Annotated in this window: 42 protein-coding genes and 1 pseudogene (1 of these 43 running past the window's edge); 10 read left to right on the top strand and 33 right to left on the bottom strand. The window is 37.3% G+C overall.

Annotated elements, in window-relative coordinates:
- The 7 genes from HOY35_RS10960 to hemW all read right to left on the bottom strand — a co-directional run.
- Positions 1-1,261, bottom strand: partial view of a PTS galactitol transporter subunit IIC gene (locus HOY35_RS10960; protein ID WP_172213613.1) — the 5' portion only. It extends 101 nt beyond the left edge of the window; 1,261 of the gene's 1,362 nt are visible here — the first part of the coding sequence; the start codon lies at positions 1,259-1,261; its stop codon lies off the left edge, out of view.
- A 23-nt stretch (positions 1,262-1,284) separates the two neighbouring features.
- Positions 1,285-1,566 carry a PTS sugar transporter subunit IIB gene (locus HOY35_RS10955; protein ID WP_172213615.1) on the bottom strand — a complete coding sequence of 94 codons (282 nt, stop codon included), beginning with the start codon at positions 1,564-1,566 and terminating at the stop codon, positions 1,285-1,287.
- 16 nt (positions 1,567-1,582) lie between these two features.
- A complete protein-coding gene (locus tag HOY35_RS10950) occupies positions 1,583-2,041 on the bottom strand; it encodes a PTS sugar transporter subunit IIA (RefSeq protein WP_172213617.1) in 459 nt (152 codons plus the stop codon).
- Positions 2,038-2,673 (bottom strand): bifunctional 4-hydroxy-2-oxoglutarate aldolase/2-dehydro-3-deoxy-phosphogluconate aldolase, encoded by a 636-nt coding sequence (locus HOY35_RS10945; RefSeq protein ID WP_172213619.1) that lies wholly within the window; start codon positions 2,671-2,673, stop codon positions 2,038-2,040. Before HOY35_RS10945 ends, HOY35_RS10950 begins: the two co-directional genes overlap by 4 nt.
- 11 nt (positions 2,674-2,684) lie before the next feature.
- On the bottom strand, positions 2,685-4,727 hold the full coding sequence (locus tag HOY35_RS10940; protein WP_172213621.1) for a BglG family transcription antiterminator: 2,043 nt from the start codon (positions 4,725-4,727) through the stop codon (positions 2,685-2,687).
- 372 nt (positions 4,728-5,099) lie between these two features.
- Positions 5,100-5,528, bottom strand: coding sequence for a hypothetical protein (locus tag HOY35_RS10935; RefSeq protein ID WP_172213623.1), 429 nt, complete (start codon positions 5,526-5,528; stop codon positions 5,100-5,102).
- 20 nt (positions 5,529-5,548) lie between these two features.
- Positions 5,549-6,730: a radical SAM family heme chaperone HemW gene (gene hemW, locus HOY35_RS10930; RefSeq protein WP_216656375.1), complete on the bottom strand. Its 1,182-nt coding sequence runs from the start codon at positions 6,728-6,730 to the stop codon at positions 5,549-5,551.
- A gap of 340 nt (positions 6,731-7,070) precedes the next feature.
- Between hemW and HOY35_RS10925 the strand changes: the two genes are divergently transcribed.
- The 4 genes from HOY35_RS10925 (at position 7,071) to HOY35_RS10910 (ending at position 12,103) form a co-directional block, all read left to right on the top strand.
- Positions 7,071-7,946: a Cof-type HAD-IIB family hydrolase gene (locus HOY35_RS10925; protein WP_172213625.1), complete on the top strand. Its 876-nt coding sequence runs from the start codon at positions 7,071-7,073 to the stop codon at positions 7,944-7,946.
- Between the two features lie 166 nt (positions 7,947-8,112).
- Entirely contained in the window at positions 8,113-9,102 is a 990-nt protein-coding gene (locus HOY35_RS10920; RefSeq protein ID WP_172213627.1) for a LacI family DNA-binding transcriptional regulator, read from the top strand.
- A gap of 111 nt (positions 9,103-9,213) precedes the next feature.
- Positions 9,214-10,644, top strand: a complete 1,431-nt coding sequence (locus HOY35_RS10915; RefSeq protein ID WP_172213629.1) for a PTS transporter subunit EIIC — start codon at positions 9,214-9,216, stop codon at positions 10,642-10,644.
- A gap of 31 nt (positions 10,645-10,675) precedes the next feature.
- A complete protein-coding gene (locus HOY35_RS10910) occupies positions 10,676-12,103 on the top strand; it encodes a sucrose-6-phosphate hydrolase (protein ID WP_172213631.1) in 1,428 nt (475 codons plus the stop codon).
- A 219-nt stretch (positions 12,104-12,322) separates the two neighbouring features.
- Here the strand turns inward: HOY35_RS10910 and HOY35_RS10905 are convergent, their stop codons facing one another.
- From HOY35_RS10905 to pcrA, 4 genes are all read right to left on the bottom strand, one after another.
- A complete protein-coding gene (locus tag HOY35_RS10905; protein WP_172213633.1) occupies positions 12,323-12,844 on the bottom strand; it encodes a DUF805 domain-containing protein in 522 nt (173 codons plus the stop codon).
- Positions 12,845-13,271: 427 nt separating this feature from the next.
- Positions 13,272-14,204: a riboflavin biosynthesis protein RibF gene (gene ribF, locus HOY35_RS10900; protein WP_172213635.1), complete on the bottom strand. Its 933-nt coding sequence runs from the start codon at positions 14,202-14,204 to the stop codon at positions 13,272-13,274.
- A 38-nt stretch (positions 14,205-14,242) separates the two neighbouring features.
- Positions 14,243-15,148, bottom strand: coding sequence for a tRNA pseudouridine(55) synthase TruB (gene truB / locus HOY35_RS10895; protein ID WP_172213637.1), 906 nt, complete (start codon positions 15,146-15,148; stop codon positions 14,243-14,245).
- A 7-nt stretch (positions 15,149-15,155) separates the two neighbouring features.
- On the bottom strand, positions 15,156-17,390 hold the full coding sequence (pcrA, locus tag HOY35_RS10890) for a DNA helicase PcrA (protein ID WP_172213695.1): 2,235 nt from the start codon (positions 17,388-17,390) through the stop codon (positions 15,156-15,158).
- A gap of 231 nt (positions 17,391-17,621) precedes the next feature.
- On the opposite strand from pcrA, the gene HOY35_RS10885 reads away from it, so the two are divergent.
- The gene (locus HOY35_RS10885) at positions 17,622-18,506 is read left to right on the top strand and encodes a cation diffusion facilitator family transporter (RefSeq protein WP_172213639.1); all 885 of its coding nucleotides are present in this window, start codon (positions 17,622-17,624) and stop codon (positions 18,504-18,506) included.
- Positions 18,507-18,600: 94 nt separating this feature from the next.
- Here the strand turns inward: HOY35_RS10885 and HOY35_RS10880 are convergent, their stop codons facing one another.
- The 9 genes from HOY35_RS10880 to HOY35_RS10840 all read right to left on the bottom strand — a co-directional run bounded on the left by HOY35_RS10880 (position 18,601) and on the right by HOY35_RS10840 (position 30,600).
- A complete protein-coding gene (locus tag HOY35_RS10880; RefSeq protein WP_172213641.1) occupies positions 18,601-20,307 on the bottom strand; it encodes a M3 family oligoendopeptidase in 1,707 nt (568 codons plus the stop codon).
- Positions 20,308-20,368: 61 nt separating this feature from the next.
- Positions 20,369-21,007, bottom strand: coding sequence for a response regulator transcription factor (locus tag HOY35_RS10875; protein ID WP_172213643.1), 639 nt, complete (start codon positions 21,005-21,007; stop codon positions 20,369-20,371).
- The gene (locus HOY35_RS10870) at positions 21,000-22,052 is read right to left on the bottom strand and encodes a sensor histidine kinase (RefSeq protein WP_249641547.1); all 1,053 of its coding nucleotides are present in this window, start codon (positions 22,050-22,052) and stop codon (positions 21,000-21,002) included. The genes HOY35_RS10875 and HOY35_RS10870 overlap by 8 nt, the downstream gene beginning before the upstream one ends.
- Positions 22,049-22,747, bottom strand: a complete 699-nt coding sequence (gene liaF / locus HOY35_RS10865; protein WP_172213645.1) for a cell wall-active antibiotics response protein LiaF — start codon at positions 22,745-22,747, stop codon at positions 22,049-22,051. Before liaF ends, HOY35_RS10870 begins: the two co-directional genes overlap by 4 nt.
- Positions 22,748-22,949: 202 nt before the next feature.
- Complete coding sequence (greA, locus tag HOY35_RS10860; protein WP_172213647.1) at positions 22,950-23,426, bottom strand: transcription elongation factor GreA; 477 nt, start codon at positions 23,424-23,426, stop codon at positions 22,950-22,952.
- Positions 23,427-23,459: 33 nt separating this feature from the next.
- Positions 23,460-24,914, bottom strand: a complete 1,455-nt coding sequence (gene mltG / locus HOY35_RS10855) for an endolytic transglycosylase MltG (RefSeq protein WP_172213649.1) — start codon at positions 24,912-24,914, stop codon at positions 23,460-23,462.
- Between the two features lie 234 nt (positions 24,915-25,148).
- Complete coding sequence (locus HOY35_RS10850; protein ID WP_172213651.1) at positions 25,149-27,935, bottom strand: cation-translocating P-type ATPase; 2,787 nt, start codon at positions 27,933-27,935, stop codon at positions 25,149-25,151.
- Positions 27,936-28,161: 226 nt separating this feature from the next.
- On the bottom strand, positions 28,162-28,614 hold the full coding sequence (rplI, locus tag HOY35_RS10845) for a 50S ribosomal protein L9 (protein ID WP_172213653.1): 453 nt from the start codon (positions 28,612-28,614) through the stop codon (positions 28,162-28,164).
- Between the two features lie 6 nt (positions 28,615-28,620).
- On the bottom strand, positions 28,621-30,600 hold the full coding sequence (locus HOY35_RS10840) for a DHH family phosphoesterase (RefSeq protein WP_172213655.1): 1,980 nt from the start codon (positions 30,598-30,600) through the stop codon (positions 28,621-28,623).
- 243 nt (positions 30,601-30,843) lie between these two features.
- On the opposite strand from HOY35_RS10840, the gene mnmG reads away from it, so the two are divergent.
- A complete protein-coding gene (gene mnmG / locus HOY35_RS10835) occupies positions 30,844-32,754 on the top strand; it encodes a tRNA uridine-5-carboxymethylaminomethyl(34) synthesis enzyme MnmG (RefSeq protein WP_172213657.1) in 1,911 nt (636 codons plus the stop codon).
- Positions 32,755-34,342: 1,588 nt separating this feature from the next.
- Complete coding sequence (locus HOY35_RS10830; protein WP_172213659.1) at positions 34,343-35,068, top strand: MerR family transcriptional regulator; 726 nt, start codon at positions 34,343-34,345, stop codon at positions 35,066-35,068.
- A gap of 51 nt (positions 35,069-35,119) precedes the next feature.
- On the opposite strand, the gene HOY35_RS10825 is transcribed toward HOY35_RS10830, so the two are convergent.
- Positions 35,120-35,500 (bottom strand): DUF1033 family protein, encoded by a 381-nt coding sequence (locus tag HOY35_RS10825; protein ID WP_213173275.1) that lies wholly within the window; start codon positions 35,498-35,500, stop codon positions 35,120-35,122.
- Positions 35,501-35,724: 224 nt separating this feature from the next.
- On the opposite strand from HOY35_RS10825, the gene metE reads away from it, so the two are divergent.
- A complete protein-coding gene (metE, locus tag HOY35_RS10820; protein ID WP_172213663.1) occupies positions 35,725-37,989 on the top strand; it encodes a 5-methyltetrahydropteroyltriglutamate--homocysteine S-methyltransferase in 2,265 nt (754 codons plus the stop codon).
- Between the two features lie 318 nt (positions 37,990-38,307).
- On the opposite strand, the gene galE is transcribed toward metE, so the two are convergent.
- The 6 genes from galE to HOY35_RS10790 form a co-directional block, all read right to left on the bottom strand.
- Complete coding sequence (gene galE, locus HOY35_RS10815) at positions 38,308-39,303, bottom strand: UDP-glucose 4-epimerase GalE (RefSeq protein WP_172213665.1); 996 nt, start codon at positions 39,301-39,303, stop codon at positions 38,308-38,310.
- 3 nt (positions 39,304-39,306) lie between these two features.
- Positions 39,307-40,785, bottom strand: coding sequence for a UDP-glucose--hexose-1-phosphate uridylyltransferase (galT, locus tag HOY35_RS10810; protein WP_172213667.1), 1,479 nt, complete (start codon positions 40,783-40,785; stop codon positions 39,307-39,309).
- Between the two features lie 18 nt (positions 40,786-40,803).
- Positions 40,804-41,985: a galactokinase gene (locus tag HOY35_RS10805; protein WP_172213669.1), complete on the bottom strand. Its 1,182-nt coding sequence runs from the start codon at positions 41,983-41,985 to the stop codon at positions 40,804-40,806.
- 180 nt (positions 41,986-42,165) lie between these two features.
- Positions 42,166-42,993: a carbohydrate ABC transporter permease gene (locus HOY35_RS10800; RefSeq protein WP_172213671.1), complete on the bottom strand. Its 828-nt coding sequence runs from the start codon at positions 42,991-42,993 to the stop codon at positions 42,166-42,168.
- A gap of 10 nt (positions 42,994-43,003) precedes the next feature.
- On the bottom strand, positions 43,004-43,873 hold the full coding sequence (locus HOY35_RS10795) for a carbohydrate ABC transporter permease (RefSeq protein WP_172213673.1): 870 nt from the start codon (positions 43,871-43,873) through the stop codon (positions 43,004-43,006).
- 615 nt (positions 43,874-44,488) lie between these two features.
- Positions 44,489-45,733: an ABC transporter substrate-binding protein gene (locus HOY35_RS10790; protein WP_172213675.1), complete on the bottom strand. Its 1,245-nt coding sequence runs from the start codon at positions 45,731-45,733 to the stop codon at positions 44,489-44,491.
- Positions 45,734-45,885: 152 nt separating this feature from the next.
- Between HOY35_RS10790 and HOY35_RS10785 the strand changes: the two genes are divergently transcribed.
- A complete protein-coding gene (locus HOY35_RS10785; protein WP_172213677.1) occupies positions 45,886-46,791 on the top strand; it encodes an AraC family ligand binding domain-containing protein in 906 nt (301 codons plus the stop codon).
- A gap of 5 nt (positions 46,792-46,796) precedes the next feature.
- Here HOY35_RS10785 and HOY35_RS10780 read toward each other — a convergent pair whose 3' ends face one another.
- The 3 genes from HOY35_RS10780 to HOY35_RS10770 form a co-directional block, all read right to left on the bottom strand.
- Positions 46,797-48,992 carry an alpha-galactosidase gene (locus HOY35_RS10780; RefSeq protein WP_172213679.1) on the bottom strand — a complete coding sequence of 732 codons (2,196 nt, stop codon included), beginning with the start codon at positions 48,990-48,992 and terminating at the stop codon, positions 46,797-46,799.
- A gap of 155 nt (positions 48,993-49,147) precedes the next feature.
- Positions 49,148-50,179 (bottom strand): LacI family DNA-binding transcriptional regulator, encoded by a 1,032-nt coding sequence (locus HOY35_RS10775; RefSeq protein ID WP_172213681.1) that lies wholly within the window; start codon positions 50,177-50,179, stop codon positions 49,148-49,150.
- A 66-nt stretch (positions 50,180-50,245) separates the two neighbouring features.
- Entirely contained in the window at positions 50,246-51,064 is an 819-nt protein-coding gene (locus HOY35_RS10770; RefSeq protein WP_172213683.1) for a putative RNA methyltransferase, read from the bottom strand.
- A 141-nt stretch (positions 51,065-51,205) separates the two neighbouring features.
- Between HOY35_RS10770 and HOY35_RS10765 the strand changes: the two genes are divergently transcribed.
- Positions 51,206-51,841 (top strand): copper homeostasis protein CutC, encoded by a 636-nt coding sequence (locus tag HOY35_RS10765; RefSeq protein ID WP_172213685.1) that lies wholly within the window; start codon positions 51,206-51,208, stop codon positions 51,839-51,841.
- Positions 51,842-52,313: 472 nt separating this feature from the next.
- Here HOY35_RS10765 and HOY35_RS10760 read toward each other — a convergent pair whose 3' ends face one another.
- The 3 genes and pseudogenes from HOY35_RS10760 to HOY35_RS10755 form a co-directional block, all read right to left on the bottom strand.
- A complete protein-coding gene (locus HOY35_RS10760) occupies positions 52,314-53,039 on the bottom strand; it encodes an InlB B-repeat-containing protein (protein WP_172213687.1) in 726 nt (241 codons plus the stop codon).
- Between the two features lie 39 nt (positions 53,040-53,078).
- Positions 53,079-53,249 (bottom strand): annotated as a pseudogene (locus HOY35_RS13685) (InlB B-repeat-containing protein); the annotation flags it as partial.
- Positions 53,250-53,252: 3 nt separating this feature from the next.
- Entirely contained in the window at positions 53,253-57,347 is a 4,095-nt protein-coding gene (locus HOY35_RS10755; protein ID WP_172213689.1) for an InlB B-repeat-containing protein, read from the bottom strand.
- Positions 57,348-57,671: the final 324 nt, after the last annotated feature.

Raw genomic sequence — 57,671 nt, 5'->3', positions numbered from 1 at the left:
ATGGATTATAAGTAAAGGCTATAAATACAATGTAGCTTTGAATCATTGCTGTTGCCGCAAATGATGAAATGAGCATCGCATTTGCACCAAGCTCGATTCCGACCGATTTAGCAATTGAGGTTAAAATAGGTGCTGTTGCTGTCCCACACCATAGTAGAGAAGCCGTAACCACTAAGCCAATAATAATATTTTTAATTAAATTACCGCGAGTTAAGGCAACAACCATCGCAACACGGAAGGGTACAACTGCTAAATCTGCAAAAGGAAGCACGCGATTACCTGGTAAGACTAAAGCCATCGCAATTGTCAAAGGGATAATTATTAACGCCGTGGTAATAACATCTGGATTACCAACAACAACTGCAGCATCAAGTCCGATAAATAAACGTCTACCCTTAAATTTCTCCTGTGACCATGACTGTGCAGCATCTGAAATTGGCATTAAGCCTTCCATAAACAGTGAGGTCATTTTCGGGATTAAAACCAAGACTGCTGACATACTAACACCTAATTGCAAAATTGCTTTGATGTCATAGCCTGCTAAGAAACCAATGACCATACCAATAACCAAGCCCATAATCATTGAGTCGCCAAAAAAACCGAGATATTTTTGAGCATCCTTGATTGTAAACTTAGAATTTCTAAAAAATGGCACGCGATCTAACAGCCAGTTTAATGGCCAAGCAATCACAAGTGATGATAATGCCGAAACTGTTGGTAATGAAACACCCGGAATTCCGAAAAAATCCTCTACCAGAGGTTGTGACCAATCAGACATCTTAAAGGTAATAATTGCCATGACGACAGATGCACCGACGCCTAAAAAAACATTTTTTGTAACAAAAAATACCATAACACCAACAATTGCCATATGATGATAATTCCAAATATCAACGTCGAGCGTCTGCGTTTTCTTTAAAATTAAAAGAACGATATTAACAATTAGTATTGCAAAAATTAAAATAGCAATAATTGGTGAGGCCCAAGTGACAGCTGCAATTGAACCCCAACCGACATCTAAAGCATCTAGCTTAACACCTGTTCTATCAACCATCGCCTTAGCTGCAGGACCCACATTAGTTGTCATAAAATCCAAAATTAGTTTAATCCCAGCGAAACCAATTCCCAAGGTTAGTCCGGATTTAAAAGCCTTAGTAACTTTCAGACCAAAAATGAGACCAATTATTGTAATAATAACTGGCAGCATAACAGTAGGACCAGCATCAATAAAAAAGTTAAAAACATTCATAACATATTTCATTTTTGTTTTCCTCCCCTAAAAAATTAATCCTTAACTACTTGCAAGATTTCTAACATTGTTTGCTCTGCACCAATACCTGTTAGGATTGGCATGCCTTTAACAACAGGTACATCACCAGTTTGTCCTTCAAATTGACCTGTTGTAATCAATAAATCATAGCCCTGAACCTTCCCAGGCACTTCCATTAGCTTAGTTTGTGTCGTTTCGGCTTGCACCCCTTTTTCAGCTAAAAAATTTCTAACTTTTGTCGCAACAACTGTTGATGTTGCAATACCATTACCACAGGCTACTAAAATTCTTTTCATTATTTTATCCTTTCTACTATGCAACTGCTTTTTCTAATAAATTTAAAAGCTCTTGATCTGTTTTGGCGGCAATCATTTGTGCTCTCAGTGGCTCATCTTGAATAATACTCACAACTTTTTGTAGCATCTCCACTTGTCCGTGGGGCTCTCCAATCGCCATCATAATAACAATTTGAATGGGTAGTTGAACACTCTTATCATCCATACTTTGAAATTGAACGCTATTTTCAAGCGTTGCAATGGCTAAAGTGGTTTTCCTCACCATTTCAAAATTGGCGTGCGGGATAGCAATTCCGGGCGGTGTGGAGGGTAAGCCCGTCGGATATTCCGCTTCACGTGCCTGAATTGTAGCGATATAATCCTCATTGACATAATTATTTTCGTATAGCTTTTCGGCTAAAAATTGAATGATTTCTTGATTGGTTGATGCTTTGACATCTCGAAAAACTAATTTTTCATCTAATTCTAACTTCATTGAGCAGCCTCCTCACTAACCTTTTGGATGAAACGAGCTATTGATTTTCTAAGTCCTAATATTGAACAACTCTTTATGTCTGTACTATCAAACATGCCTGAGCCAACACCAACAAACGAAGCACCATTATCAAAGAAGGCTTGAACATTACGTTCGTTAATGCCACCGACAGCCATCAATGGCAATTGTCCTAACGGTGCCTGCACATCCTTAAAAAATTTAGGCGAAACTGCATTGGCAGGAAAAATCTTGACAATATCTGCCCCATATTCAAACATTTCATTAATTTCTGATGGCGTCATTGCAGCCGGTACAACTATTAAGCCTTTAGCTTTTGCGAAGTCAATCACTTCTTTAGTCAAACGATGTGGTGCTAAAAGAAAACGAGCGCCCGCTTCATAAGCATTTTGAGCGTCTTTTAAGGTTCTAACCGTACCAGCACCAATTAAAATGCGACTACCATAGCTTCTATTTAATTTTTCAATCTGTGACAGTGCACCATTCGTATTTAAGGTTACCTCTACAGCAAATTGATCCTCAAAGCCTTCCAAAGCCTGTAAAATTGTATCTGCCTCTTGAAATGTATAGCCACGCATAATAATCGTAAATTTAGGATATTGCATCCTATTCATTTGCCTACCTCCTATGTAAATTCTCTAATTAATTGATAAATTGTTTTTTCATCCTCTGTATTCAGTAATGTTTCTAAAAATTGATGATCATTACTAATATCAGCAATTTGATTAATGGCTCTCAAATGCTTAGTCAAGTCAAAAAAAGCTAATGGGATAATAAAGTGAACCTGATGACCATCAGGCAATCGGATTGGTGTTTTTGAAATTAAGATACTGACACCATCCTTCAAAATACCGTGCTCGACTGTTGTGTGAGGAATGCAGATATCAAGCCCTAGGTAGCTAGAATAATCTTTTGCCTGCATTTGTGCCATACAATCAACGAAATAATCATTATTCACAATTTGATTTGCAAGCAATGGCTGACACGCAATTTGTAAAGCCTTTTCCCAATCCAGCTCCTCTTGATTTATTTTAATAAAGGTCGGCTTGAGATAATCCGTTAAACTAGGTAATGTCACAAAGTTATCAAAGGAAACATCGTTTTCTTCGCTTACTAAAAACATTTGAATTGCATTTTTCAATGCTGAATATTGTTCAATTGAAGCGTACTGCTTAATAATATTAATCAATTCATCAGCAGCCTGATCTACCTTATTGATACCTAAATCATTCAAGACGCGATATCTTAAATTAATTTGCTGATTATAAGACATAATCGGATCGACAATGTATTGTGCCACTGCTGTATCTAATGGTGTTGTTGTAAAAACAAGATCATAGTCCCGTCCAAATTTATAAAAATCTCTTGCCGAAAACGAAACCAAAAAATGAATTTCTGGAAATAGCTTTTTTAAATTTTCTCGCATCAATTTTGAAACCATGACACCATTTCTACAAACAACCACTGCTTTAGGCTTTTGCTTTAACAACTGATTAGAATTAGCTGATAATTGGTACCCAAAGTAATATGATAATAGGCTCAATTCATCATTGGGGAATGCTTTCCCAATCCAATTTTCAATCGGAATAATTAACTCCTTCAACAAATCGTTTAAAATGGTGTGATTACTATCATGAGCTAAATTTTCAAATGAATATATTCCTAAGCTCAAGCCGTATTGGATTCTAAAGCAGGCTGGTCTAAGATGACTAAGAATTCTGCGTTCAAAATTTTCCTTATCATCAATCATAATCAGAGTTTGATTTTGAAAATTTTCAACCATTTCTGAAATTAATGCCTGTAGCTCAGCATCAGAATCATAATCTTGCCTTGTTTTTTTTTCAAAAATATTAGAGCTTAAAAATATTAAGCTTAGCCACTCTAAATAATCATCAGAAAGCTGCCAGCCCTTTTCCGGAATTAATATCTTTAAAATACGATATTCTGGTGTATTTTTAATATTGCCTTCGAAAAAGGGCTCACGACTAGGAAATTTTAATGCTCTATCTACAATCAAACCAATCAGCACCTGTAAATAGTCAATGGACTCATCTGAATAGTCTAAATGAAGCATTTGCTCCATACTGTTAATAATTTGTAAAATATCTTCCTCGCTTGTAGCAATGCTTAATTTTGAGGCAATTGCCGATTTTCGAGCAACTAAATATTGCTTAACCAAATCTGAAAGAAGCTGAAGAACTCGATTCTCCGAGCCACACAACTGATAACCTGAAAAGCGATCATATTGAATGGTTAAATCATATTTTTCTGCTAACCATTTTGTTCGTTTCAAATCCTCCATGACAGTTGTCTTACTTACCTTTAAATCATCAATAAAATGATCCATACTCATGTAATCTTCACCATCAATCAATCTCAATAAAATAAGTGCTGTCCTCTCATTATCAGAATAAACAGCTGACAGCTCGTCAGTCGCAAGACTTTGATTATTCGTAAATAATTGCATCACCTCTAATGGCATAAAAAAGATACCATTGTTATTACGCTCAATAATTGGCAGATTTTTTGCTATCAGCTCCTCATTAAATTGGGTAATCGCATAATTAATTTGTCGTTTGGTTAGTTTTAACCTTGCCGCAAGCTCAGTTAATTTGATTTCCGGTTTTTTTATCAGTAATGCGAGAATTGTTCGGATCCGTTCATTCATATTTTCCCTCCTGACATATTTATTCTAAGCCTAATCACTAAATTTTTGTATGCGCTTTCTGTACGCATTTTGTTCAACTAGAAAAAGAAGATTGTCATACCTTGCAATCTATGGCATCTTGGTCACTAAGCTAGCTTCAAAGACTTGACAACATGCTCCCGAGTCAAAATTTGACGTGTCAAAAAACGACACTTTCAAATTCCACCTACCGTTCGCAGTTGTCAGACCAAGCCATTTCAGCTTTTTTAATAAGCTAGCTTCAATGACCGCCTCAAATTGTAAGCAATTTTCGGGAGGTAAGTGGCAATGGCAAAAAGCAAGGCGATAATCAACACCTTGCTTTATTTTTCTTTTATTAATAATTAAAATAACTTATAAATTCACACGGCGATTAATTTCACCTTCAATTAAACGGCGCTCATGACGATAGGTTTCATGTAACATTGACAAATCAGCCTCACTCGCTTTAGCAAATTGATATTGCGTGCTTTCAACATCCAATGCCTTTCTGACCTCATCAGAATAGGGAATATTATCAAAAAATAAGCCTTTTTTGATATTACCAATAATTGAAGGTCCAAAGACGAAATCCGGTACAATTCCATCCAGCATTGGCTTAATTGGATAAGACAAAATTAAATGATCAACCTGATTCATATAATAAAAATTTAATAATTGCTTTGGTAGCTCATCTACATCCATGATAAAGGCACCCTCAGATTGCTCGGAAAAAGGCTCTAGCTCAGCATAATTAAGTCCAATTTTTGTTGCTACTTTTTTTGAAATTTTTATAATAATCATAAATTCACCTTTCTGGTTTATTAATCGATTTTCGGCAGCTCACCTTCTATTAAAAAAGCCTCAAAAACATCATTACCTTGATTCAAGCCTAAAGCTGTCATTTTGAGGCGCTGTTCTTCAATTTTTACTAAATCTTTTTCTAATAGATTTTCTACCGTTACACCATATAGCTGTTGAAAATCAAAAGGAAACTGTGCGTTAAATTGCTCAATGGAGATACCTTCAGCCTTCCTTAGCCCTAAAAAAAGCTCCTCTTCAATTATTTCACGAATTGTTAATTTTTCTTCACTCACTCGAGGCTGTTTTTGCGCAATCCCCTTTAGATAATGTTGAATTGGACCATGATTTTTATAGCGAATCCCATCAACATAGCCTGAAGCACCTGCGCCAAAGCCATAATAAGACTGATTGTTCCAGTAAACCAAATTATGCTGAGACTCATAGCCCCTTTGACCAAAATTGGAAACCTCATAATGCTTAAAGCCTTGATTTCTCAGAGCCTTTCTGATGATTTGATACATCTCATACTCTACTTCATTATCTGGTAGGTTTAACTTACCACGCCTCAGCTGATTCATGAATACTGTCTGATTTTCCAAAATTAATGAATAAATCGAGTAATGTGGTAACTCAAGTGCCAAAGCACTTGCCAGCGTTTGCCTTAAATCATCAATTGTCTGACCGGGCAAAGCATAGATTAAATCAATTGATAAGTTGTGAATCTCCGCTTCACGTAAACGCTGAATCCCTGTCGAAATGTCCTGAGGTGTATGATTACGCCCTATTTTCTTTAAGAGTCTTGAATTAAAGGTCTGAACACCGATTGATACTCGATTAATTTTAGAATCGGCAATTACCGCAACAATTTCTTCAGTCAAATCATTTGGATTAGCCTCAATCGTATATTCAATGACCGATGACATATCGATTCTCGCTTCAATTCCCTCAAGAAGTCGTCTCAATTGCTGTGGGCTGATCGCCGTTGGTGTTCCACCGCCAATATAGATTGTCCTCTGTGCCTCAGGCTTGGCCTGCTCAATTTCCTTTAATATAGCGGTAATATAAGCGTCAACTGGTTGATAATCTATCAGCACCTTACTAAAATCACAATAAAAACAAATTTGTGAACAAAAAGGGATATGAATATAAGTTGAACTAGGCTTTTGAACTATTTTAGCTATTTTTTGAATCTTATTTTGCAAGATAAAGCTCCTTATATCATTGCTCTGATAATTAAACGAATACTAAAGCATTAAAGCTGATACTAAATCATAATTATATCCTATTATACTACAGCCAATGAATCTATTGGCACTTTAAAGTATTAATTAGGCAATAGATATCTAACATAAAATTAATTAGACGAATTAATTTTAAACGCTTTCTTATCACACCATAAAAATGATACACTTGATATAGTATAATATAAACTATCTTAAATGACTTAACAGGCTACGACAAGCTCATGCTTTATTTAGTATTTGCAGCTATCAAATTAAGCCATATTAACATTTAAATTTAATCTAGGAGGATTCTTAAAACATGATTCAGTTAATCGCATCCGACATGGATGGTACATTGCTTGATGACCAAATGAACATTTCTGCAAAAAATGCTGAAATGATTAAGGCTGCCCAAGCAGAGGGTATTAAATTCCTAGTCGCAACTGGGCGCTCCTTTGCCGAAGCTGAGCCAACCGTCGCTAAAGCCGGTATCAAATGCAATTATATCACATCAAACGGCGCACAAATATTTGATCAGGATGGTAATAACATTTACTCATTAGAAATTGAACATCCGAAAACCTTTCAGGCAATGTCAATCCTTAGAAAATATAATATTTACTTTGAGCTATTAACCAACCAGGGCGGTTATTCAGAAAGTGAGGCAACACGCGCTGCTCATTTCGGCAAATGGCTGATGAGCACCTCGCCAAACCTAGAGCTTGAAGAAGCCAAAAAAATTATTAATTCACATTTAGATCTCTTACCAATTAACTATATTAAACAATTCGACACCATTTTAAGTAATGAAAATCAAAAGGTGGTTAAAATTTTTGCAATGGGTGACATTAATCAAGATAAATTAAGCTACGCAAAAGAAGAGCTTGAAAAAATCGATGGTCTTTTTATTACCTCATCTGGTGCTAATAATATCGAAGTCAATCACTTTCAAGCACAAAAAGGGATTACTTTGAAAAGAGTAGCTGATAAATTGGAGATTCCGATGAAAAATGTTGCCGCCTTTGGAGATAATTATAATGATGTTAGTATGCTGAAATCAGCAGGGATTGGTGTAGCAATGGGAAATGCCGAAGCTGGCGTCAAAGCAATCGCAAACTATCATACCATTTCCAATGTTGAAAGTGGTGTCGCTCATGCCATTACCAATATTTTAAATAAGAACTGGACAGCTTAAACAGCACTAAACTAAGCTAAGATAGCCAAACCTATAAATCGGTTGATGGCTATTTTTATTGAACTCTCGGTTAAAAAGCCCTTGACAACCATTATTTTTCCATGAATTATGTTAAAATTGGATTATTAAATATTTGAAAATTTGAGGATGAAAGGGGCAACTGCTAATGGCAAATATGAATGATGTTGCTAAATTAGCCAAGGTCTCGCGTGGCACAGTATCAAACTATATCAATGGCATTAAAATCAAGCAGGCTTCAGCTGACCGCATTGAAATGGCAATCGAAGCACTTCATTATGTCCCCAATCAAGCGGCTAGAGCGCTTAAAAGACAAGATAGCGACCTAATAGCCTTTATTTTGCCGACCATTTGGACACCCTTCTTTGCGGAATTAACCTATTACGTTCAGCTAGCCTTACAAAAAAAAAATTATAAAATGCTACTATGTAATTCACAAAACGACTATAATTTAGAGCTAGATTATCTAAAAATGGCAAGGGAGCAAAAGGTCAGAGGCATTATTACGATTACTTATAGTGATATCACGCCATATATTACCTCTGATTTACCGATTGTTTCAATTGAGCGCTATCTAAATGAAAAAGTACCCTTTGTGACAAGTGATAATTTTGGTGGTGCGCAATTAGCTGCCAAGGAATTAGATCGGCGCGGCGCTAAAAAGCTATTAATGGTTGTTAGGCATTTACCAAATAACCTAGGAATTACAGAGCGGATTAACGGTTTTGTGGACTATTGCCAGCATCAAAAAATTGACTTTGAAGTCCATTTAGACAAGGGGAACTCTAAGGATTTCCCAAAAAGACTCGAACAGTTTTTACTAAAGGCCTACCAAAATGATTGCCGCTATGATGGCATTTTTGCAGCAACTGATCGCTATGCTGAATACATCTATCGTAGCTTCGCAAAGCTCAATTGGACAATTCCAGAGGACGTCCAATTAATTGGATTTGACGGTGCTAAAGGCTTTGCAAGTCAGCAGCTTTATATCTCAACCATCATTCAGGATGTTGAAAAAATTGCTGAAATCAGTGTAGCAGAGCTTTTAAGAATTGCCATTAAAAAGCCAGATTCACCACAGCAAAAAAATATCTTACCAGTCAAATTTGGTAATTTTACAACGACTAAGCATATTTAATAGTTCGTTGTTTTTTTTTTATGAAAACGCTTGATTTTTGGAACGTTCCATGTATAATAAAATTATAGTTGGAACGTTCCAAAAATAAAAAACTACTAAAGGAGAGTTACCATGGACTACAAACAAATTGTCGAAGAAATTGTAACGGCAGCAGGTGGCAAAGAAAATATTTCGGGAGCAACACATTGTGTAACCAGACTTCGTTTAACACTAAATCAAGAAAAATTTGACAAAGAAAAACTAGAGAATGTCGAAGGTGCCAAGGGTGTATTTTTTAACAAGGGTCAACTACAAATTGTTTTTGGCACCGGCTTAGTCGATCGTGTCTATGAAGCATTTGTTAAAGAAACTGGTATTGGTGATTTGGGTGGTGAGCAAAAGACAGCGCCAGCTGGTCCGGTTGATAAATCGCTTAAAGGACGAACAATGGAATTTTTCAAGGCCTTCTCAGATATCTTTGTTGCCTTAATTCCAGCCATTGTTGGTTGTGCAATGCTGCTCGGCATTCGAGCAATTTTTAATACAACAGGTATTTTTGGCTTAGAGGGTAGTCTTGCCGATAACTATCGTTGGGCAGAGGATATTTCAAGCTTTCTAAATATTATTGCCACAGGTCTTAATTTCTTACCAGTCTTTGTTGCTTATTCTGCTACTAAAAGATTTGGTGGCAATCCTGTTTTCGGTATTATTCTTGGTTTAATTCTCGTTCATCCAGATCTTGCCAATCGCTTTGATTACATGCAAGGTAATTTAGATAATGTCGCAAGCTGGAACCTATTTGGCTTAGAAATTCCACAGGTTGCCTTTCAGGGTGGTATCTTTCCTGCAATTTTAAGCTCATTATTTATGGCAAAATTTGAGAAATTTATCACTAAGCGCATTCCAGAAATGCTGACCTTTATCTTTGTACCTGCCATTACAATTCTAGTATCATCCTTAGCACTATTCCTAGTCTTTGGTCCGTTAGGTGATATTGTCGCAGCTGGTATTGGTAGTGTTGCCAACTTCCTATATATTAAGGCTGGTGTATTTGGTGCCGCCATCTTTGCAGCATTACTTCAACCCTTGGTAATTACAGGAACACATCATATGATTGGTTCAATCGAAGCACAGCTTCTTTCAGAAACTGGCTTCAACTACATTCAACCACTCTGGGCAGTTTCGATTATTTCACAGGGTGGCGCTGCAATGGGGATGTTCTTTTTAGCTAAGAAAAAATCAAAACGTCGTGAAATTGCTGTTTCTAGCTTTATTCCAACCTTAGTTGGTGTCAGTGAACCTGCAATTTTTGCAGTCAATTTAAAGGACTCAATCATTCCATTTATTTCAGGTGTAATTGGTGCTGGTATTGGAGGCGCCTATATGAAAATTTTTGATGTTAAAGCCTTAGGCTTCGGTTTAACAGGCATTCCAGGTATTACTATTGTTAATCCTCCTGTGATGATTCACTATATCCTTGGTTGTTTAGTTGCCTTTGCTGTACCAATCGCCTTTTTAGTTATTTATAACAAAATCAAAGGGGTCGCTGGTGCTGAGATATAATTAATAGATAGAAAGCGAGCAATAATTAACGATGATTAATGCGAAAGAAAAGTATTACCGCGCTGAGGATCAAGAAATCTTATCAGAATTAGAAAATCAGGTCAGCAGAAGTCAGTATTTACCTAAATATCATATTTATCCTAAAGCAGGCTTAATGAATGATCCAAACGGTCTCGCCTATTTTGAAGGTAAGTATCATGTTTTCTTTCAATGGTATCCATTTGATGCCGTACACGGTTTAAAGCATTGGGGACATACAGCATCTAAAGATTTAATCCATTGGAGCGACCAAGAAATAGCATTAATTCCCGATCAAGAGTTTGAAAAAAATGGCTGCTACTCTGGCAATGCAATTGAACATGACGGACATCTTTTCTTATTTTATACGGCAAATTATAAAACGTCAGCTGGAAAAATTGCCAAACAGGCGATGGCAATCATGTCTTCTGATGGGAAGATTGAAAAATTAGACAAACCAATTATCGACGGCGCCCCTGATGGCTTATCTGGTGAGCTACGTGACCCATTTGTTTTTAAGAGAAATCAGCAATTTTATATGCTGCTTGGTGGCGGTAAGTTCAATGGCGTCAGTCGTAATGGCTTTGGTGATGAAGGGGTACTCTTAATCTATCAAAGTGAAAATCTCTATGACTGGCACTATCTCGGTTTAATTGATTTACCAATTGATACAGGCTATATGCTCGAATGCCCAAGCCTGATCAAAGTCGATGGGCAAGATGTATTGATGCTATCGCCAATGGGCATTTCTGAAACGGCACTTCAATTTAAAAATCGGTTTGCAACTGTACAGCTCGTTGGTCACTTAGATATTGAAAACTTAAAATTTGTCAGTTCAAGCGATGAAGTGTTAGAGATTGACAGTGGCTTTGATTACTATGCACCTCAGGCATTCTATGGTGAGCACCACCAAGCAATCAGCTTTGCTTGGTTTGGCTGTGGCGAGCCGATTTATACAACTGACCAAGAAAAATGGAAGCACGGTTTGACGATGCCTCAAAAGCTGACAATCAATGCCAATAAGCTATATCGATTCCCTGTTCCAGAATTACTCGCTGCGTTTGATGAACTCACACCTATTAATTCAAAAGACCTGCAAATTGAATCAAGATACTACCGTCTGCATCTTGAGGGTAACTATAATATTGCTATCGGTGACAAAAATGATAAGTGGACACTCAAATATGATTCAACAACATCACTCGTAACCCTCTCAAGAGCGGGACTTGCAATGCAAATTGACTCAGAATATGGTGAGCTGCGTCAGGCAAAAATTGAAAAGCTTAATGCTGTAGATATTTTTGTAGATAATTCATTTGTCGAAATTTATTTAAACGAAGGCGAAAGAACGTTTTCCTTTAGAAGCTTTCAGGATAATGTTGGTAAGCTTCAATTACTCGATTGTGATACAAGGGCTTCCTATGGTCAGTATAAAATTTAAAAATATACCTGAAACGATGTTCGTTTCAGGTATATTTTATATATCACATTGCTTAACAAAATTCTGAAATAAGTTTATCCTAATATTTTTTAAGAAAAATGTATTATAAGATAATAAAAAGCACCTATACAGATTTTTACTAAGCTTTTTAACGATTATTTTTCATCAATATTACGAATACCAAGTCATCTTCATTCAAAGAAATACTTAATTAGACTATTAATTTAATAATTCTTTTTTCTTCTTATCGTATTCTTCTTGAGTAATTGTGCCAGCTTCAAACAATTGCTCCCATTCCTTTAATTTTTCAGCCTCAGATTTTTCGACAACTTTAGTAACATTAATACTGGTCGACTTGAAATCCGTTTTACTTGAAGGCATGCAGTATAAAACCAACGTAACTAAACCACCAATATATGGGATAAAATTCAAAAAGAATAGCCCCCAGGGTAACCCTGCATCTCTCAAACGTCTAATTTGAATGGCAACATTAGCGACCAAAGTTGCAACAAAGTAAACAAACATAAGTATACCCAGACCGATACAGCTCATAATTGCACCAGTACTTGGTTCACCGTAGTATGATGCACTAATTGATGTAGATAATATTATAATTAAAAGCGTAGTAGGGATAAGATAGATTAAAAAATTAGCCAATACCACTAACCAATAGTCACTTCTAGTTGCTTTTCCGTAAAAATTTGTATAATTTTTCCAAAAATTCTTATAAGCATTAATCAAAATATTTTCCTCCTAAAATAACAATTGCTAAGATATAATAACATAAAAACAGCAACAAAATCCACCATCATTTCTGATAGTGGTCGGAGTTTATGAAAAAGATTAATTATTTGGGATAAATTAATAATATAACGGATAGCTTAAACGAGACTTAAAGATTATTTTCGAGAAAGACTGAATTATTCGCCCGAAAATAGCAATTATAACGTGAATTTTGCATTCTTTCTAGGAAACATTGGACTATTCGCATAAAAATAGCTCCCTCCACGTAAATTTGGTATTCTTTCCGACAAATAATACCATTTTCGCAAGAAAACAAGCTGTCCATAGTAAAATACCCTTCGAAATTAGCATTATACTAACCCTCGCAGGGTAATCTTATCATAAAATTGAGGCTAATGACGTTAGTAGTGTAATTTGTGAAAAGCTATTTTGGCTGATAGGACCGAGCAACTGCTTCATCTGATTTTAACTGGTCAACTAGCGCTTCAATACTGGTAAATTTAACCATGTCTCTAATTTTAGATAACCATTTCACTTTGACTGTTTCACCATAAATTTCTTCATTAAAATCTAAAATGTAGACTTCGATTGTCTTGCGCAGATTGGCGCCAAAAGTATCATTATAGCCAATTGAGGCAGCACCCCGATAATGCACACCGTAAATCTCAATGTCAACAACATAAACACCGACTTCTGGCTCATATACATAACGCTCAAATTCAAGATTTGCTGTCGGAAAGCCCAGCGTTCGTCCCCGCGCCTCGCCATGCACAACTAAACCAGAAAATTGATAGGGTCTGCCAAGCAAACGATTGGCTAGCTCGACATCACCACAGTCTAAAGCTTCTCGGATACGAGTCGAGCTGACCTTTTCATTATCTAATGTAAATTTGGGTACTGTAATGACCTCAATTTCTTGTGATAGAGCTTTTAATTCAGCAACGCCAGCTGTTTTACCAAAGGTATAATCAAAGCCTGTCACAACAATTTTAGTTTTAAAATCACGTAAATATTGATTAATAAAATCTTCTGGTGATAAATTAGCCAGCTTTGAAGTGAATTCTACCATATAAAGTAAATCAATACCCAAATGTTCAAACTCTTCAATTCGATCCTCTGGCGAAACTAGATGCTTCATCATTTTTTCTTGATTAAATTTTTTAAAGACAATTGAAGGATGCTGAGTAAAGGTCAGCACCGCTAAAGGTAAATTGTGCGCATCAGCAACCTTTTTAGCTTTTTCTATCACTGCCTGATGACCAAGGTGGATACCATCAAAATAGCCTAATACCATCACAAGTGGTTCAACTGGTAAAAATTCTACCGCCACTGGATGATGTAAATAAATTGTTTCCATAACAACTCCTACCTTAACAAACAATAAACATATTAATTCTAAACCAAGACCTTACTAGGCTTTAAAATATCTTTTTTTTCAGGGTGTGCGATATAAATCGCAACTAATTTATCTTGAAAGAAGACAGCAATTGGCACAATAGGTCGCTTTTCAAAGCCAAAATCACTCATTAAAAATTTGCCACCATTTTTGAGTTGATTAAACTGCGCTTCTGAAACAGATACAGACACAAGATTTTGAATACCTAATTCAATAGGCTTTAAAAAGGATAAATCCCTTTTTTGATATCTCACTTCAAGCTCCGACAATTTTAGTGCTTCGTTAACGGTTAAGCCTGCTGCTTCGGTTCGCCTTAAAAAGCTCATATGACTTGGTATACCAAGCTTTTCTCCTAAATCAACCGCCAAGGTTCTGACATAGGTTCCTTTAGAGCAGCAAACACGAAAATTGAACCGTTGTAGCCCATCTTCAAACCGTGGCTCATCAATTAATTGAAAGCTGGTAACATTAATTTTTCTAATCGGACGTTCAACGACTTCATTTTTTCTGGCATATTCGTATAGCCTGCGTCCGTTGACCTTAACCGCCGAATACATCGGAGGGATTTGAAGCTGTTCGCCCAAAAATGTTTGCATCGCTGACTTAATTTCCGCTTCAGAAAAAGGGTGCACTAATTGTTGTTTTTCTACCATGTCACCGCTAGCATCCTCAGTTGTTGTTGAATAACCTAAGGTAATTTCACCTTCATAGGTCTTGCCTGAATCAACCATATATTCAATTACCTTCGTAGCACGCCCAACACAAATTGGTAAAACACCCTCAACATCAGGATCTAGTGTCCCACCATGACCAATTTTTTTTGTCTGTAAAATTTTTCTTAGCTTAAAGACACAATCATGACTGGTCATTCCCGATTCCTTATATAAATTAATAATTCCTTCCATCACAACCTCACAGCTTCTCAATCGGTGCAAATTTGGCAAGGACACGCTTAATACCTTTGCTTTTAAATGCAATATCTAGTTCTTGAGAATCCTCGGAGCCACTAATTTTGACAACCGTACCTTCTCCCCACGACTTATGATTGACACGATCCCCAATCTTGAAAGATTCGTGATTTTTTTCAGAAATTTTGGGCTGCGCTGCCTGCTTTGCTGCAGCTGGTTTCTTGAAAAGCTCTGAAAGGCTACGACCTTGTCCACTGCTAAAGCCAGACTGCCCACGATTAGTATTTGAATAGCTAGCATTATAGCTATTACCACCGCGCTGTGCAATGCCTGAGGGCTGAATATATTGCTCATCAATTTCCTCTAAAAAACGGGAGGCCGGGTTATAATTTGTCTTGCCATAAAGCGTTCTACTGCTTGCATTGGTTAAATATAAGCGCTGTTCAGCACGTGTAATACCAACATAAGCCAAGCGCCGTTCTTCTTCTAGCTCCGACTCGTCCTCACTTGCACGGCTTAGTGGGAAAATGCCCTCCTCCATACCAATTAGGAAAACAATTGAAAACTCCAGCCCTTTTGCTGCATGGAGCGTCATCAGAGTTACCTGCTGCGCACTTTCTTCAACCTCATCTAAATCACTGACTAGGGCTAAATCATTTAAAAAGCGCGCGAGCTTATCCTGTCCAGATGCATCGCTACCATCATCCGTCTTATCAAAATTTTGGGTTACCGTTAAGAATTCTTGAATGTTTTCAAGTCTTGTCTGGCTTTCTAAATTATTTTGATTTTTTAAATCTTGTAGATAACCAGATTGGTCCAGTACCTTTTCCACGATTTCAGTAATCGAAAGCTGATCTAAATCGGCCATCAATTCAGCAATCAGCATTGCAAACTGACTGACCGCCGTTGCCGTTTTGCCCTTTAATCCAGCCATTATCGCATTAGCCGCCGTTTCTAGCATTGATTGTCCATAAATATCAGCATATTCTCGCATCTTTGCTAGGCTGACACCACCAACGCCGCGCTTCGGTGAATTAATCACTCGCTCAAAGCTGATAGAATCACTTGGATTAGCTAGGATATTAAGATATGCAATAACGTCTTTGATTTCCTTACGATCATAGAATTTTTGTCCGCCAACCATTGTATATGAAATATTTGACTTAAGAAAAATTTCTTCAATAATTCGAGATTGAGCATTAGTCCGATAGAGCACTGCAAAATCATTTAAGCTCTTGCCTGCTTCTTGTAATAATTGAATTTGACTGACAATAAACTCAGCCTCTTCTCTTTCCGATTGAGCCCGATAGTAGATGATTTTTTCGCCTGTTTGATTTTGCGTCCACAGCTTTTTAGGTCGTCGATTTATGTTATTTTCAATCACATTATTTGCTGCTGCTAAAATATTCTTTGTTGAACGATAATTTTCCTCTAATAAAATAACTTTTGTTTTTGGATAATCCTTCTCAAACTCCAAAATATTACTCATATCGGCACCACGCCAGCCATATATACTTTGGTCGGCATCACCAACCACGCAAATATTCTTAAAGCGTTTAGCGAGCTGTTTAACAAGCGTATACTGGGCATGGTTGGTATCTTGATATTCGTCCACATGAATGTATTGAAACTTACCTTGATAATAAAGTAAAGCTTCTTGGTCCTCATCAAATAAACGAATTGTATTCATAATTAAATCATCAAAATCCATAGACTCATTTTGACGCAGGTATTTCTGATATTTTTGGTAACATTTTGCAACAATTTCATGATACATTGTCCCTGCTTGTGCTTGATAACCATCTGCTGTTAGTAAATCATTTTTAGCATTTGAGATGGTTGCCAAAATATTCCGGGCACTCCATTTTTTAGGATCTAAATCCAATTCCTTTAAAATTCGATTCATCAAGGTTCGCTGCTCGCCTGGATCAATGATAGTAAAATTACGGTTATAACCAATTTTATCACCATCGCGACGTAAAATCCGAACACACATTGCATGGAACGTTGAAATCCAAACATCCTTTGGACCAATTAATTGCTCAACCCGATTTTTCATTTCCTTAGCTGCCTTATTAGTAAAGGTAATCGCTAAAATATTCCATGGATTAACTGCTTTTTCTTCAATTAAGTAAGCAATTCGGTGAGTCAAAACTCTAGTTTTACCAGAGCCTGCACCAGCCATAATTAAAAGTGGTCCCTCAGTCGTTTTGACTGCTTCAGCCTGCTCTTTGTTCATTTTTTTCAATAAATTATTAGTCAATTTTTATTCCTCCAAAAAAGCACTCAATATATTATAGCATTTTATCGAAGGAAGGTTATTTCCGATTGATTAAAAATATCTTTAGTCGATCAATAAGCCTGCAATTGATTATTCACTTTTTCGATTTTTCATTTAGGTATTTTAAACAAATTATGTTACAATTGATACAATTGTCTTTTTTTAAAATCTATTTTAGGTGGGATATTTATGAACCGTTACGAAGAATTAAGAACAGCAGAAAAGGGCGCAATGCTCAGCATTTTTGCCTATATCATTTTATCAATCATTAAGCTAGGTATCGGTCAATTTGCCAACTCACAATCCCTGATTGCTGATGCCTTTAATAATATCACGGATATTCTCGGAAACGTCACCGTACTAATCGGTCTACGTTTAGCAAGAAAGCCCGCAGATGATGACCATGCTTATGGTCACTGGAAAATTGAAAGTGTCGCAAGCCTAATCACAAGCTTTATCATGCTGGGTGTCGGATTTGAAGTGCTCCGCAATATGATTCAAAAGCTTTTTTCAAACACGGTCGAAGAAATTAATCCATTATCTGCCCTAGTGGGTATATTTTCCGCCATCGTTATGCTATTAGTCTATTTTTACAATCGAAATCTTGCAAGCAAGGTCAATAGTACAGGACTATTAGCTGCAGCAAAGGATAATTTAAGCGATGCTTTAACTAGTATTGCAACCACCATTGCTATTATTGCAAGCTATTTAAAATTTCCAATTCTTGATAAAATTTGTGCCGTTGCAATTACCTTCTTTATTTTTAAAACAGCTTATGATATTTTCTCCGACAGTGCCTTTTCACTTTCCGATGGGTTTGATGAAAGCTTAGTTGAGACTTATCGCGCCGAAATATTAAAAATTCCAGAAGTCAAAAAAGTGGTAGATATTCGTGGCAGAACCTATGGCAGTAATATTTTTGTGGATGTTGTAGTAGATATGGATCCTAATATGACTGTTTTTGATAGCCATAAAATTACTGAAACGATTGAACAGCGTTTACAGGAAAAATGTGGTGTCTATGATGCAGATATTCATGTGGAGCCTTATAAACCAGATCAAGGTTTAAAATAAATAAAAGCCTTAAGGAAAAGAAGAGTAAGCGGATTAACTGATATGTTAACCCTTAGATTGCTCTCCAAGTACTTAAGGCTTTTTAATAAAAAAATTAATTTAACTCTGTTTCACTAATTGCTTCTAAATAATTAGAAATCGCTGAAATACTGTCATCTAATGCGCCAGCTTCAAATGGATTTTTTAAATGAGCCATTTCTAAAATTTCTAAGAAGGTTTTCGTCCCACCAGCTTCAGCAACTTTCAAATAGTCTGACCATGCGGTTGGATCTTCTTCAACAATAAAACGTTGCCAAAATTGGAAGGCGACTACCTGCGCCAAGGTATAATCAATATAATAAAAAGGCACATCAAAAATATGGCCTTGACGGAACCAGTATATCCCCCGCTCTAAATCAGCTGATTCAGCATAATCCTTATGAGGCAAATATGTCTTTTCTAACTTGCGCCATAGCTTTTTCCTCTCCTCTGGTGAAAATTGTGGATTTTCATAGACTGTCTGTTGAAAATGGTCAACCAAAACACCATAAGGTAAAAATTGTAAAGCATCTGACAAATGAGAAAACTGATATTTCAAGGTTGATTCACCAAAGAATGAACTCATCCAGGGCCAAGTAATAAATTCCATACTCATACTAAAAATTTCGGCTGCTTCAATCGTTGGCCAAATAAGACTCGCATCTCTGATTTTTTTTGCGGCTGTATAAACCTGAAAAGCGTGTCCAGCTTCATGTGTTAGAACATCAACATCGCCACTCGTTCCATTATAATTGGCAAAGATAAATGGACTCTGATAATCATAAATATAGGTGCAATAACCACCGGATTGCTTACCCTTTTTACTATCTAAATCTAAAAGTTGATGCTCAGCTAGAAAATCAAAGAATTCGCCCGTTTCACTTGATAATTCATGGTACATTTTTTGAGCAATTGCAACTTTTTCTTCTGTTGTGCCAATTGGCTTAGCATTACCCTTAGGAAAGGCAAGTGCCCAGTCATAATACATTGGCTTCACGAGCTGATTACGTTTTGCTTGTCTGTGGTATAGCTGCTCAGCGACAGGTACAACCTTTTCTAAGATTTGCTGGCGATAATTCGCGATGTCCTTCAAATCGTAACCAAAGCGTTGTCTAAAATAAAGGCTCATTTCAGCATAGTTTTCATAGCCCATTTTCAACGCCTGTGCATGACGATTTTTGACCAGCGCATCATATATTCGATCAAATTCTGCTTCGTGCTGCACGTACCATGCAGTTACAGCTTCGTTCGCTATGCGGCGCACTGATCGCTTTTGATCAGTTGTAAATTGAGTCATCTGCGGCAAGGTATAAACCGCACCTTGAAATTCAATTTGGGCCGAGCCAATTAGCTCATTATACTGAGTTGACAATTGATTTTCGATTTGCTTTAACTCAACGATTTGATTACTAAATGATTTAACTTCACTTTCTGCTAATAGAAACATCGTTTCAGGGTAATAAGCTGCTAGCTCTGATTTTAACGGACTTTCAACAAGCACTTTAGAAAAAGTCGAGGATAGTTCACCAAACCTTGGTCCAAATTCATTCCAATAATCATCTTCTGCTTTATAAAAAGGATCATCCATATTGATTGAAAAACGAATGGCTGCCAGATTATACATTGTATCAATGTTATTACTGATTTTTATATAGTCATCAATAATTTGATTAGCGATTGCTACTGTCTTGGCTGCTTCTAGGGCCGCTGTTAAACCCGAAATTTTAATACTTAGACTTTCAAAATCTGGTCGATGATACTGATATTCCTGTAAAGTCGTCATTCAATCCTACTCCTTATTTATTTTCCAAATAATTAATTACACCTTTATTATAATTAAAATATTAATCATCAGCTACCAAATTGTGCTTGAAGGCATAAATTGCAACCTGCGTTCGATCCTCTACCATTAATTTAGATAATATATTTGAAACATGTGTTTTAACTGTCTTCAAAGAAATAAACAATTCATCTGCAATTTCTTGATTGCTATAGCCCTTAGCGATTAGCTGTAAAACTTCTTTTTCTCGAACTGTTAAATCCTCATGCAGCTTTTTTTCATGCTTTTTGCTCATGTTTTTAAGGACTACGTCGGTCACTGGCTGCTCTAACACCTTTTCACCGGCAAAAACCTTGCGAATGGCTTGAGCAATCTCTTCTGCCGAGGAGCTTTTAAGTAAATATCCACTTGCGCCTGCTTCGATTGCCGGAATTACCTTCTCATCATCAATAAAGCTAGTCACAATCACGATTTTCGCTTCTTGCCACTCTGCCAGTATTTTTTGAGTTGACTCAATGCCGTCCATGACATCCATAACCAAATCCATCAATACAATATCAGGACGTAAGGCAATTGCTTTTTCATAGCCAATCAAGCCATTATCAGCCTCAGCGACCACTTCAATATCATCCTGTAAATTTAAAAAGCTTGCCACACCTAAACGAACCATTGGGTGATCATCCACTAATAGCACTTTAATCATTTTGCCCTCTTTCTACAATTGGAATCCTAATCTCAACATTGGTACCCTGCCCTTTAATACTAACTATTTTTAGCTTGCCGCCAAGGCTCTGGACACGATCATTAATATTTTTCAAACCATAATGTGCTACCTTTTCCTCATCAACATCAAAGCCGACACCGTCATCAATTACTCGAAGTAAAACTTGATGCTCGTTCTCTGTTAAATATACTTCCAATTCCTTCGCTTTGGAATGGCGCAAGGTATTAGAAATTAATTCCTGCATAATTCTAAATAAATTATCCTCAATAATCTCTGGAAGCTGAATGTCCTCAAGCTTCCAAATTAAATTGATCTGAATTTTTGTTTTCAATTCCTTTAATAGATTTTCTATGCCGACATTCAAGCGCTTACCATTCAATTCAACTGGTCGAAGGTGTAGTAACAAGGCACGCATTTCCGCTTGGGCATCATTAATGACTTCTTCAATCAAATTTAATTGTGATTTAATTTTATCGTGAGATAGCTTGTCTACTTGCTGATTTAGACCAGACAGCATCATTGTCGCTGCAAAAAGCTGTTGAGATACTGAATCATGCAGTTCACGCGATAAACGTGACCGTTCCTCTTTGAGAATCGTTTCTTTCATCTGCGTACTTTGACTTTCATGACTGTTCGCCTGAAGCTGTCTTGAAATATGAGCCAGCTTTTCTGCCAATAAGCTTATATCTTGATGGATTTTAACATTACTAACTAAATTATTGCCTTCTACCTCATATACAGAATGCTTATAATCACCTCTAACAAGTCGATGTAAATCCTCTGAAATTTTTTCATCATAGCTATATTCAGTTAGGGTGACCAATAAATAAATAATCAGCCCTAAAACCATTGATAAAACAAGGACATAGGCAATTACAGGAATACCAAAGCTACGATATAGCAGGATTTCCTGCCAAAAGTTTAAATTATTACCGCTGTATGAAAGACGTAAAATTAGCATCATTGCGATTAAATTTGCCAAAATCGCATAAACCATTACTAACTTTCTAGGCAGATGAATCATGTCCGAATCACCTCGACATCTCCCAATATTGAGTTAACATAAATTTTAATATGCTTTGAATTTTCATAATAATTGGCATCGTATCTTGTAATAATACCATTGGCAACTGGCTCTGAGACCTGATTGATTTTTAAATTGCCTGAAAGTGTTGCGTATTCAATTTTCATTCCGATATTACTTGGTACAATAATTCTAGTCTTGCCAAAGGCTTTACGAATCAAAACAATATTATCCTCCTTGGGTAAAATTGTATTTTCGAGATCAATAATTGTATCACCAGCAACTTGAACAATATTAATATCATCCCATTGAAAAGTTTCTTTTCCAATCTCAACATTTCCAAACCATGGAATTAGCTGATTATGAACTGTCTTATCAGGTGCCACTGTTTCAATAATGCAAATTTTCTTTTCAGTCAGCATTCGTTCTTTCTGCTCATTTGCGAAATAAAGAAAAGCAATAATGACCGCTAGCCAAATAAAAATATTGGTAACCAAGGTTAATAATAGCACCAGACTACCAATTATCATTAAAAATGATGAAGAATGCCCTCTTTTCAAGCCTCTATAACCTAAATATAATAAAATAAATCCAATAACAAAGAATGCGCTAAAGCTCTTATTATGTAGAATAGTTAATAATGACATAAAAATTAGAATGCCTTCGATTACTAGGAATATTCTGAAATTTCTCATGACTAATCGCCTCCATTCTACATTTTATATGAGTTTACTCTCTAAATCATCAGACTTAAGATGCAATAATAACCAAGTGATTCTATTATAACAAAAAAGAGCTCGTTCATGATGCAATCTCTCCTAAAAGCTAGCTTAAAAATCTAACTTTCAAAGAACGATACATAATTCTAAGCTCTTTTTATATTTATCGTAAAACTAACTATTTTGCTAATTCGACCTTGGTAATTTTAACATTCATTTCACCATTAGGTGTGACAACAGTGACATCGTCACCAACTTTTTTGCCCAATAAGGCCTGAGCAATTGGGGAATCGTTTGAAATCTTACCTTCAAAGGGATCTGCTTCGGCAGAGCCAACAATTGTGTAAGCCTCTTCTTCGCCATCCTCAACAAAGGTAACCACTTTACCAAGTGAAACTTCATCTGCAGCAACTGAATCATTATCAATAATTTCTGCAAAACGAATCATCGTTTCCAAGGTTTGAATCTTACCTTCAACAAATGCTTGCTCATCTTTTGCAGATTCATACTCTGAATTTTCGGATAAATCACCAAACGAACGTGCGATTTTAATCCGTTCAACAATTTCACCACGCGTTACAGTTTTTAAATGTTCTAGCTCTGCCTCTAATTTTTCTTTACCCGCTAAGGTCATCGGATAGACTTTATCAGCCATATTTGTTATCTCCATTCATCCATTAATATTTTTTTATTCTTGATTATTAACATACTTTTCAACCAAAGCTAAATGCTCATCGTATGTCTTAGCAAAATAAACCTCACCCGTTTTTGTATCCGCCACAAAATATAAATCATCTGTCGCCTCAGGCGTTAAAACAGCCTGAATTGATTCTAGACTCGGACTATTAAATGGTCCTGGTCCAAAACCTGTATTCAAATACAAATTATAAGGCGAATCTACCTTTGTATCATCAATTGAAAGCAATTCTTTATGTTCATTCAGGGCATACAAGACTGAAATATCCGATTGAATCGGCATATCAGCCGCTAAGCGATTTAAGAATACCTGAGCAATTTTTCGACGGTCCTCTGTTTTGACACCCTCTTTTTCAACTAGCGAGGCCAAGGTCAGCACCTCTTGGACTGTGTAGCCTTTTTCTTGAATCGTCGAATAATAAGGCTCTAGCTTATCATTAGTGGTTGAAATCATTTGCTCAACAAGCTCTTGAACTGTTGTTGCCTTGGCATAATCATAGGTTGCCGGGAATAAATAGCCTTCCAGTACATAACGAACATCTGTCGCTTGAGAAGCGCTTGTTAGTAAGTCAGGATATTTTTGAACCATACTATTAATAAAATCTTGATTCGTAATAACCTGTTTAAATGCCTCCGAGGTAAACTTAGACTTCGGCTTACTCTTTTCGTTAACATTAATTGTAACGGCCTCGGCAATCTGGTCAATCGTATAACCCTCTGGAATTAATATTTTACCAGCAACCGCGGCTTGTGGCTCTTCACTACCACCCTCCTGCAAAGCTGCTGCAATCTCGTCAATTGTTTGATTAGGCGAGAAATTATAGTAGCCGCCTTTAAAACCAGCTAAATTATGAAATTTTGTATAGTAATTAAAAATCATACCGCTACGAATAATTTTTTTCTTTTCTAAAATGTTTCCAATTTCTTTATTCGATGAACCAATTGGGATATCAACCGTAATCTGCTGATTATCTTTAGTATTTAAAGGCTGGACAGCGGTACTAATATGATCATAAACTAAATAGCCACCTAATGACATTAAGGCAATTAAAGCAATGATAACTGCAAAGGTTATCTGACGAACCATTCTATCTTCACGCTTCTTGCGAGTTTTTTGATTCTTCACCTGCTTTTTAGCTTTTTTATTATTAGCTCTGATTGTCGTTTCAGCTCCTTTTTCATCCGAATCACCAGCAAAGTCATCAACTTTTACAGTAGCTTGATTTGCCTTTACCGAATTCTGACTGCGTCTAGTTAAATTGCCTGAATGGTCAGGATTTTGATCGGTGCTTTTAAAATCTGCTGATTTACTAATTTTATCGTCAGAGTGCGCATCAGAATCAGCAGCATCCATAGATGAAGCCTCATGGTAATGGCTTTCTTGACTTTGGGCTAATTTCTTAAGCATCTGTTCTTTAAAAGATTCATCTGATTGTCTATTCGTCAAAGGAATCTCCTTTCTTCTCTCTAAAGCAAAGCCAAATAATAATAATGCTTTATATAATATGCAACAATAAGTAGTAATTATTCTACATTTCAACTTTTACCATTATATAGTAAGTTTGATTAATTGCAAATGTTTTCAAAAGAAATATAAAAATTTACCCTAATTTTATAAATATGATATAAACTAGGCTGGGAGATTATCCCAGCCTAAAAAATTATTAAATTTTTATAAAACTTATTTTTTATCCAAACCGAGACTACGCTCTATTAGCTTAATAATTTCTACAATAATAATCATTGAGAAGGAACCGACAATTACAATTGTCCATTGCGTTATATTAAGATGCGAGACATGGAAAATACTATTAAAGCCTGGTACAACAATCGTTGCCATCAATAAGATAAACGAAACAATAATTGAAAGGTTAAAAGTCTTAGACCTAAAAGGACCAACAGTGAAAATCGATTGATAAACTGATTTCACATTAAAGGCATGGAATAATTGAATCAAGCCTAAGGTTGCAAACGCCATTGTTAAGGCATCCGCATGCTGTAATTCACTAATCATATCCGAATGTGTCGCAAGCGAATCTGAAATTTCTCCGCCGATTGTTCCCATTAATTTTGTTGCTTGTGCTTGTGTTGTATTAGCAATTGTATGTGCTGGCTTCAATAGTGCTAAGCCGTATACACCAAGCGTCAAGCCGCCTTGCAGCAAGCCTTGATAAATTATAGAGCCTAAAACGCCACCAGAAAAGAAGCTTGCCTTACGACCACGAGGCTTTTGATTCATTACTCCCGGCTCAGCTGGCTCTACACCAAGCGCAATCGCTGGGAAGGTATCTGTTACTAGGTTAATCCACAATAAATGGACTGGCAGTAAAACATCCCATCCAAATAAAGTTGCTAAGAAAATTGTCAACACTTCAGCCATATTAGCAGAGAGCAAATATTGTATCGTTTTTTGAATATTTGAAAAGACCTTACGACCTTCCTCAACCGCCACAATGATTGTCGCAAAATTATCGTCAGCAAGCACCATGTCAGATGCCCCTTTAGATACCTCAGTACCAGTAATTCCCATTCCAATACCAATATCAGCTTGCTTTAAAGCAGGCGCATCATTCACGCCATCACCTGTCATGGCAACAACCTTACCTTCAGTTTGCCATGCCTTAACAATTCGCACCTTATGCTCTGGCGAAACACGAGCGTAAACAGAATAATGACTAACTTTCTTAGCAAATTCTTCATCACTCATTGCGTTTAGCTGTGCACCCGTTAAGACTGCATCCCCAGCATGATCTTTTTCTAAAATACCAAGACGAACCGCAATTGCTTCAGCAGTATCCTGATGGTCACCTGTAATCATAATTGGGCGAATACCTGCTTCTTTAGCAACACGTACAGCCTCACCAGCTTCCTTACGTTCAGGATCAATCATCCCTACTAAACCTGCAAAAACTAAATCTGCTTCAATATTTTCTGATGTCAGTTCTTCAGCAGAAGGCGCATGATCAATGATTTTATATGCCATCGCCAAAACGCGTAGTGCTTGCTTTGCCAAACTAGTATTTAAAGCTAATAATTCATCACGCTTCGCCGAATCTAAAACAGCTGTTTGATTATTTTCTAAGACCGTTGTAGAACGCGCAATTAATTGATCTGGTGCACCCTTAGTCGCAACTAAATATTGACCATCAGCAAGTTTATGAATCGTTGACATTAGCTTACGATCTGAATCAAAAGGTAATTCTAAGATACGTGGTTCCTCAACTAGCTCATCTTTAACAATATAATTATGCTCAATCCCATACTGAACAAGCGCAGTTTCGGTCGGATCACCAATTAGTTTACCATCTTGGGCAATTTTAGTATCATTAGCAAAATTCATCACCTTTAGAGTCATGTCATCCGCTGAAATTTCTTCTGTTGCGGCAAATAATTGACCATTAGAGTAAACCTTCTCAACAGTCATTTGATTCATCGTCAACGTTCCAGTTTTATCAGAAGCGATAATTTCAGTTGAGCCCAAGGTTTCAACTGCTGGCAGTTTACGAACAATTGAATTACGTTTAGCTAAAACCTGAGTACCTAAGGCTAAAACAATCGTTACAATCGCTGGCAAGCCCTCTGGAATCGCTGCAACCGCTAAAGCAACTGAAGTCATTAAGCCTTCTAAGGGTTGACCACCACGAAGTAAATGAACACCAAAGGTAACAGCAGCAATCACTAAAATGGCATAGGTTAATACTTTAGACAAGCGATTTAAATTGCGTTTCAAAGGCGTTTCAGTTTCATCAGCCTGAGCAATCATACTGGCAATTTTACCAACCTCTGTTGACATACCAGTGTTAGTAACAACACCTAAGCCACGACCATAGGTGACATTAGAATTTTGATATGCCATATTCAAACGATCACCAATCGGTGTTTCCGAGTCATCCAGCACAATTAATTCTTTTTCAACTGGCACAGACTCGCCTGTTAAAGCTGCCTCTTCAATTTTTAAAGAGTTAATTTCTAATAAACGCATATCCGCCGGTACAACATCACCTGCTTCTAAAGAAACGATGTCCCCGGGTACCAAATCGGTTGATTTGACCTCCTCAGTATGACCATCACGATGTACTCTAGCAGCTGGTGATGACATTGATTTTAAAGCTTCAATCGCTGCCTCAGCCTTATTTTCCTGCATGACACCAAAAATGGCATTAATTAAAACAACTGCGAGAATAATAATTGCATCGCTAATATCCTCTCCACCACTGGTAATTACTGACAGAGCAGCTGCGATTAATAAAATAATAATCATTAAATCCTTAAATTGCTCTAAAAATTTAACAAACAATGATTTCGTTTTACCTTCATCAAGCGCATTAGGACCATATGTTTCCAAACGCTGCTTAACTTCGTTTGAGGTTAAGCCCTTTCTTGAAGTTTCAAGTGCTTTTAATACCTCTGTTGTCTCTTGGGTATAAAACGCTTCTTTTAATTGCGCCTTACGCTCTAATTCTGACATTATTTCCTCCTAAAATGAATATAGTCCATTTTTATACAGAGATAAAAATAGACTTGGTAGATAATCTACACAAGTCTCACCATTTAAGATAACACCGGATATAATCGTGTTGACGGCATTATCACAGCTAACCAAAGAAGAAGTTCTTTTCCCTTGGCCCTGCCAGTTACTCCCTTATGGCTGATACCTAATAAAATATATCAAATATTAATAATTTAAACAAGAATTATTCTGCAACAACATGAACTTTAATCGTTGCAGTAACGTCTTTATGTAATTTAACGGATACCTTAGTAACTCCCAATGTTTTAATCGGACTCGGCAGATCAATTTTATGCTTATCAACCGTTAAATCAAATTGACTTTTTAAAGCCTCAACAATTTTTTTGGAGGGGATTGAACCGAATAGTCGACCATCCTTGCCAATTTTACCCTTGATTTCTACTTTGGTTGTTTCTTTTTCAAGCTCAGCTTTTAGCTGCTTAGCTTCCGCTAGATTTTCAGCTTCTATTTTATCCTGTGCCTTTTTCTGACCCTTTAGCTCACTCATCGCTTGAGCTGTCGCTTCTTTAGCTAGATTTTTTTTTAATAAAAAATTATTCGCATAGCCAGTCGGTACCTCTTTAACTTCCCCTCTTTTGCCTTTTCCTTTAACATCCTGTAAAAAAATTACTTTCATAATGATTTAATCCTCATTTCCATATATTTCAATTGCCTTATCCTCAATAATTTCTTCTAATTGATTTTTAACCGCCTCGACAGTCTGATCTGAGCATTGAACAGCTGCATTATTAAAGTGACCACCACCACCGATTGCTTCCATGATCAATTGAACATTAATTGAGCCCTGACTCCTTGCGGAAATTCCCACAGTATTTTGATCACGACGTGTAATCACAAAGGAAGCATTAATACCTGACATAGACAATAACGTGTCAGCAGCTTTGGCAGTCGTCACAGAGTTATAAATTTTACTATCCTCGCCACAGGAAACTACTGTATCTGGTCTAATGAATTTGGCTGCACTAATCAATTGATTAATTTCTAAGAAATTATCTAAATCATTAGCCAGCAAATTTTGTACCTGATTAGTATCTGCACCCATTGATTTTAAAAAGCTTGCGACATCGAAGGTTCTTGAAGTCGCTCTGACCATAAAATTCTTAGTATCTACGATAATCCCGGCAAGTAAAATCGTACTTTCTAAGCGACTAAGTCGCAATTCGCTTCGTGATTGAAATTGAATCAGCTCTGTTACTAGCTCAGAGGCGCTACTTGCGCCGCTTTCAATATAGCTCAGTAACGGATTTTTTGGAAATTCATCCCCACGACGATGATGATCAATTATCACAACCTTACTAAAAGCCTGAAAAACTTTTTCATTTAAAGTCAAGCTTGGTTTGGAATGATCAACCATCACAAGCAAACTATTTTCAGTAATTTTTTGATTGGCCATCTCAGGTGAAATCAAGCTATCAAAAATTTGTGGTGAATCATTCAAGAGCGCTTTGGCACGACCTACATCCTTCAATTCCTGATTTTCATCATAAATGACATAAGCAGGCTTCCCAAGATTTCGGCCCAAATATGCAACACCAATTGCTGATCCAAAAGCATCCATATCCATCATCTTATGACCCATGACAAAAATTTGGTCACTTTCTTGCATAATACCTTTTAACGCTGTTGCCATTGCCCTAGTTCTCACCCGAGTACGCTTAACAACTGAAGCAGTCTTACCGCCAAAGTAAATCGGTTTGGCACTTTCAGTATCCTCTTTGACAACAACCTGATCTCCACCACGAACAAGTGCAACATCCAAATTATTAATTGCAACGTCGCCTGTATTGGCTGTATTACCAATACCATATGAGATACCAATTGATAGGGTAAAAGGTGTTTCTGATTCCTTAGCCATCGTTTTAAATTCTTCCAAAATCGGAAATTTTTCATTCATCATTTTTTCTAACGAACGATACTGTGAAAAAAAGAAAAATTTTTCTGCCGAAATCTTACGGTAAAACATTTTATTTTCTCTCGCCCAGTCACTAATTATTGAAGTAATTTTGCTATTCATGACTGAAATTTCTTTTTCATCCATTTTTTCAGTACCGTCATCATAATTATCAATTTGAATAATGCCGATAACTGATTGACGCATAGACATTTCTTGCTTGATTCTTTGCTCGCCAGAAACATCTAAAAAATAAATTAAACCTTCCTGCTCGTGAACATAAAAATAATATTGCTTATCACCAATTGTAATAATAGACTGTCCATCTTCAATCAGCTGAAAAATCATCTCAACATCCGCTTTAGTCATTTGACCATCTGTGTCTGAATAAGCCAAAATCGTATATGGATTCATCCAAATAATATCTTTTGTTTCTCGATCATAGCGTACAATACCAGCCGGCAATGTTTCTAAAACATCCTTCATTGCCTCCTGCGCATGTTGATTAGTGTAATTAATCACTTCGTCTTTTTCTAAAACTAATTCTTTATAAACTCTAAAGGCAACATATGCCATTGCTAAACTTAGGAGAAAAAACCAAAAAATCCGCCACAAATTACTCGGTAAAAACCAAATACCGAAACATTCAATAATAAAAGTGAGAATGAATAACAAAATCACTTGATTTTTTGAAAATTCACTTTTTTTCATGACGCCTCCTCAACATTTTATTTTTACATTATAACACAACTAGCTATATTAAAAAATCGGAGACCGCTTTCAAATTTATTTTTCCTTTACTATTAACCAAAAGTAATTGATTTTTTTTTATAGTATGCTAAAATATTTTTGTTGATTTATACTTATCAAGTAGTGAAAGTGCTTGTTTCTCTGAATTCATTCAGGGGGATTTTGCGCTTTTTTTGATGTTTGAATACTAATAGAGGAGAAATGATGGTCACAACTTATCAAGCTGATAAATATGATGTAATCGTAATCGGTGCCGGGCACGCAGGGAGTGAAGCAGCCTTGGCGAGCGCCAGATTAGGTGTAAAAACGCTACTATTAACTATTAATTTGGACATGGTTGCCTTTATGCCTTGCAACCCGTCTGTTGGCGGTCCCACCAAAGGCGTTGTTGTTCGTGAAATTGATGCTCTTGGTGGCGAAATGGGCAGAAACATTGATAAAACCTATATTCAAATGCGAATGCTAAATACCGGTAAAGGGCCAGCGGTTCGTGCGCTCAGAGCTCAGGCAGATAAGCATTATTACGCAGATACAATGAAGCATACTATTGAGCAGCAGGCTAATTTAACCTTACGTCAAGGGCTTGCGGAAAAAATCCTGGTTGAAGCAGATAAGGTCTGCGGTGTTGAAACAGCAACTGGCGCAATTTATCAAGCTAAATCAGTTGTCATTACTGCGGGTACTGCATTACGTGGCGAAATTATTATCGGAGAATTAAAATATTCCTCTGGACCTAATAACTCACAGCCATCAATTGGCTTAGCCGATAATTTAAAGCAGCATGGTCTCGAAATTGCACGATTTAAAACCGGTACACCACCCCGTGTCAAGTCGAGTAGCATTGATTACACAAAAACCGAAATACAACCCGGCGACGAAAAGCCAAATCATTTTAGCTTTTTATCTAAGGATAGCGATTATCTAAAGGACCAAGTACCTTGTTGGCTTACGTATACTAACCAAAGCAGTCACGAAATCATTAAAGCAAACCTCCATCGAGCACCAATGTTTACCGGTATCGTTGAAGGTGTCGGCGCACGCTACTGCCCCTCGATTGAAGATAAAATTGTTCGTTTTTCCGACAAGGAAAGACATCAGCTCTTTTTAGAGCCTGAAGGTCGGCATACAGAAGAGGTCTACGTTCAAGGCTTGTCAACAAGTCTCCCAGAAGACGTCCAAGTCAGCCTCCTACGTTCGATTGCTGGGCTTGAAAAGGTAGAGCTAATGCGAACTGGTTATGCCATTGAATATGATGTTGTATTGCCGCACCAGCTAAGACCAACCCTTGAAACCAAAAAAATCAGTGGCTTATTCACAGCTGGGCAAACTAATGGCACTTCTGGCTATGAAGAAGCGGCAGGTCAAGGATTAATCGCTGGTATTAATGCTGCCCTCAAGGTGAAAGGTGAGCCTGAGTTCATCTTAAAGCGCTCTGATGCCTATATCGGCGTATTAATTGATGATTTAGTGACAAAAGGTACGACTGAGCCTTATCGACTTTTAACGAGCCGTGCTGAATACCGCTTAATTTTGCGCCATGATAATGCGGATATTCGCCTGACTGATATGGGCCGTAACATCGGTTTAGTAAATGATGAACGCTATCAAATCTTTGAAATAAAAAAATACCGAATTCAAAATGAAATGAAACGCCTTAATCAAGAAAAATTAAAGCCAATTGCCATAACAAATCAAAAAATTGAAGCAATGGGCTATAAGCCACTGAAGGATGCCATGACAGCCGCTGATTTATTACGTCGACCAGAGGTTAGCTATCATGATCTTATTCAATTTATCGGTCCTTCAGCAGAGCCCCTTGATGACAAGATGATTGAACAAATCGAAATTGAAATCAAGTACGAGGGCTATATCAAAAAGGCCTTAGAAAAAGTTGAAAAGCTTAAAAGGATGGAAGCAAAGCAAATTCCTGAAAATATTGACTACGATGCGATTGATTCATTGGCAACTGAAGCTCGACAAAAATTAAATAAAATCAGACCTGAAACCATTGCTCAGGCAAGCCGTATCTCAGGAGTTAACCCAGCAGATATTGCTATTCTTATGGTCTATATCGAGCAAGGTAAGATTGCAAAAATAGAGATTGAAAAGGCTTAAATTATGCTGTTCAAAATAGAGAGAAATGATCATTTATATTTTAGATATCTGACTACATTTTTTATTCTCATAAACCAATAAAAATTTAGCTATTGTAACACCGATTAAAAGTCCTACTCTAAAATAAATTTGCGATTTAAATATACTTTTTTGCGTTTTTAAGACTCGTTTAAGCTTCTCACTATATTATTAGCTTATCCCAAATAATTAATCTTTTTCATAAACATCTACCACTGTCATTTCTGACGGTGGTTTTTGCCATTGTCACTTGCTCACCGAAAATTTCAGTGTGAAATTTGAGGCAGCTAGTGACAAAGGTATGCATTTGAACTGTTTTTTACAAGCAACCAAAGGGCGCTTTAAAAATCTTAATTCAAAGGCTCATATAGCACTTACTCACCTCAAATTTCAGCATGAAATTTGAGGCAGCTATTCAGCTGAGAGTGCTTGATTTGATCTCCTCGAACGGCAGACAATTCATTTTCAAGATAAAAGACACTTGCCAATTTATTGGTTTAGTTGACTTATCACTGATAAATGGATGTCACAAGAAAGCAACGGCAAGCATCCGAAGCTAGATTAATTAAAAATGCTGAAAAAAATTGCTCATCAGAATTAGAAGTTGGATGTGATAATAATTTATCAATACAGCATGAACTAAAAATATTAGTTTGCGATATTTTATGACTTAAAAAAAACTTCTAATTCTTTGTTCACTATCTTCTTTCAATGCTTCTCAAAAAAATGGTATTTAGCGAAAACGGTAAAATCATTCGTTTTTATAAGGCACTTTAATTCAAGCAACTAAAAGGCCTTGTGAAAGCTTGGTTAAAGCGCTCAATAAACATATTATAAATGGTTACTGTTAGAGCATGCCCACAAACTGTTTTAATTGAATAAATAAAAAAAAATTGTTATTATCAAATAAAATGTTTTTGCACTGGCGATAAAGGAAAGAGACAAGGTAAAAAGATTAATTTCGATTGAAGCATTAAACGCTTGAGAAAGCATTTTAAGCTCCGGTTTGTCTATGGAACCCTTCTTCAATCTAATCACTCAGATGCTTAAAAGTAAAATCGGTGCCAATGGGATGTGAGTGATATCAGTCCAAATCTTGACTAACTAAATGAAAGCAATGCTGAGGTCATCGCAAGCTCAAGGATATATTGGTATAAACAAATTTAAGAGGGCAGTAATTATTCCGTTTATGGATACCAAACAAAAAAATTCTGCCATTGTAGAAAAATAATGTGAATAGAGAAATCTCACAAGTCAGGTCAATCGATTGACCTTTAAAAGTTAATTATAAATAAAAAGAGAAAGAGTAGGGAATTTTATGACAGGAGATTTAATCATTGCCCTAGCCGTTGGGCTAATATTAATACTCAGTATTTTCAATTGGATTCAATCAAGGTACCACTTAAAATATAAAAAATAAATAAATTTTGTATATTAAATAAACAATTTTAACTGGTTGAGGGTATAGCCTCAGCCTTTTTTATTTATAATTTAAAAAAAGTAAATAATTTTGTTGACCCTAACCTTACGTCATTGTTTATACTTGACTTAACACGAGGAGGATGAAGCGATGAAAACAGTAAATGAAGTGAGTCAAATTTCTGGGGTGAGTATACGCACCTTACATTATTATGACAAAATAAAGCTTTTGAAGCCAACACGCCTTACTACAGCGGGTTATCGACTTTATGACGATGAAGCCATCAAAAAATTACAGCAGATTTTACTATTTCGAGAATTAGAATTCCCGCTAAAAGAAATTAAAGCAATTATCAACAATCCTAATTATAATCAAGTACAAGTATTGGAAAAGCAAATTACTTTGCTGACTATGAAAAAGGAGCGCTTAAAAAGCTTAATTTCGTTCGCCCGTGGCATAAAAATGATTGGAGTAAATAATATGGATTTTTCAGCATTTGATACAAAAAAAATTGACGACTACACAGCACAGGCAAAAGCAGCCTGGGGAGAATCAGCTGAATTTCAAGAATTTGAAGCAAAAGCAAGCAAACGCGGATCTATTGATAATCAATATCTTACGAATCAGTTTATGGCATTATTTCGTCAAATTGGCGAAATAAAGCTAAGCAATCCCGCTTCCAAAGATGCTCAGCAGCAGGTAAAAAAATTACAGGATTTTATTAGTCAGCATTTTTATAGCTGTTCAAATAAAATTTTACTTGAACTTGGAAAAATGTACACAGCAGGCGGGGAGATGAATGAAAATATTGATAAGGTAGGGGGAGTCGGCACGGCCGAATTTATTAATCAAGCAATTATAGTCTACTGTAAATAGTTTAAGCTAAAGCTGTAGCTCAAAGCAAAAAAAATAACGTCCTTAATGTTATCATTGGGCGTTATTTTCATAATTAATTTTACAACATCGATATTTTTTTGAATTGGCGATTAGTCCCGGAGCATTATCATTTGAGATTAGATTAATTACTTGACCATCTTTTAACAATAATAAACCAAAATATTGCTGTAAAAAATCCTCACATTCTTCGCACCAGCGATCATCATCATGATCCCAAAAAGCATTCAAGTAACCGACATGCTCCTTATGAATCTCATGTGTTGACTTTAATTCTAATAATTTTCGATTATAAAATAACAAAGCATCTGCTAAATTGTTAAATTGATGACTATCAATAATATCATCTTTCCAGCCTTCAAAAAACCACCAAGGTTCATTATCGCCATACATTTCGATGACTTGATACATCATACCATCTCCGAATTCATTTAATAAGTGTACTTTAACAGCATTTATCATTTTTTTAAAGAAATCTGCTTGCAAATCACAATTATAAAATAATTTTCGTTATCAAAATACCTACTCTTGTTGATATAGTTATTAACTATATCCATGGATAGTATATAAGTTTTACCCGACATGGTCGCTTTCATGGTAGCATAAGCTTAAATTAAATAACGAAAAGGATGATAAATATGACAACTTCAATTATCGGTTATCCACGTATCGGACGCTTACGTGAGCTCAAATTTGCAACAGAAAAATTCTTTAAGCAGACGCTAGATGAAGCCGAATTATTAGAAATAGCTAAAAAGCTACGCCAAGAGCATTGGACTGCTGCAAAAAATGCAGGTATTCAATATATTCCCAGTAATGATTTTTCATTCTATGACACAACATTAGATACCGCAGTTGCCTTAAATATTATCCCTGAGCGCTACCAAAAATTACCAATTTCTACCTTAGAACGCTATTTCGCTCTTGCTCGCGGCTATCAAGGTGAACATGGCGATGTGAAAGCACTTAGCATGAAAAAATGGTTTAATACCAATTATCATTATATGGTACCTGAATTTGAGGATACAACTCAGATTCAAGTTAATCTGGAAAAGCTACTGACTGAATATCGTGAAGCTAAAGCTCTTGGAATCATCACCAAGCCAGTTTTAGTTGGCCCATATACATTATTAAAATTAATAAAGTTTACCGGTGAAAAGCAATTAGCTGATATTAAAGCAACAATTTCGGAAAGCTATTCAGAGATTATTCGCCAAGCTGAAGCCGAAGGCATTAGATGGCTACAATTTGATGAGCCAGCACTCGTATTTGACCTAAAGGCAGCAGACATTCAATTATTTACTGAAATTTATCAGCCAATCCTTAATAGTAAAAAAACAACTAAATTATTATTACAAACCTACTTTGGTGATATTCGCGATATTTACGAAACAGTTATCAGCCTTGATTTTGACGGCATTGGCTTAGATTTCATTGAAGGCCGTCAAAGCATCGACTTAGTTAAAAAATATGGTTTCCCAGCAGAGAAGCAATTATTTGCAGGTGTGGTCAATGGTAAAAATATTTGGGTAAATAACTATCAAAATACCATTAATCTCTTAAATTCTTTACCTAGCAAGGATAATATTGTGATTTCATCAAGCTGCTCTTTGCAGCACGTACCATATGCGGTCAATCAAGAAACCGAATTAGAAAACAAAATCACCGAACATTTTGCGTTTGCTGAAGAAAAATTAATAGAAATTAAAGAATTAGCCCAAATATTCTTTAAAGACAACCAAGCAGCCTTGGCTGACAACCAAATTCTCTTTAATACCTCACGATTTGAAGCAAATTTAGAGGTACAAAATAAAATAGAAAATTTAGTTGCTTCTGATTTCCAGCGTTCACCAGCATTTGAACAACGAGAAAGCATTCAAAAAGAAGTATTCAAATTACCATTATTACCAACGACGACGATCGGCTCTTTCCCACAAACTGCAGAGGTTCGGAAAAATCGACTCAGCTATAAGCGTGGCGAAATTAGCTGGGAAAAATATGAAGCCTTCAATCATCAAGAGACAGAGAAATGGATACGAATTCAAGAAAAAATTGATTTAGATGTATTAGTACACGGCGAATTTGAAAGAAATGACATGGTCGAATATTTTGGTGAAAAATTAGCTGGTTATGTCTTTACCCGCTTTGCATGGGTGCAATCTTATGGCACACGTTGTGTAAAACCACCAATTGTCTGGGGGGATATCGCACGCATCCAGCCTTTATCAGTTGCCGATTCCGTCTATGCACAAAGTCTAACAGATAAAGTCGTTAAAGGTATGTTAACGGGACCTGTGACCATTTTAAATTGGTCATTTCCTCGTGAGGATATTTCTCTTAAAACTTCTACTTTGCAAATCGCACTAGCCATTCAAGAAGAAGTAATTGATTTAGAAAGTCATGGCATTAAAATGATTCAGATTGATGAAGCTGCATTACGTGAAAAGCTACCATTACGACGCACTGATTGGAATAGCGAATATCTGGACTGGGCAATTCCTGCCTTCCGCCTAGTTCATTCCAAGGTCCAGCCTGAAACTCAAATCCATACACATATGTGCTATTCAGAATTTGAAGATATTATTGAAGCAATTGATGCGATGGATGCTGATGTCATTTCATTTGAAGCGAGTCGCAGTGACTTATCCATTTTAGATGCATTAAAGGATAAGCATTTCAGAACACAGGTTGGACCTGGTGTTTACGATATCCATTCACCACGTATCCCATCTGCAGAGGAAATCGGACAAACAATAGCACGTATTTTGGAAAAAGTACCCGCTGAAAAGCTTTGGATTAATCCCGACTGTGGCTTGAAAACTCGAGGTCAAAAAGAAGTCGTTGCCAGTTTAGAAAATTTAGTTTCTGCCGCAAAAGAAGCACGAAAAGCATTTAAAAACTAAATTATTAAAAAGAAAAATTACTTAAATAAAATGATTTTGCAGAGCAGTAAAAAAAAGAGGTGGAACCAAAGACGTTTAACGACGTAGAAAAAAGCACTAAATTGCCTCGTAAAAAATCGTAAACCAAAGTGCTTACTCTCTCAGATTAAAACTGTGAAAAATAGACGAGTCATTCGTTTATATAGTCAGACGCTTTCTGTCTGACCGGATGACGTATCTATTTGAAAATTGAAAAGTTTTGAGAGAGAAAGCCCGTAAATTACCAATAATACAAAAGGGGTTAGGACTTTGTCCCAACCCCTTTTTTAAATATTTGAATTACTTATCATCATAGCCCTTTGGATGACCAACGTGCCAATCCCAAGCTGTCTTGATGATTGCCTGAACATCGGTATATTTTGGTGTCCAACCAAGTACCCTTTTAGCCTTATCACTACTTGCAACCAGTGAATCTGGGTCACCAGCGCGTCTTGGACCAATCACTGCTGGTATTTCCTTACCAGTAACAGCACGCGCCGCTTCAAGCATTTCTTTAACCGAATAGCCATTAGCAGAGCCTAAATTAAAGACATCAGATTGACCACCATTTTTCAAATATTCAAGCGCTAAAATATGAGCCGCAATTAAATCTTCCACTTGAACATAATCTCTAATACATGAGCCATCTGGCGTCTGATAATCCTCGCCAAAGATGGTCAGCTGTTCGCGCTGACCAAGTGCAACCTGTAAAATAATCGGTACAAGATGGGTCTCAGGATTATGATCCTCACCAATTGAAGCATCTGCTTTAGCACCAGCCACATTAAAATAACGAAGTGCAGCATAAGTCATGTCCGTGGCATTACTTTGCCATTTCATCATTTGCTCCATCATTAATTTACTTTGTCCGTATGGATTAATTGGTAAATTAGGCACTGTCTCATCTATCGGCGAAACAGCTGGTTCACCATAAGTAGCAGCTGTTGATGAAAAGACAATGTGCTTAACAGCAAACTCTTGCATTAACTCCAAGGTGACTTGAGCACCGTAAACATTATTATTAAAATATTTTAACGGTTTTTCCACAGATTCTCCAACTAGCGAGAAGGCCGCAAAATGAAGGACGCCCTCTATTTCATTTTCTTTTCCAAACACCTCACGCATGAAGTCCTTATCACGAATATCCCCTTGGTAAAAACGTGCCTTTGAGTGCACAGCTAAACGGTGACCTGTTGCTAAATTATCAATTACAGCAACATCATAACCCTTATTAATCAGCTGATCTACTGCGTGTGAACCAATATAACCTGCACCACCTAAAACTAAAACTGTCATTTTTTATCCTTTCGTTAATTGTGCAATGAAACGATCGAATGCTTTATGTCCCGTTTCTGTATCCTTAAATACACCTGCATGCTCTAAAACCGTTAAAAACTTTTGACCAAGCGCCTCTGAAATATAATCATCAATTAATTGATTTTGATAGCTATCCTTCAGCTGTTTCGCCCAATCTTGATGATAGGCAGCAACTGTCTCCACCTCGCCTAAAATATATGACTTAACTGTCTCCAATTCAGCCTTTAAGCGCCCCGGTAAAATCGCCAAGCCCATCACTTCAATTAAGCCGATATTTTCTTTTTTGATATGATGTACTTCTGGATGAGGATGAAAAATACCATCTGGATATTGTTCGCTTACGTTGTTGTCTCTTAATACAAGATCAATTTCAAATTGGTTGCCCAGACGCCGAGCAATCGGTGTTACAGTATGATGCTGAACACCATCCGGTGTTTTTGCAACAACTTCTACCGATGAATCAGAATAATCTTGCCATTGTTGGAAAATAGATTGACTGGCCTCAACTAATTCATCAATATTATATCCTGAAAGTCGGATAACACTCATCGGCCATTTAACAATGCCAGCTGTCACACCGAGATAATCTGGCAATTCAAAATACTGACGAATTTCTGCCTGTTCCATCGGAAATTGATGACGCCCAGCTTGGTAATGATCGTGACTTAATATAGAGCCGCCAACAATTGGTAAATCGGCATTAGAGCCCACAAAATAATGTGGCAAAATTTCAACAATTTTCAGTAAGCGGCGAAATGTCTGCTTGGAAATTTTCATCGGTCGATGGATTTCAGATAAAATAATCGAATGCTCATTAAAATAGGCATATGGCGAATACTGAAATCCCCAGCTTTCACCCTCCAAATTCATTCTAATTAAGCGATGATTCGTCCTTGCTGGATGATTTAATCGACCTAAATAGCCTTCGTTTTCCATACATAGCAGGCACTTTGGATAATCCGATTTAGGCAAACTTTTTTCTAAAGCGATTTGCTTGGGATCTTTTTCAGGCTTAGAAAGATTGATCGTAATCTCAAGTTGACCATATTGGCAATCATAAATAAAATGTTGATTTTTAGCAATCGCTAACGTTTGGATATAATTATTTTGTTGACATAATTCATAGAAATAATCAGTTGCTGTCTTTGGATCCTGATGATAATGTTCAGCAAAATAAGCATTAACAACTGAAGGCGGGGGCGTTAAAAAATCCATCAATTCAGCTTCAAAAATACCTTCAAAGCCTGCACTAATTTGCCCATTTTTTTGTGCCGTTTGAATTAAAAAAGCTGCAATTTTTTGCGCATTGGGCTCAGTTGAAGGCTCCAAATCAATATTTAAGCTTTCTTCACCAATCAAAGCGAGCATTTTATTTTGAACATAAACTCTGTCCATTGCCATATAACCACCCGAACGAATGGCTAGCGTTGTAAAATCAATTATTGCCTGTGAAACATCCATTTTTTGCACCTACTATTCTTAATTTCCTAATTTATGTGCGTGATCAGCAATTGTTGCAACATAAAAATCAGCTGAATAGCCAATTTGATTTTCATAAACCAAACCAACCGAGTCTATAAAATGTTCAATTGCATCTGTTTGCACTAAGGCAATCGCACAGCCCCCAAAGCCAGCACCGGTCATTCGTGCACCTAAAACACCGTTTTGTTTTTGTGCAGTTTCAGCTAAGGTATCGAGCTCGATTCCCGTAACTTCATAATCTTCCTTTAACGACAGATGTGAGGCATTTAATAGTCTGCCAAAAGTGACTAAATCACCCGCTACTAAAGCTTTCTTAGCCTTTAATGTCCGAGCATTTTCATAAACCGCATGCTTGGCACGTTTTTCCAAAAGCGGATCAGCAATTAGCTGACGGTTCGCTTCAAAATCTGCTTCTGATAATTCGCCTAATGAATTGATATCAAGCTTTGTTTGCAAACGTTTCAACGCTTCCTCACATTGTGCCCGACGTTCATTATATTTTGAGTCTGCAAGCTCCCGACGTTTATTTGTATTCATGATGACAACCTTATAATCACCAAATTCCGCTGGCACTAATTCATAATTTAACGTATTGGTATCGAGCAATATTGCTTTACCCTGTTCGCCAAAGCCAATTGCAAATTGATCCATAATACCAGAATTTACACCAATAAATTCATTTTCAACCTTTTGTCCTAATTTGACAAGTGTCAAGCGATCTAATTTTAGATTGTATAGGTCATTAGCAATTGTCCCAATTAGTAATTCTAATGAAGCTGAGGAAGAAAGTCCAGAGCCATTCGGTATCGTACCTTCGATTACTAATTCAAAACCATGCGAAATAGCACATCCTGCCTCGATTAATTTTAACAAATAGCCTTTAACATAATTGCCCCAGTGTGATTTTGACGAGTAAACCAATTCATCCAAGCTAAACTCAATAATCCCAATTTCTTGAAAATTTAGAGAATAAACTCTAACTACTTGATCTTTTCTAGGAATCGCAACGCCATATGTGCCAATACTGATTGCTGCTGGAAAAACATAGCCGCCATTATAATCAGTGTGCTCACCAATCAAATTAATTCTGCCTGGAGAAAAATAGTTTGCTAATTCACCATTGCCAAATAATTCAATAAACTTCTCTGTTACTTCTGCTTTCATCACCTTTTGATTCATTCCAGACCTCCATTTATTATTGCTAACTCCATTATAAACGTTTACTAAACGTTTAGTCAATTAAAAAATAGCGCTTTCATAATAAAAAGTCGATTTTAGAGTTAGCTTTAATTCTCTAACTCTAAAGTCGACTGATTAATATTCAAAATTGCTGCCAAGCTGGGGCATATGTTAAACTCTCTATTTAACCGCGCCATTACTCATTCCAGAAATGATATTCTTTTGGAAAATTAAGTAAACAATTGTAATTGTGACGATACCGACCACATACGATGCAAAGCTTGGCCCGTAATCACTCATATACTGACCTTGATAGTTGTATTGGAAAAGTGGCAAGGTCCAAAGTCCATCATCCTTATTTAAAATTAACAGTGGTAAAAGAAAGTCATTCCAAATCCACAAAGCATTTAAAATCAAGGTGGTTGCATGCATTGGTTTCATTAATGGGAAAGCAACCTTTCGATACATAAAGAATTTGCTAGCACCGTCAATTTCTGCTGCCTCATCCAAGCTCACTGGGATAGAAAGCTTAATATATCCCACATACAAAAAGAGCGTTTGTGGCAGTGCATAGGTTAAGTATAAAATAATTAAGCCCGGTAAATTCATCAAGCCCATACTCGTCATTTGATTCGTAATTGGAATCATAATTACTTGAAAGGGGACGAAAATACCTAGAATTAAAAGGGAATACATGATCGTAAATGCCATTTTGCGACTCATATTTCTGGCAATACTAAAGGCTGCCATTGGTACAACTAAAATAATTAATAGAATTGAGACGATTGTGATAATAGCCGAATTAAAATAATAATGCCCGATACCATCTTCAATTAGTCTTTGATAATTATCTAAGGTAAATGGCTTGGGCAAACCAAAGAAATTCTGCATAATCTGAGCCGTATCCTTAAAAGAACTAATTATGGTCAGATAAATTGGAATTAAAATTAAGATTGAGCCTGCCACTAATAAAAGTATATGCGGTAGTTTATTTTCTTTGTTTTTCATTTGATCACCCCTACACTTCAAATTTCTTAGCAACAGTTTGCTGAATGATTGACAATATAATAATTATGATAAACAATACAACTGCAATCGCATTAGCATAACCAAAGCTATTATTCTTAAAGGCGGTATTATAGACCAAAAGCCCTAAGGTTTGCGTCATATCGTTTGGGCCACCACCAGTTAAAACAAAAATATTATCAAAGGCGGTTAGTCCACCTTTTAATGCCAGAATAAAAACCATAGAAATTGAAGGAATTAAAAAAGGAATTTCAATATTTCGGAAAATTTGGCGCTTATTTGCGCCATCGATACTTGCTGCCTCAATGATTTCCTGTGGAATACTTTGTAATCCAGCTAAAAAAATAATAGTTGGCGTTGCAACACCCTGCCAGAGAGCAACAAATAACACTCCAAAAATGACTGTTTTTGGATTGGCAATCAGATTTTCCTTTAAAAAGCCAATATCAAAATTTTCGCCAATTGATGTTAGCCCATAATTAAAAATTTGTTTAAAAATCAAACCAATGGTCACCGTCGCTAAAACTGCTGGGAAAAAGAAGGTTGCTCTAAAGAAATTTGAGCCTTTAATTTTAGCATTCAAAGCCCTTGCCACTAAGATACCAATTACAATTTGACCAATAATCATGCCAATCGTGAAAACAACGGTAAAGGTAATTGATTTTGCAAATTTAGGATCATGGAATATCGAAACATAATTTTTAAAGCCAATAAACTGATAATCGCTAGTTAAGCCTGTCCAATCGGTAAAGGAATAAATAACACCGCGAATTGTTGGTAAATAAAAAAATATGAGTTGAAGTACTATAGGAACAATTAGAAAAATATATCCCCAGTATTTACTGATAAATCTATCTTTCATTAAAACACCTCCAAAATCTAATTTACAATGATTAAATGGGGTTGGGACAAAAGTCCCAACCTCTTTCGTAATGTTGGTAATTTACGGGGAACAAGGCGACAACTTCACTGCCATAGGATAATAGATCAATTTCCGAATATTGCCTAAAAAGCTGAAACGGCTTGCTTTGAAAGTTGAGCATAAGACTGGAAAATAGTAAAGGCGTTCTTTGCCATGACGACTTACTCTCCGAGAATTTCAGAGTGAAATTTGAGGCAGTTAGTCGGCAAGGTATGCAATTGAACTTACTTTTATAAGCGACCAAGGAGAGCTTTAAAAGTTTAGTTCAATTGTTGCCATGAATTATTTTTTCAGCTTATGCCGATACTTTCAAGCTGTTGAAGCTAGATTGTCTAAAATACTGAAACGGCTTGCTTTGGCGGGCTTTCTCTCTCAAATCTGTTCAAATAGATACGTCATCCGGTCAGACAGAAAACGTCTGACTGAATAAACGAATGACTCGTCTATTTTTCACAGCTTTAATCAGAGAGAGAAAACACCTTGGTTTACGAGGCAATTTAGCACCTATTTCTAGCTCGTTAAACGTCTTTTGTCCCACCTCCATTCATCATCTACTTACTTCATTGAATCAAAGAATACATTCAATTTATCTGCCATATCCGCTGCATTACCATCACGAACATAATCCGCAGTTAAAGTATGGAAATCAGCTTCACTATCCCATTTTGATTGTAGCCAAACAAATTGCTTATCTGTAAATGTTAAGCGCGTAATACCTTCTGTTTCTGGGAACTTATCCTCTGTATCAACACCTACAACAGAGGTTGGTGAGCCATCAACATCATAGTATTTTTGGAAGACCTTAGCCGAAGAGAAATATTCAATAAATTTTTCTGAGGCTTCAATATTTTTCGATTTGCTACTAATTGATAACGCCATATCCGCTGCACCAACACTCATTGCATCATCTGCTGTTTGTCCCGGATAAGCAAATGAACGAATCTCAAAATCAGGATTTTGCTGTTGAATTGCTGGTAATGCCCAAATACCTTGTGGTAGAATTAGCGCTTTACCAGTTGCAAAGGCAGTTATCGCATCATTATAAGTTGCACCATTCGCATTATTTTGACCATTATTTCTTAAAATATCTAGCTGAGAGGTTACTGCTTTGAATTCTGTACTCGTTGCAGAAATCGAGCCCTTAGCTGAATCTCTTAAGATCGCCTGCGCACCGTCAAAGCCACCAGCTGCTTCGGCCCAAGCAAGCTGGCCAAAGCCATTCAAGCTCCATGCATCACCTTGGGCTAGTGATAAGGCAAAAGGCGTTTCCCCTTTAGCCTTAATAGCCTTCACAAGCTGTTCAAATTCTGCCCATGTTGTCGGCGCTTCTAGGCCAAGCTTCTCAAGCGCATCTGCATTATAGAAAAAGCCCCAAGCATTTGAATTAAGTGGTGCACTGTAGACCTTATCATTGATTGCATATTGCTCAGCAACACCCTCCTTAATATTTGACATATACGACTTGCCTGTCATGTCTACAAATTCACCTGCATTTGCCCACTCTTGAAAATCAGCATTTTGTGGAAAAACATTCATAATATCTGGCGCATCCTTTGAAGAAATACGTGTCTTTAAGACATTACCCGGATCCGGCACTGAAACTACCTTGACTGTAATATCCTTGTTTTCTTTTTCAAACTCTTTCGCAATTGCCTTGATTGTACTTAGCATTTCCGGTTTTTGAGAAAAAAACTCAATTTCTGTTTTGCTACTACTTCCCCCTGAACTGCCACAAGCTGCCAATAATGAAATTGAAGCGACTGCTGTCGCTGCTAAAACCATTCTCTTCATAAATTTCATATCCCGACTCCTTAAAATAATAGTTTTTTGTAACCGCTTTCTATACATGATTATAATTTACAATCAGTCCGAGTAATATGTTATAATGTATTCAATATATATAAAAATGTTTTAAGTAAACGTTTAGTTATCATTACATGATGAGGTGCAAAATGCTTTTTTCGTATTCAGAATATTATCAAACCTTTCAAGATATTAACTTAGATTTCACGGGAAATGAAGCTTTAGTCAAAGGAAAGGCCTTTGGACCAAGCGTCAGAGAAAATTTTGTTATTCATTATATTACAGCTGGTCAAGGCTACTTTGAGATAAATAATCGAAGAATAGCACTAAAAGCTGGTGATATCTTTGTATTACCTGCCGAAATTGAAACCTATTATCAAGCAGATTTCAAAAATCCTTGGTCCTATATCTGGATTGGTATTAGCGGTAACACATTAGTTGAATTTTTTTACCGCACACAGCTTTCAGAAAACAACTGGGTTTTACACAATGTTAGGCATAGTCAATTCTTAACTTATTTTATGCAGCTCCAAAAACTAATTAGCAATGATAGTTCAACCAAAGATATCGAGCTACAAATTAATTTATTCTCTATGTTTAAAAGCTTAATAAGGGAATATCCTCGCTTAACGCCCAATAGACAAAATCAGGCTGAGCAATATGCTGAAGCGGCACATCGTTTTATCACCACAAATTACATCAAGAAAATCAAGATTAAAGATGTACTTGATCATGTTGCATTATCTAGAAGCTATCTTTTCACGATTTTTAAAAATAAATATGGTATTTCACCTCAGCACTACTTGCTTAATCTTAGAATGAATCAGGCAATCAGCCTTTTATTAAATTCTGATTATTCGATGCAAATGATTAGTAATGCAATTGGCTTTTCAGATTCATTAGCCTTCAGCAGCGCTTTTAAAAAACGCTATTCAATCAGTCCAACAAAATTTAGAGCTGAAAATCAAAAAAATCTCCTAATTGAAACCAAAACCTCAATCAATCGTATTAAAAAAGACGTTCACGATAAAAACCGTGAACATCTTAAAAAATAGTTCTACTAAATTGCTTTTAAAATAAATTTTCTACTTTGATAATCACCATGAATTTGAGGATTAATATAAATACCAACATTCATGAGCTCATCACCACCATAGGTTTCATCACCTAATCGATACTGCTTGTCCGCATCTAAACCAACAAATTTGAAAATAGCCAACGGTGCCGCTGCCTCAACTGTTTTAGAGAAATAAAAAGCAATTGCTTCCGTCTGATCCTCATTGACAAATGACCAAGCTGCTAAATTGGATTCAAACGGCGATATCATTCGATAAAATTTACCATACTGTAGTAATTGACGATAATGCTTGTAAAAGCTAACTTGCTGTTTTACAATTTTCTTTTCTTGCGCCGTTAACGTTCTTAAATCTAATTCATAGCCAAAAACACCACCCATTGCCACATCACCACGAATATCTAAACCAGTAATTCGACCCGTTTGGTGATTGGGAACAGCTGAAACATGGGCACCCATTGAGGATGGCGGGTAAACTAAGCTCGTACCATATTGAATGTCTAAGCGATCAATCGCATCTGTATTATCACTCGTCCAGCTTTGAGGCATATAGTAAATAAAACCTGCATCAAAGCGCCCACCGCCACCTGAGCAGCCTTCCCAAAGAATGTTGGGATATTCAGTTGTTAATGCTTCAAGCATTTCATAAAGCCCCAAAATATATCGATGGAAAAACTCCCCTTGTTTTTCAACGGCTAAGCTTTGAGAATAGGCTTCTGTAATATGACGATTCATATCCCACTTAATGTAATCAATTTCAACATGATTTAATATTTGACGCATTTGCTCGGTAATATTATTTCTAACGTCTGCTCTCGTAAAATCTAAAACAAGCTGATCGCGACCGGTGCTCATCGAACGATTAGGCGTTTGAATTGCATAATCTGGATGCTCACGATATAAATCACTATCCTGATTAATCATCTCTGGTTCAAACCAAAGCCCAAATTTCATGTTTTTGTCATGCACATAATCCGCAATTCCTTTGAGACCACCCTTTAATTTGGTAGTATTTTCATACCAGTCACCAAGACCAGAAATATCATCATCACGTTTACCAAACCAGCCATCATCTAGGACAAATAATTCAATCCCTAATGCTGCCGATTGATCTACAATCCCTTTAATTTTTGCTGCATCAAAATCAAAATAAGTCGCCTCCCAATTATTAATTAAAATTGGACGTTCAGCATATTGGAATTTACCACGCGCCAATCGCTCTCTAAGCAATTGATGATAGGTCTGACTCATACCATTTAGGCCCTCATCAGAATAGACAATTAGGGCTTCTGGCGTCTGAAATTGGTCCTTTGGTGATAAAACCCATGAAAAAGTGTAGGGATTAATGCCACACATTAAACGGGTTTGCTTAAATTGATCCGTTTCTACTAAAAATTCATGATTGCCGCTATAAACTAGGGATATGCCGAATGCTTCACCAGTAAACTCATCTGTTTTATCAAAAACCAGCGCAACAAATGGATTCGCTTGGTGACTGCTAGCCCCTCGTTTGCTTTCGACAATTTTGATACCACGCTGAACTGTTTCCCTTTGGATTTCCCTTTCCTTAATATGACGTCCTGGTAAAGAAATAAGTTCATAGTTATCTGCTGGGAAGTCTAGTGAAGCGCTTGCAATTTTTTCAATCACGATTTGTTCTGTACCATGATTAATTAATTGACTACTGCGGACAACCACATCCCGATTGGCATAAATTGTATAAAATAATTTCAGCGTCACACCGAGTAAAGAATCAATTAAACTAATAATCAGCGTTTCGGCTTCAGACTGCTTGACAACATAACTTGCAGGCAGACCTTTCAATACTGGCTTGCCAGCTATAATTTCAAACTCATGATATTTAAATTCAGTTATCGTAGAGCCATTCTGCTGCTTCAGCTGAAAAGCTGGATTTCTAAAATCACCGTGACCAAAGCTTGGATATTCCTGAGCGAGTGTATCTAGTGAAAAACCACGCTCTGAAACCTTTGAGCCTGCGGGATTTGGAGAAAAACTGCGATCTATGGTTGGATATTTCCGACTATTATGATAATGCTTGATTGCTTTTCCAAAATATAAATGACTTAAAACGGTCTCATTTTCAATCCCCAATAAATAGCTAATAGAGCCATTGGATAAGTGGAAAGTACGATTTTTCTCGTCAAATTTAATAAGATTCATTACGCCTCCTCTTGTTTACTAAACGTTTATCTATTTGTTATAAAATCATTTTAGCCATTTTGTAAGCGCTTGTCAAACAGATTTTAAAAATAAAAAAAATAGTATTAATAAAAAAACGCTCAAGAAATTCCGTAGAATACCTTAGCGCTTAATATTTAATCTATTCTTTGACTGCTTTCTCGAACAATCAGCTCAGAAGCAACTTCAACTCGCAATGCTGTTTTTCTTTGATCAACAATCCGCTCTTTAGCTAAACGTACAGCCACACGACCAATTTCGTGACTATCAATATGAACTGTACTGAGTGAAGGCGTTAAATAGGCTGCCATCTCAATATCATCAAAGCTGAAAATCGAAATCGTCTGACCAATGTTCAAATGATGCGTCTGAAAAGCACGATAAATACCAATGCTCAAGGGATCGCTCGCTGAAACAATGGCGGTTGGCAAGTTCCCTGCCTCTATCAATTGGACCGCCTGCTCAAGTCCCTGCTCAATCCCCCAGCCAGTAATCTTGACATCGATAAAATCATCTAAGCCTTTGAGCTTCATCCAATTTTTATAGGCAATGGTCCGAACATCCTCGGCATCATCAACTGGTTTTCCAGCAGAATTATAAACACGATTTTCGCCACCAATAAAAGCAATTTTCCGGTGATTATTAGCGTAGAGCCAGTCTAAAACCTCTGTTGTTTTCTTTCCAAAATCCGGATGCACTAAATCGTATTTGGGACTGGCAAAATAATCATCAATAATAATTAGATTTGGATTTTTTTGATAAATTAAGTCATAAGTTTCAGCCGTTAAATTACCGACTACAATAATAGCACCAAAATCCGCCAGATAATCAACAGCAGCATTAAAGTCATTAATATAGATAGACTCTAGACGTATCTTCCAATTAGTCGCTTCGTCAATCATTCCCTTATGAATCATATGAAAATAAGGATCATCACTTTCCCGATGATAATCATGAATTTTAATCACGGCAATCGACATACGACTCTTTTTTTGAAGCGATTTTTTTTGACTTTCATTAACTGTTTGGTAGTTTAATTGGTTGGCAATCGCAAAAATTCTTTCTCTGGTTGATTCCGCAGTACTCATCGTCTCATCGTGATTAAGCACTCTTGAAACCGTAGCAGGTGACACACCTGCTAAACGTGCGATTTCTCTTATACTCGCCAAATTGATCACCTATCCTTTAAATTCTATTGTAACGATTTACAAACGTTTAGTAAACAATATTTTCTATTATTCTCCAACTAAAATTCGGATATCAATCGTAATCTGTTTAAGTGGATTATTTTTAATTTTTTCTTTTAGCCTAGGTGGTACCTGCCATTCAAGCGGCGACATCTCTAATAGCTGAGGTCGTAATACTTCGGGTAGCTCAAATTGATAAGTTAAACGCTCAGAGGTCACTAATTTAAAGTTCTGCTTAAATTTTTCAAGCACTAATTGATTGGAATATTCTGTCGGCTGCTGATAAGCAACCCTAAGCTCTCTAAGATAATCCTGTTCTGGCACAACCTTAATTAGCTTACCTCCATTAGATAGAACACGATGAAATTCTTGATAATGGCTGGGTGTCAAGATATTTAAAATGGTTGAAATACTGGCATTTTTAAAGGGTAAATTAGTTAAATCGGCAGCACAAAAAAAGGTCTGGCTGTCGTTATAATCACTTGATAATGCGACGCCGTCTTTGGCAATATCAAAACCGATTTTAGCGCCCTGAAAGACCAGTCGTTTTAAAAAGCTTCCCTCGCCACTACCAACATCTAATAAGGCCTCACCGACCAATGCTTGGTTAATTACCGAAATCAGCGGGTCATACATACCACCTAAAATCATTTGCCGCCTTGCCAAAAATAATTTTTTTGAATAATGACTCTGCATCGTATGATTTAGAAAATAAAGGGTTCCTTTTTTTGATAAATCAAAACGATGATTTTGCTTGCAAACCAAGGTATGATCCGATACAAAAACAGCAGATTGACAAATTGGACATTGGAATAGCTCAGCATTTGCCATTAAAAATTCTTGTCCTAAATCAATTTTTTTTAACATAAATCAGCCTCAACTTACTCTCTAGATTAAAATAATCATAACATTTTTAATCTGAGATTGCTTAATATCCTTTATTAAATCTGTTTATCATTTCAAATTATTGTATAATATTAATGTTAACATTTACCTTAAGGAGAAAATATGATTAAAGAATTTTGTGCTGAAAACTATACTGAGCTACCAAAAGCCATTAAAGCAGGCGCAGCACGCATTGAGCTCTGTGATAATTTAACCGTTGGTGGCACAACGCCAAGCTATGCCGTAATTGAAGAAAGCGTCAAATATGCACATGAATATGATGCAACCATTATGACTATGATTAGACCACGTGGTGGTAACTTTGTTTATCATGATATCGAAATTAAAATAATGGAAACCGATATTCTTAAAGCAATTGAGGCTGGCTCAGATGGCGTTGTTTTTGGCTGTTTAACCAAAGACAATGAACTCGACTACGAGGCAATGGAAACTCTGCTAATCGCCGCAGAAGGCGTTCAAATTGTTTTTCACATGGCATTTGACGCCATTAGCTTTGATAAGCAGCTTGAAGCACTTGACTGGCTTGCAGCACATGGTGTTACACGTATTTTAACGCACGGCGGACCAGCTTCAAAAAGCATCCAAGAAAATATAGCACACTTAAAAGAACTGATTAATTATGCCAATGGCCGAATTGAAATTCTAATTGGTGGTGGCGTCAATGCAGAAAACTATCAGGATATTGCTAATGAAACTGGCGCTAAGCAGGTTCATGGCACAAAAATTGTAAAGTTTTAAAAATAATACAATCAGCATCTTTTTAAAATTTGAAAAAAGGGTTAGGACAAATGAGGTGACCCCCAAAAGTTAGAACTGAAAATCTAACTTTTAGGGGTTACTACAAAAGGTCCGAACCCTTTTTTGTATTGTTCGTAATTTACGGGGCAATTTAGCACCCTTTTTCTAAATCGTTAAACGTCTTTTGTCCACCTCCTTTTTCATGTAAAAATCATTACAATAGGAATTCGGCATGCTTTCCGAGAAACAATAACAGATTCGCGGTAGCATTCCTAGCTACGCACAAAATAATCCTCAAAAATTGGTATCACGCCAACTTTTGAGGATTAATTTATTTTTAATACAACTATTTCTTTATTAATAATGTTCGCTAAGGTTCACCACTAATTGATGGCATTCAGTATGATTAAGGTTCACTATTGATTAACAGCATTCTGCAACGTCTAATTAACTCGCATTTCTAGCTTCAGTCTTAAAGATTACGTTTCTTCCTCCAGCACCATACGCCTACACTAATGCCACCTAAAATAATAATTAATAATACGGGTACTTGATATACTTCGCCTGTCATTGGCAATAAGCGTAGTATTTTCATTTTTTCTTTAGCCTTTGCTGATGTCGGTGGCTCACCTTGACTTGGCGTTTCAGGATCAGCGACTTGATGATCCTCTGCCTTTAGCTCTTCCCACTGTGCAGTCAGCACAAGCTTGCTTTGGACATTGGTCAGCCTATCACTTGGCTGGTAAAGCGTACCCGCTTCATCGTCTGCTAGCCAGCCGCTAAACGTATAGCCCTCACGAACTGGTATCAAATCTGAAATTATATAAGCGCTACCCACCTCAATCTCAGCTGGGGCTGGGAGATTTTGAACAGACTCAGCTGTCCCCGCCAGATAAAGCACCTGCAGACCGGTAATCGCTTGCCATTTGGCAGTTAAAGTCAGGTCACCCTGAAGCTTTTGAAGCAGCGTATTTGCTTGATACACCGTACCTGCTTGATCATCAGCCTGCCAGCCAATAAACAAATAACCCGCTCGTGCTGGTAGCTGACTGCTAATCACGTAATCTTCACCCTGTTTGACCTCGGCATTTTCTGGCATTGCCTCAACTCGCTCATCAGTCCCCGCTTGATAAAGAATCTTAAAGATAGTAATCGGTGTTTCACCACCGCCACCTAGCTTTTGCCACTGCGCTGTCAAGGTGATATCTGAGCTAACTGCTTTAAGCTCTCCGTTTGCTTGATAAAGCGTTTTTGCTTCATCATCAGCCTGCCAGCCAGTAAACTTGTAGCCTTCACGGATTGGCGTAGTAGCTGCAATCTCATAGTTTTCACCGTCTAAGACTGTTTCGCTTTCCGGCAGTTCAATCGCTTCATCGTCTACACCACTGGCATAGCTGACCGTATGGATTTTTTACCATTGCGCTGTCAACGTCATATCTGCACTGACGTTTTTAATCTCGGCTGCGTTTTGATAAACGGTTTGCGAGTCATCATCAGCCTGCCAGCCAGCAAACTTGTAGCCCTCACGTGTGGGCGTAGCTTCTGAGGTCCCAAATGTGCCACCACGTGCTACGGTGTCAATCATTTGCTCAGGTAAATTCTCAACCGACTCAGTCGTACCAGCTTGATAGGTAATCAAACAGCCCAATACAGAGGTGAACGCGCCGATATCCTGGCTGCCACGGACGTTACCATAATAGTCACGGAGCACTTCGTAATCTTTTGTCCCTTCTGCTGCAAGCTGAGCTGCAGCAGCTAATGGTGCTGTTGAGCTATCTTTAGGCACATATAATGGCAGCCCAAAGCTTGTAACCGCTCGTTCAAAGCTCGACTCGATAGCTGTATAAGCTTCATCGTTAAACAAGCCTGCAATACTTTCATAAACCAAATTGTCTTGCCCAATTGCTTGAATAGCTTCACTAGAGACCAAGCCAGTAAGCTGATTTTCACCATCTGAGAGTGCAACCGTCTTAAAGGCACTATTTTGAATATTCGCCTTAATTGTATCCGCATTTGCGTTATCAATCGCGATATCAACAAAACTTGAAACCTCCTCTCCACGCGCCTTAATGCTTGGAATAATAAAATGCTTAAACTCCTGGGCAATCGTGTAATTAAATGAATCAGAATTTTTAGAGGAGCTACTGCTTGGGTGCTCTTGACCGCTTCTTTGAAGTGAGAGACTTGGTAGATATGGCGTTAATAAATCATTCAAAGCGCTATAGTCACCCGGACTATTTACCCAACCATTAGTAGCATCTCCAGCGACATATTGAACGGCTTTTAGCTTATCATCAAATGAGCTTAAAACACTAGCCCACAAGTCGTAGCTGTAGGTCGAATAGACTGCCGTATTCTTAAGCAGACCACCTGTCATATAAACATTATCACCTTTTGGTGCAAAATTATCGACAATCGTTGAGCTCTTAACCTCAGCATATTGATGCAATAATAAGCCACCGCCTTTACCCTTGGTGTCATCAGCGACAATTGACCAATTTCTATAGCCTTCAGCTGCTGTATTCCATGACAAACCAAGCGCATAGTTACCATTAATCACGGTATTGATAATTTTAGTTGGCGCATTGGCCTGCTCGGTTGCTGGCTGTGCACCTGTTGCCAGCCCGCCACCATCCTCCAGCGCGATATTGCCAGTGATTAAGGAATCTTTCACAATCGTGTTTGAGCCTGCTGCTAAGACCCCGCCACCTGTTGTTTCCGAAAAATTGTTAACAACCTTAGTGTTTTCCATGGCCGAGCTATCATTTAAGAAAATCCCACCGCCACAGCTAAATAACTGATTAATAAAAGCTCGTGCCTCATAATTATTTTTGATAATGCTATTTTTAATCGTACCATTCCATAGATAAACACCACCGCCACCTTTAGCAAGATTGTGGTTGGCAAGCTCCTCAGAAATGGTCCATCTTGGTGACTGCTGTGTCGATTGGGCAGTTGCAACGTAACCGTCAGAGACCACAACCCCTTCAATTGTGCCCTTGACTGGCTCTACTTGTGAAACTACTCGTGTGCCATAGGTCGTTCTGGCAGTGTGTGCAGCCTCTCCTGCGCCCCAGCTAAATCTAAAACTGTCATTATTATAAGCATAGCTATAACCATTCTGCACATATCGACCATAAAAATTGGCTTCATACGGAAAGGTACCGATCTGTGTCTTTAGTATAGCGGACTGCTGACCAATCAGCTTAGTCTCTGGATTCCCATCGCTATCTAGTTTCCCGTAAAAATTCATTCCTATGGTCGTATCAGTTGTCAGGCTGTCGGCAACTGGTGCTAAAATGACACCATCCCAAACAGTTGTCACGAAGCCATTAGCATAGGCAGCATAGAGATAAGGCTTGCCCTGCACCTTAAAGTCACCGGCACCAACGTGGACATTCTTTGCACCCGCACGATGCGCTAAAATAATGCCATACTGGATATCAGCACTGCCCGCATAGGCATTTTCCCAGCTTGAGCCATCTTTATTACCGGCACCATCTTCAGTGATATAAAAATCATCTGTTACACCTCCAATCGCCCAGCTTGGCTCAGTACCCGTCGCCTCTATTGCACCTAAATCTGGCTTAGTTCCTAAAATCCGTGCATTGCCATTGATATCCTTACCAACCTGCGGATAGTAGCAGTCAACACCTTGATCAACAAATGCGTCACTGATTGGCGTTAAGTCATAGCTAAGCGCTTCATTCAATGAACCATCCTTATTTCGATACCCTGTTTTCTGATTGGGTACATTTGTAAATAAACCGTCAAGCGTATCACGTTTGCCTGTAAAATCCTTTTCCTCATTCACCAGTCCCGCCTCAGTCACGAAGCGTTTTGGGTAGTATTCTGGACTATTATAATATGACCAATTTCCACCACTGTAAAAGCGTAAAGAGGAATTGCCACCAGCTTGATACCTTAAATCATAGATACGGTTTTTATAAATCTTATCACCGGTATAGTACGAAGTATCTCCATTATAGTATGCTGCAATTTTTTGATCTATCTGACCCGCACCTGATTGATAATTACCGTCGGTCGTTAAGGTCAAAAGAATATTATTTTGCATGACTAAATCACCGTTGATTGAAAGAAAATTCCATTTGGCATTATTATTGACGATGGTATTATTGGTCAAACGAGCATAGCCATAGCTCGCCATCGCGACAAAATCCCCAGCGTTATAGCCTATCTTAACCGTGCTTTGACTACCATTCACTGTATTATTAGCTAAAAAATTACCAGTGATAGTCCCCTCATCTTTAAAAAAGGTACTGCCATTATAGGCAATGACTGAGTTAGAAACCGAACCGCCATTGACCAAAAAGATAGGGCTTGGTAGCTCATTATATGAATCAATCGTTTGCTCATATTTTTTAGTATTAAGCCCTACATCTCCATAAGCCGTATTTCCCGATAGATCAGTCATATCCCAAGAAGGCCAGCCACTATTACCATTATATTTACGATAGTATAGCTTATTAAAATACCTATTAGTAAAATCAGCATTAGAGCCATCGGCAGCATTGTTAATATTTGAAGCGCTACCTGTATCTACTGCTAGAATATCAGCCATAAAGTTTTTAGTGACCTTGACTCGATCAATTGAACCATTGATCGAAATTGCCGAAGCGTATGTTGGCATAAGTTCGTCATAGTAATTACTCGTAGGCGCAGTGTTGGTAGCATCGTGAGTATCAATTAGCTGCTGATTACGATTAAACATCTGAAAGCCCATAAAGTGCTGTAAGGTCACACCCTGTAGCATGGCATATGCATTGTCCATATGAAGCTGATGCTTAAAGGCTAACTCACTTCTTTCGCTGCTTGGAAATGCAACTTCAAAGGCGGATAAAATCGCTGCTTTATTCTCGTTAAAGTATTGCGCACCTCTTTTATAGCGAATTGATTGCTTAATCTGAAAAGGGATTTCACCAAGCTCTTCTTGATTTATCGGATTCCATTGGTTATAGCCTTCGTTCTTATAATTAGTATTTAAAGCGAGAAGGCTAGTCTTTACCCAGCTCCACAGCCTAGCACCACGTCCAGTTTCTGATTGTGGATATTTGACAAGTGCCATCGGAATCAGCCGCTCAATCAGCTGATAGTCTACCGTCTCACCTGACAAGGCATCATGAATCAGCTTGAGATGCGCCTGCCAAACCTCATCGTCAGTCCCAGCTGTTTCTTCTTTTGCGCCACCGTCAATGATGATATCAGCTGCAGATAAGTTCCCGGCAGCTCGGATAATCACTGGGTCATTGATAACGAGCGAGTCCGATAGCGTATAGGTGCCAGCAGGTAGCTCGATAATGCTGTGTTCCTTGTATTTGTTATAGATTGCATTGAAATCTGTGCCGTCCTCTGCTGTGACCGTTACGATGTCATCGACCACATCATATGCACTGGCAAGCTCAGGCTTGATTAGCACCAAAACCAATGCCAGCACACTGACTGCTAGTCCGAAGCACACGCCCTGTTTTATCTGTCCCTTTTTCATTTTAATGCCCTCTTTTCTCATTTTATCCTAACGTACTATCGCCATTCCCCCTTGAAATGTCGATATGACTGAATCCTCTAGCCATCATCAGCTGTCATCAAAAAATAAAAATGAGATAAAGTGCAAGCACCGATTAGCTTTAAAAGCTTGGCAAGCGCCAAGCTTTTTCTCACAAACGAACGCTCGGCTAAAGTCGTGTCGTGTCGTGTCGTGTCGTGTCGTGTCGTGTCGTGTCGTGTCGTGTCGTGTCGTGTCGTGTCGTGTCGTGTCGTGTCGTGTCGTGTCGTGTCGTGTCGTGTCGTGTCGTGTCGTGTCGTGTCGTGT

This window comes from Enterococcus sp. MMGLQ5-1, assembly GCF_013155265.1.
In the GTDB taxonomy this organism is placed as follows: domain Bacteria; phylum Bacillota; class Bacilli; order Lactobacillales; family Streptococcaceae; genus MMGLQ5-1.
The sequence above is the reverse complement of the archived record's forward strand: the minus strand, read 5'-3'. Positions and strand labels throughout refer to the sequence as shown.

What these genes read in the sequence shown, in the direction of transcription:
- HOY35_RS10955 (WP_172213615.1), bottom strand. Translation starts at nt 1,566, where the DNA reads ATGAAAAGAATTTTAGTAGCCTGTGGTAATGGTATTGCAACATCAACA.
- HOY35_RS10950 (WP_172213617.1), bottom strand. Translation starts at nt 2,041, where the DNA reads ATGAAGTTAGAATTAGATGAAAAATTAGTTTTTCGAGATGTCAAAGCA.
- HOY35_RS10945 (WP_172213619.1), bottom strand. Translation starts at nt 2,673, where the DNA reads ATGAATAGGATGCAATATCCTAAATTTACGATTATTATGCGTGGCTAT.
- HOY35_RS10940 (WP_172213621.1), bottom strand. Translation starts at nt 4,727, where the DNA reads ATGAATGAACGGATCCGAACAATTCTCGCATTACTGATAAAAAAACCG.
- HOY35_RS10935 (WP_172213623.1), bottom strand. Translation starts at nt 5,528, where the DNA reads ATGATTATTATAAAAATTTCAAAAAAAGTAGCAACAAAAATTGGACTT.
- HOY35_RS10925 (WP_172213625.1), top strand. Translation starts at nt 7,071, where the DNA reads ATGATTCAGTTAATCGCATCCGACATGGATGGTACATTGCTTGATGAC.
- HOY35_RS10920 (WP_172213627.1), top strand. Translation starts at nt 8,113, where the DNA reads ATGGCAAATATGAATGATGTTGCTAAATTAGCCAAGGTCTCGCGTGGC.
- HOY35_RS10915 (WP_172213629.1), top strand. Translation starts at nt 9,214, where the DNA reads ATGGACTACAAACAAATTGTCGAAGAAATTGTAACGGCAGCAGGTGGC.
- HOY35_RS10910 (WP_172213631.1), top strand. Translation starts at nt 10,676, where the DNA reads ATGATTAATGCGAAAGAAAAGTATTACCGCGCTGAGGATCAAGAAATC.
- ribF (WP_172213635.1), bottom strand. Translation starts at nt 14,204, where the DNA reads ATGGAAACAATTTATTTACATCATCCAGTGGCGGTAGAATTTTTACCA.
- truB (WP_172213637.1), bottom strand. Translation starts at nt 15,148, where the DNA reads ATGGAAGGAATTATTAATTTATATAAGGAATCGGGAATGACCAGTCAT.
- pcrA (WP_172213695.1), bottom strand. Translation starts at nt 17,390, where the DNA reads ATGAACAAAGAGCAGGCTGAAGCAGTCAAAACGACTGAGGGACCACTT.
- HOY35_RS10885 (WP_172213639.1), top strand. Translation starts at nt 17,622, where the DNA reads ATGAACCGTTACGAAGAATTAAGAACAGCAGAAAAGGGCGCAATGCTC.
- HOY35_RS10880 (WP_172213641.1), bottom strand. Translation starts at nt 20,307, where the DNA reads ATGACGACTTTACAGGAATATCAGTATCATCGACCAGATTTTGAAAGT.
- HOY35_RS10875 (WP_172213643.1), bottom strand. Translation starts at nt 21,007, where the DNA reads ATGATTAAAGTGCTATTAGTGGATGATCACCCAATGGTTCGTTTAGGT.
- HOY35_RS10870 (WP_249641547.1), bottom strand. Translation starts at nt 22,052, where the DNA reads ATGATTCATCTGCCTAGAAAGTTAGTAATGGTTTATGCGATTTTGGCA.
- liaF (WP_172213645.1), bottom strand. Translation starts at nt 22,747, where the DNA reads ATGAGAAATTTCAGAATATTCCTAGTAATCGAAGGCATTCTAATTTTT.
- greA (WP_172213647.1), bottom strand. Translation starts at nt 23,426, where the DNA reads ATGGCTGATAAAGTCTATCCGATGACCTTAGCGGGTAAAGAAAAATTA.
- HOY35_RS10850 (WP_172213651.1), bottom strand. Translation starts at nt 27,935, where the DNA reads ATGTCAGAATTAGAGCGTAAGGCGCAATTAAAAGAAGCGTTTTATACC.
- rplI (WP_172213653.1), bottom strand. Translation starts at nt 28,614, where the DNA reads ATGAAAGTAATTTTTTTACAGGATGTTAAAGGAAAAGGCAAAAGAGGG.
- HOY35_RS10840 (WP_172213655.1), bottom strand. Translation starts at nt 30,600, where the DNA reads ATGAAAAAAAGTGAATTTTCAAAAAATCAAGTGATTTTGTTATTCATT.
- mnmG (WP_172213657.1), top strand. Translation starts at nt 30,844, where the DNA reads ATGGTCACAACTTATCAAGCTGATAAATATGATGTAATCGTAATCGGT.
- HOY35_RS10830 (WP_172213659.1), top strand. Translation starts at nt 34,343, where the DNA reads ATGAAAACAGTAAATGAAGTGAGTCAAATTTCTGGGGTGAGTATACGC.
- HOY35_RS10825 (WP_213173275.1), bottom strand. Translation starts at nt 35,500, where the DNA reads ATGATGTATCAAGTCATCGAAATGTATGGCGATAATGAACCTTGGTGG.
- metE (WP_172213663.1), top strand. Translation starts at nt 35,725, where the DNA reads ATGACAACTTCAATTATCGGTTATCCACGTATCGGACGCTTACGTGAG.
- galE (WP_172213665.1), bottom strand. Translation starts at nt 39,303, where the DNA reads ATGACAGTTTTAGTTTTAGGTGGTGCAGGTTATATTGGTTCACACGCA.
- galT (WP_172213667.1), bottom strand. Translation starts at nt 40,785, where the DNA reads ATGGATGTTTCACAGGCAATAATTGATTTTACAACGCTAGCCATTCGT.
- HOY35_RS10805 (WP_172213669.1), bottom strand. Translation starts at nt 41,985, where the DNA reads ATGAATCAAAAGGTGATGAAAGCAGAAGTAACAGAGAAGTTTATTGAA.
- HOY35_RS10800 (WP_172213671.1), bottom strand. Translation starts at nt 42,993, where the DNA reads ATGAAAAACAAAGAAAATAAACTACCGCATATACTTTTATTAGTGGCA.
- HOY35_RS10795 (WP_172213673.1), bottom strand. Translation starts at nt 43,873, where the DNA reads ATGAAAGATAGATTTATCAGTAAATACTGGGGATATATTTTTCTAATT.
- HOY35_RS10790 (WP_172213675.1), bottom strand. Translation starts at nt 45,733, where the DNA reads ATGAAATTTATGAAGAGAATGGTTTTAGCAGCGACAGCAGTCGCTTCA.
- HOY35_RS10785 (WP_172213677.1), top strand. Translation starts at nt 45,886, where the DNA reads ATGCTTTTTTCGTATTCAGAATATTATCAAACCTTTCAAGATATTAAC.
- HOY35_RS10780 (WP_172213679.1), bottom strand. Translation starts at nt 48,992, where the DNA reads ATGAATCTTATTAAATTTGACGAGAAAAATCGTACTTTCCACTTATCC.
- HOY35_RS10770 (WP_172213683.1), bottom strand. Translation starts at nt 51,064, where the DNA reads ATGTTAAAAAAAATTGATTTAGGACAAGAATTTTTAATGGCAAATGCT.
- HOY35_RS10765 (WP_172213685.1), top strand. Translation starts at nt 51,206, where the DNA reads ATGATTAAAGAATTTTGTGCTGAAAACTATACTGAGCTACCAAAAGCC.
- HOY35_RS10755 (WP_172213689.1), bottom strand. Translation starts at nt 57,347, where the DNA reads ATGAAAAAGGGACAGATAAAACAGGGCGTGTGCTTCGGACTAGCAGTC.